The organism is Streptomyces sp. NPDC026301, assembly GCF_055567935.1.
On record NZ_JBVHPN010000011.1, the window covers coordinates 56982 to 113735 of the forward strand.

The 56754-nt window shown below is 73.0% G+C and carries 52 protein-coding genes and 1 riboswitch (2 of these 53 running past the window's edge); of the genes, 32 read left to right on the forward strand and 20 right to left on the reverse strand.

The genetic code is table 11. From position 1 onward, the window contains the following. Positions 1 to 1540, reverse strand: partial view of an AMP-dependent synthetase/ligase gene (locus ACZ4MH_RS20495; RefSeq protein ID WP_351594071.1) — the 5' portion only. The gene continues 254 nt to the left of window position 1, outside the view; 1540 of the gene's 1794 nt are visible here — the first part of the coding sequence; it begins with the start codon at positions 1538 to 1540; the stop codon falls past the left edge of the window. Between the two features lie 275 nt (positions 1541 to 1815). Here ACZ4MH_RS20495 and ACZ4MH_RS20500 point away from each other — a divergent pair, with 275 nt between their 5' ends. The 6 genes from ACZ4MH_RS20500 to ACZ4MH_RS20525 all read left to right on the forward strand — a co-directional run bounded on the left by ACZ4MH_RS20500 (position 1816) and on the right by ACZ4MH_RS20525 (position 6971). Continuing rightward, a complete protein-coding gene (locus ACZ4MH_RS20500) occupies positions 1816 to 2565 on the forward strand; it encodes a metallophosphoesterase family protein (RefSeq protein WP_351594126.1) in 750 nt (249 codons plus the stop codon). Between the two features lie 199 nt (positions 2566 to 2764). After that, positions 2765 to 3238 (forward strand): SRPBCC family protein, encoded by a 474-nt coding sequence (locus ACZ4MH_RS20505; RefSeq protein ID WP_351594068.1) that lies wholly within the window; start codon positions 2765 to 2767, stop codon positions 3236 to 3238. Between the two features lie 2 nt (positions 3239 to 3240). Continuing rightward, entirely contained in the window at positions 3241 to 4479 is a 1239-nt protein-coding gene (locus ACZ4MH_RS20510; RefSeq protein ID WP_351594065.1) for an ArsA family ATPase, read from the forward strand. A 100-nt stretch (positions 4480 to 4579) separates the two neighbouring features. Beyond that, positions 4580 to 5095 (forward strand): DUF5304 domain-containing protein, encoded by a 516-nt coding sequence (locus tag ACZ4MH_RS20515; RefSeq protein ID WP_351594063.1) that lies wholly within the window; start codon positions 4580 to 4582, stop codon positions 5093 to 5095. Between the two features lie 159 nt (positions 5096 to 5254). Then, a complete protein-coding gene (locus tag ACZ4MH_RS20520) occupies positions 5255 to 6196 on the forward strand; it encodes an ROK family glucokinase (RefSeq protein WP_351594060.1) in 942 nt (313 codons plus the stop codon). Positions 6197 to 6200: 4 nt separating this feature from the next. Next, positions 6201 to 6971 (forward strand): endonuclease/exonuclease/phosphatase family protein, encoded by a 771-nt coding sequence (locus ACZ4MH_RS20525; RefSeq protein ID WP_351594057.1) that lies wholly within the window; start codon positions 6201 to 6203, stop codon positions 6969 to 6971. A gap of 69 nt (positions 6972 to 7040) precedes the next feature. On the opposite strand, the gene ACZ4MH_RS20530 is transcribed toward ACZ4MH_RS20525, so the two are convergent. Next, complete coding sequence (locus ACZ4MH_RS20530) at positions 7041 to 7712, reverse strand: hypothetical protein (RefSeq protein WP_351594054.1); 672 nt, start codon at positions 7710 to 7712, stop codon at positions 7041 to 7043. Next, complete coding sequence (locus ACZ4MH_RS20535; RefSeq protein WP_351594052.1) at positions 7699 to 8484, reverse strand: alpha/beta hydrolase; 786 nt, start codon at positions 8482 to 8484, stop codon at positions 7699 to 7701. The genes ACZ4MH_RS20530 and ACZ4MH_RS20535 overlap by 14 nt, the downstream gene beginning before the upstream one ends. A gap of 248 nt (positions 8485 to 8732) precedes the next feature. On the opposite strand from ACZ4MH_RS20535, the gene ACZ4MH_RS20540 reads away from it, so the two are divergent. The 5 genes from ACZ4MH_RS20540 to ACZ4MH_RS20560 all read left to right on the forward strand — a co-directional run bounded on the left by ACZ4MH_RS20540 (position 8733) and on the right by ACZ4MH_RS20560 (position 13814). Next, positions 8733 to 9452 (forward strand): lysophospholipid acyltransferase family protein, encoded by a 720-nt coding sequence (locus ACZ4MH_RS20540; protein WP_351594123.1) that lies wholly within the window; start codon positions 8733 to 8735, stop codon positions 9450 to 9452. A gap of 142 nt (positions 9453 to 9594) precedes the next feature. Next, positions 9595 to 10854, forward strand: a complete 1260-nt coding sequence (gene macS / locus ACZ4MH_RS20545) for a MacS family sensor histidine kinase (protein WP_351594120.1) — start codon at positions 9595 to 9597, stop codon at positions 10852 to 10854. Continuing rightward, positions 10851 to 11522, forward strand: a complete 672-nt coding sequence (locus ACZ4MH_RS20550; protein ID WP_351594049.1) for a response regulator transcription factor — start codon at positions 10851 to 10853, stop codon at positions 11520 to 11522. The genes macS and ACZ4MH_RS20550 overlap by 4 nt, the downstream gene beginning before the upstream one ends. 152 nt (positions 11523 to 11674) lie before the next feature. After that, positions 11675 to 12703: a 6-phosphofructokinase gene (locus tag ACZ4MH_RS20555; RefSeq protein ID WP_351594046.1), complete on the forward strand. Its 1029-nt coding sequence runs from the start codon at positions 11675 to 11677 to the stop codon at positions 12701 to 12703. A 106-nt stretch (positions 12704 to 12809) separates the two neighbouring features. After that, on the forward strand, positions 12810 to 13814 hold the full coding sequence (locus tag ACZ4MH_RS20560; RefSeq protein ID WP_351594043.1) for an NAD(P)-dependent oxidoreductase: 1005 nt from the start codon (positions 12810 to 12812) through the stop codon (positions 13812 to 13814). Here the strand turns inward: ACZ4MH_RS20560 and ACZ4MH_RS20565 are convergent. After that, positions 13780 to 15636 (reverse strand): anthranilate synthase family protein, encoded by a 1857-nt coding sequence (locus ACZ4MH_RS20565; protein ID WP_351594041.1) that lies wholly within the window; start codon positions 15634 to 15636, stop codon positions 13780 to 13782. The two genes, ACZ4MH_RS20560 and ACZ4MH_RS20565, sit on opposite strands and share 35 nt — an antisense overlap. Positions 15637 to 15741: 105 nt before the next feature. Continuing rightward, on the reverse strand, positions 15742 to 15798 hold the full coding sequence (locus ACZ4MH_RS20570) for a trp operon leader peptide (RefSeq protein WP_351594118.1): 57 nt from the start codon (positions 15796 to 15798) through the stop codon (positions 15742 to 15744). Between the two features lie 124 nt (positions 15799 to 15922). On the opposite strand from ACZ4MH_RS20570, the gene ACZ4MH_RS20575 reads away from it, so the two are divergent. Together ACZ4MH_RS20575 and ACZ4MH_RS20580 are read left to right on the forward strand one after the other, a co-directional pair. Beyond that, a complete protein-coding gene (locus ACZ4MH_RS20575) occupies positions 15923 to 17272 on the forward strand; it encodes a class II 3-deoxy-7-phosphoheptulonate synthase (protein ID WP_351594038.1) in 1350 nt (449 codons plus the stop codon). 134 nt (positions 17273 to 17406) lie between these two features. Then, the gene (locus ACZ4MH_RS20580; RefSeq protein ID WP_351594035.1) at positions 17407 to 17721 is read left to right on the forward strand and encodes a (2Fe-2S)-binding protein; all 315 of its coding nucleotides are present in this window, start codon (positions 17407 to 17409) and stop codon (positions 17719 to 17721) included. A 16-nt stretch (positions 17722 to 17737) separates the two neighbouring features. Here ACZ4MH_RS20580 and bfr read toward each other — a convergent pair whose 3' ends face one another. Next, the gene (gene bfr / locus ACZ4MH_RS20585) at positions 17738 to 18214 is read right to left on the reverse strand and encodes a bacterioferritin (RefSeq protein WP_031056839.1); all 477 of its coding nucleotides are present in this window, start codon (positions 18212 to 18214) and stop codon (positions 17738 to 17740) included. A 155-nt stretch (positions 18215 to 18369) separates the two neighbouring features. On the opposite strand from bfr, the gene ACZ4MH_RS20590 reads away from it, so the two are divergent. Then, on the forward strand, positions 18370 to 18993 hold the full coding sequence (locus ACZ4MH_RS20590) for a sulfite oxidase-like oxidoreductase (RefSeq protein ID WP_351594031.1): 624 nt from the start codon (positions 18370 to 18372) through the stop codon (positions 18991 to 18993). A gap of 30 nt (positions 18994 to 19023) precedes the next feature. On the opposite strand, the gene ACZ4MH_RS20595 is transcribed toward ACZ4MH_RS20590, so the two are convergent. The 6 genes from ACZ4MH_RS20595 to thiO all read right to left on the reverse strand — a co-directional run bounded on the left by ACZ4MH_RS20595 (position 19024) and on the right by thiO (position 24918). Next, positions 19024 to 19443, reverse strand: a complete 420-nt coding sequence (locus tag ACZ4MH_RS20595) for a DUF4396 domain-containing protein (protein ID WP_351594116.1) — start codon at positions 19441 to 19443, stop codon at positions 19024 to 19026. A gap of 69 nt (positions 19444 to 19512) precedes the next feature. After that, complete coding sequence (locus ACZ4MH_RS20600; protein WP_351594028.1) at positions 19513 to 20394, reverse strand: deoxyribonuclease IV; 882 nt, start codon at positions 20392 to 20394, stop codon at positions 19513 to 19515. 49 nt (positions 20395 to 20443) lie between these two features. After that, positions 20444 to 22399: a Stk1 family PASTA domain-containing Ser/Thr kinase gene (pknB, locus tag ACZ4MH_RS20605; RefSeq protein ID WP_467754616.1), complete on the reverse strand. Its 1956-nt coding sequence runs from the start codon at positions 22397 to 22399 to the stop codon at positions 20444 to 20446. A 138-nt stretch (positions 22400 to 22537) separates the two neighbouring features. Further along, complete coding sequence (locus ACZ4MH_RS20610) at positions 22538 to 23392, reverse strand: thiazole synthase (RefSeq protein ID WP_351601262.1); 855 nt, start codon at positions 23390 to 23392, stop codon at positions 22538 to 22540. A 9-nt stretch (positions 23393 to 23401) separates the two neighbouring features. Then, a complete protein-coding gene (thiS, locus tag ACZ4MH_RS20615; RefSeq protein ID WP_467754617.1) occupies positions 23402 to 23692 on the reverse strand; it encodes a sulfur carrier protein ThiS in 291 nt (96 codons plus the stop codon). After that, positions 23689 to 24918 carry a glycine oxidase ThiO gene (gene thiO, locus ACZ4MH_RS20620; RefSeq protein ID WP_351601258.1) on the reverse strand — a complete coding sequence of 410 codons (1230 nt, stop codon included), beginning with the start codon at positions 24916 to 24918 and terminating at the stop codon, positions 23689 to 23691. Before thiO ends, thiS begins: the two co-directional genes overlap by 4 nt. Continuing rightward, a riboswitch (TPP riboswitch) is annotated at positions 24916 to 25029 on the reverse strand. It overlaps the preceding gene by 3 nt. Positions 25030 to 25226: 197 nt before the next feature. On the opposite strand from thiO, the gene ACZ4MH_RS20625 reads away from it, so the two are divergent. From ACZ4MH_RS20625 to ACZ4MH_RS20645, 5 genes are all read left to right on the forward strand, one after another. Then, positions 25227 to 26405 carry an NAD(P)/FAD-dependent oxidoreductase gene (locus ACZ4MH_RS20625; RefSeq protein ID WP_467754635.1) on the forward strand — a complete coding sequence of 393 codons (1179 nt, stop codon included), beginning with the start codon at positions 25227 to 25229 and terminating at the stop codon, positions 26403 to 26405. Between the two features lie 91 nt (positions 26406 to 26496). Further along, positions 26497 to 26862, forward strand: a complete 366-nt coding sequence (locus ACZ4MH_RS20630; RefSeq protein ID WP_351601252.1) for an Rv2175c family DNA-binding protein — start codon at positions 26497 to 26499, stop codon at positions 26860 to 26862. Between the two features lie 82 nt (positions 26863 to 26944). Continuing rightward, positions 26945 to 27595, forward strand: coding sequence for a thiamine phosphate synthase (gene thiE / locus ACZ4MH_RS20635; RefSeq protein WP_351601249.1), 651 nt, complete (start codon positions 26945 to 26947; stop codon positions 27593 to 27595). A gap of 148 nt (positions 27596 to 27743) precedes the next feature. Then, on the forward strand, positions 27744 to 28661 hold the full coding sequence (gene metF / locus ACZ4MH_RS20640) for a methylenetetrahydrofolate reductase [NAD(P)H] (RefSeq protein WP_351601246.1): 918 nt from the start codon (positions 27744 to 27746) through the stop codon (positions 28659 to 28661). Between the two features lie 36 nt (positions 28662 to 28697). Beyond that, a complete protein-coding gene (locus ACZ4MH_RS20645) occupies positions 28698 to 29783 on the forward strand; it encodes a hypothetical protein (RefSeq protein WP_351601243.1) in 1086 nt (361 codons plus the stop codon). Between the two features lie 118 nt (positions 29784 to 29901). Here the strand turns inward: ACZ4MH_RS20645 and ACZ4MH_RS20650 are convergent, their stop codons facing one another. The 4 genes from ACZ4MH_RS20650 to ACZ4MH_RS20665 form a co-directional block, all read right to left on the reverse strand. Next, complete coding sequence (locus ACZ4MH_RS20650; protein ID WP_467754618.1) at positions 29902 to 31443, reverse strand: phytoene desaturase family protein; 1542 nt, start codon at positions 31441 to 31443, stop codon at positions 29902 to 29904. A gap of 440 nt (positions 31444 to 31883) precedes the next feature. After that, a complete protein-coding gene (locus ACZ4MH_RS20655; RefSeq protein ID WP_351601643.1) occupies positions 31884 to 32537 on the reverse strand; it encodes a TetR/AcrR family transcriptional regulator in 654 nt (217 codons plus the stop codon). Between the two features lie 44 nt (positions 32538 to 32581). Beyond that, entirely contained in the window at positions 32582 to 34792 is a 2211-nt protein-coding gene (locus tag ACZ4MH_RS20660; RefSeq protein WP_351601646.1) for a YhgE/Pip domain-containing protein, read from the reverse strand. Then, a complete protein-coding gene (locus ACZ4MH_RS20665) occupies positions 34764 to 35561 on the reverse strand; it encodes an ATP-binding cassette domain-containing protein (protein ID WP_351601649.1) in 798 nt (265 codons plus the stop codon). The genes ACZ4MH_RS20660 and ACZ4MH_RS20665 overlap by 29 nt, the downstream gene beginning before the upstream one ends. Before the next feature lie 196 nt (positions 35562 to 35757). Between ACZ4MH_RS20665 and ACZ4MH_RS20670 the strand changes: the two genes are divergently transcribed. The 3 genes from ACZ4MH_RS20670 to ACZ4MH_RS20680 all read left to right on the forward strand — a co-directional run bounded on the left by ACZ4MH_RS20670 (position 35758) and on the right by ACZ4MH_RS20680 (position 38170). After that, positions 35758 to 36249 carry an SAV_6107 family HEPN domain-containing protein gene (locus ACZ4MH_RS20670; RefSeq protein ID WP_351601652.1) on the forward strand — a complete coding sequence of 164 codons (492 nt, stop codon included), beginning with the start codon at positions 35758 to 35760 and terminating at the stop codon, positions 36247 to 36249. Between the two features lie 460 nt (positions 36250 to 36709). Next, entirely contained in the window at positions 36710 to 37465 is a 756-nt protein-coding gene (locus tag ACZ4MH_RS20675; RefSeq protein ID WP_030256568.1) for a methyltransferase, read from the forward strand. A gap of 291 nt (positions 37466 to 37756) precedes the next feature. After that, on the forward strand, positions 37757 to 38170 hold the full coding sequence (locus ACZ4MH_RS20680) for a DUF3040 domain-containing protein (protein WP_351602187.1): 414 nt from the start codon (positions 37757 to 37759) through the stop codon (positions 38168 to 38170). 114 nt (positions 38171 to 38284) lie between these two features. On the opposite strand, the gene ACZ4MH_RS20685 is transcribed toward ACZ4MH_RS20680, so the two are convergent. The 4 genes from ACZ4MH_RS20685 to ACZ4MH_RS20700 all read right to left on the reverse strand — a co-directional run bounded on the left by ACZ4MH_RS20685 (position 38285) and on the right by ACZ4MH_RS20700 (position 44110). After that, the gene (locus ACZ4MH_RS20685) at positions 38285 to 40735 is read right to left on the reverse strand and encodes a transglutaminase TgpA family protein (RefSeq protein WP_467754619.1); all 2451 of its coding nucleotides are present in this window, start codon (positions 40733 to 40735) and stop codon (positions 38285 to 38287) included. Further along, positions 40732 to 42198 carry a DUF58 domain-containing protein gene (locus tag ACZ4MH_RS20690; RefSeq protein WP_467754620.1) on the reverse strand — a complete coding sequence of 489 codons (1467 nt, stop codon included), beginning with the start codon at positions 42196 to 42198 and terminating at the stop codon, positions 40732 to 40734. Before ACZ4MH_RS20690 ends, ACZ4MH_RS20685 begins: the two co-directional genes overlap by 4 nt. Next, entirely contained in the window at positions 42198 to 43196 is a 999-nt protein-coding gene (locus ACZ4MH_RS20695) for an AAA family ATPase (protein WP_351601854.1), read from the reverse strand. Before ACZ4MH_RS20695 ends, ACZ4MH_RS20690 begins: the two co-directional genes overlap by 1 nt. A 353-nt stretch (positions 43197 to 43549) precedes the next feature. Continuing rightward, a complete protein-coding gene (locus ACZ4MH_RS20700; protein ID WP_351601852.1) occupies positions 43550 to 44110 on the reverse strand; it encodes a beta-class carbonic anhydrase in 561 nt (186 codons plus the stop codon). 469 nt (positions 44111 to 44579) lie between these two features. On the opposite strand from ACZ4MH_RS20700, the gene rsmH reads away from it, so the two are divergent. The 10 genes from rsmH to ACZ4MH_RS20750 all read left to right on the forward strand — a co-directional run. Further along, positions 44580 to 45542, forward strand: a complete 963-nt coding sequence (gene rsmH / locus ACZ4MH_RS20705; RefSeq protein ID WP_351601851.1) for a 16S rRNA (cytosine(1402)-N(4))-methyltransferase RsmH — start codon at positions 44580 to 44582, stop codon at positions 45540 to 45542. Continuing rightward, positions 45539 to 46030 carry a cell division protein FtsL gene (ftsL, locus tag ACZ4MH_RS20710; protein ID WP_351601849.1) on the forward strand — a complete coding sequence of 164 codons (492 nt, stop codon included), beginning with the start codon at positions 45539 to 45541 and terminating at the stop codon, positions 46028 to 46030. The genes rsmH and ftsL overlap by 4 nt, the downstream gene beginning before the upstream one ends. 69 nt (positions 46031 to 46099) lie before the next feature. Continuing rightward, the gene (locus tag ACZ4MH_RS20715) at positions 46100 to 48319 is read left to right on the forward strand and encodes a peptidoglycan D,D-transpeptidase FtsI family protein (protein ID WP_467754621.1); all 2220 of its coding nucleotides are present in this window, start codon (positions 46100 to 46102) and stop codon (positions 48317 to 48319) included. Then, positions 48316 to 50031, forward strand: a complete 1716-nt coding sequence (locus ACZ4MH_RS20720; protein ID WP_467754622.1) for a UDP-N-acetylmuramoyl-L-alanyl-D-glutamate--2,6-diaminopimelate ligase — start codon at positions 48316 to 48318, stop codon at positions 50029 to 50031. Before ACZ4MH_RS20715 ends, ACZ4MH_RS20720 begins: the two co-directional genes overlap by 4 nt. A gap of 62 nt (positions 50032 to 50093) precedes the next feature. Continuing rightward, a complete protein-coding gene (locus tag ACZ4MH_RS20725; protein ID WP_351599364.1) occupies positions 50094 to 51521 on the forward strand; it encodes a UDP-N-acetylmuramoyl-tripeptide--D-alanyl-D-alanine ligase in 1428 nt (475 codons plus the stop codon). A 5-nt stretch (positions 51522 to 51526) separates the two neighbouring features. Further along, positions 51527 to 52591: a phospho-N-acetylmuramoyl-pentapeptide-transferase gene (gene mraY, locus ACZ4MH_RS20730; protein WP_351599369.1), complete on the forward strand. Its 1065-nt coding sequence runs from the start codon at positions 51527 to 51529 to the stop codon at positions 52589 to 52591. After that, a complete protein-coding gene (gene murD, locus ACZ4MH_RS20735; protein WP_351599363.1) occupies positions 52588 to 54003 on the forward strand; it encodes a UDP-N-acetylmuramoyl-L-alanine--D-glutamate ligase in 1416 nt (471 codons plus the stop codon). The genes mraY and murD overlap by 4 nt, the downstream gene beginning before the upstream one ends. A 60-nt stretch (positions 54004 to 54063) precedes the next feature. Next, on the forward strand, positions 54064 to 55422 hold the full coding sequence (gene ftsW / locus ACZ4MH_RS20740) for a putative lipid II flippase FtsW (RefSeq protein WP_467754623.1): 1359 nt from the start codon (positions 54064 to 54066) through the stop codon (positions 55420 to 55422). A 6-nt stretch (positions 55423 to 55428) separates the two neighbouring features. After that, the gene (gene murG / locus ACZ4MH_RS20745) at positions 55429 to 56520 is read left to right on the forward strand and encodes an undecaprenyldiphospho-muramoylpentapeptide beta-N-acetylglucosaminyltransferase (protein WP_351599362.1); all 1092 of its coding nucleotides are present in this window, start codon (positions 55429 to 55431) and stop codon (positions 56518 to 56520) included. Between the two features lie 25 nt (positions 56521 to 56545). Then, positions 56546 to 56754, forward strand: the beginning of a protein-coding gene (locus ACZ4MH_RS20750; RefSeq protein ID WP_467754624.1) for a cell division protein FtsQ/DivIB. It continues 640 nt past the right edge of the window; the window shows 209 of its 849 coding nt (coding positions 1-209); its start codon is at positions 56546 to 56548; the stop codon falls past the right edge of the window.

Consider the following 56754-nt stretch of genomic DNA (forward strand, 5'->3'; position numbering starts at 1 on the left):
AGCGCGGCAGGAACTCCTCGTCGAGGGTGACCAGCGCGCCGACGAAGGGCCGGCCGTCGCCGACGACCATGCACTCGGCCACCAGCGCGTGCGCTCGGATGCGGTCCTCGATGACGGCGGGCGCGACGTTCTTGCCGCCGGCCGTCACCAGGATCTCCTTCTTGCGCCCGGTGATCGCGAGGTAGCCGTCCTCGTCCAGGGTGCCGATGTCACCGGTGTGGAACCAGCCGTCGGACAGCGCTTCCGCCGTGGCCTGCTCGTTGTTCCAGTACGTGGTGAAGAGGTGCTCGCCGTGCAGAAGGACCTCGCCGTCGTCGGCGATGCGGACGACGGAGCCGGGGAGCGGCTGGCCGACCGTGCCGATCTTCTGCCGGTCCCAGGGGTTGAAGGCGGTCGCGGCGCAGGACTCGGTCAGGCCGTAGCCCTCCAGGACGGTGAAGCCGATGCCGCGGTAGAAGTGGCCGAGCCGCTCGCCCAGCGGCGCGCCGCCGGAGATCGCGTGCGTGGCGCGGCCGCCGAGCACGGCGCGCAGCTTGCCGTAGACCAGCCGGTCGAAGACCTTGTACTTGAACTTCAGGCTCATCGACGGGCCGGCCGGGGTGTCCAGCGCGCGGCTGTAGGCGATCGCGGTGTCCGCGGCCTTGTCGAAGATCTTGCCCTTGCCGTCGGCCTGCGCCTTGGCCCGCGCGGTGTTGTAGACCTTCTCGAAGACGCGCGGCACGCCGAGCACCATCGTGGGCTTGAACGCGGCCAGTTCGTCGGTGAGGTGCTTGATGTCCGCGACGTGGCCGAGCTTGATGGGGGCCATCACGGAGGCGACCTCGACCAGGCGCCCGAAGACGTGCGCGACCGGGAGGAAGAGGAGTACGGAGGAGTCGCCGGTACGGAAGAGGGGGCGCAGCCGCTCGACGATGTTGCCGCACTCGGCGAAGAAGGCGCGGTGGCTGAGGACGCAGCCCTTGGGGCGGCCCGTCGTGCCGGAGGTGTAGACGATGGTGGCGGGGGAGTCGGCGTCGGCGAGGGCGCTGCGCGCGTCCACCTCCTCGTCCGGCATCCCGTCGCCCGCGGCGTGCAGCCGGGCTATCGCGTCCCGCTCGATCTGCCAGATGTTGGCGAGGGCCGGGAGCCGGTCGCGCACCGACTCCACCGCGGCCTCGTGCCCGGGCGTCTCCACCAGGCAGGCCACGGCGCCGGAGTCGCCCAGTATCCACTGGATCTGCTCGGGGGAGCTGGTCTCGTAGACGGGGACGGTGACCGCGCCCGCGCTCCAGATGGCGAAGTCCAGCAGCGTCCACTCGTAGCGCGTGCGGGACATCAGGCCGACACGGTCGCCGGGCCCGACGCCGGAGGCGATCAGGCCCTTGGCCACGGCGCGTACCTCGGTCAGGAACGCGGCGGCGGTGACGTCCTGCCACTGGCCGGCGACCTTGCGGCCGATGACCGCGACATCGGGGTGCTGCGCGGCATTCCGGCGGATGAGATCCGTCAGATTGCCGTCCGCGGGGACCTCGTACAGGGCCGGAAGGCTGAACTCGCGCAAGACTGCTGCTCCTCGGTGGCGCCGGCGTCACCACGCGATGCGTCAGGCCGGCTGCGGTCCATGATCAGGCAAGGGGGATTGGACTGCCCGGACGTTACCCATCGGTATGCCTTCGGGGATAGGGGGTCCCGCCCAGATGTTTTATGCGTCACACACATCCGGACGGCTTACGCGCAGCGTAGTCCAGGCTTTCGGTGACTCGGAAGTAACCGCAGGTGAGGGGGGTCTCCCGGCAGCCGTTCCGGGGGCCTAATCTGAGCCGTATGCGCGTACATGTGGTCAGTGACGTACATGGCAACAGCCGGGACCTCGCCACCGCGGGGGAGGGGGCCGATGCCCTGGTCTGCCTCGGCGACCTGGTCCTCTTCCTGGACTACGCCGACCACTCGCGCGGCATCTTCCCCGACCTCTTCGGCACCGAGAACGCCGACCGGCTCGTCGAACTGCGCACGGCCCGCCGCTTCGAGGAGGCGCGTGAGCTGGGCCGCAGGCTGTGGGCGGGGCGGGACCGGCACGCCGCCATCGAGGGCGCGGTGCGCAAGCAGTACGCCGAAATGTTCGCCGCGTTCCCCACTCCGACGTACGCCACCTACGGCAATGTCGATCTCCCCCGTCTTTGGCCGGAGTTCGCCGGTCCCGGCACCGCCGTCCTGGACGGCCAGCGGGTGGAGATCGGCGGCCGGGTCTTCGGCTTCGTCGGCGGCGGCCTGCGGACCGCGATGAACACGCCCTTCGAGATCAGCGACGAGGAGTACGCCGCGAAGGTCGAGGCGGTCGGCGAGGTGGACGTGCTGTGCACCCACATCCCGCCCGACGTCCCCGACCTCTGCTACGACACCGTCGCCCGCCGCTTCGAACGCGGCAGCCGCGCCCTCCTCGACGCCATCCATCGCACCCGCCCGCGCTACTCCCTCTTCGGCCACGTCCACCAGCCGCTGTCCCGCCGGATGCGGATCGGCCGGACAGAATGCATCAATGTCGGGCATTTCAATGCCACTGGGACGCCATTCGCGCTGGAGTGGTGACCCGCGCGGCCCGTGGACACCCGCGGATACCCGTGGACACCCGTGGCGCACCGGGCCACGCCCGCGGACCGCGGGTCGGGGCGGCCCCCGCCGCGCGGTAGCCTTCAGCAGCAGGGTCGGACACGGTCGTCCGCACCGTCCGGACACGGGCCCCACGAGTCGGCGCACCGGCATGAATCGGCATGGAGGAGTCACGGCGATGGCCGAACACACCAGCTCTAGCATCACGATCGAGGCGGTACCCGCCGATGTGATGGGAGTGATCGCCGACTTCGACCGCTATCCGGAATGGACCGGTGAGGTCAAGGAGGCCGAGGTACTGGAGAAGGACGACCAGGGCCGCGCGCAGCAGGTCCGGCTCGTGCTGGACGCCGGCGCCATCAAGGACGACCACACCCTCGCCTACACCTGGACCGGCGAGCACGAGGTCGCCTGGTCGCTCGTCAAGTCCCAGATGCTGCGCGCCCTGGACGGTTCCTACCGCCTCGCGCCGCTGGACGGCGGGGCGCGTACGGAGGTCACGTACCAGCTCACCGTCGACGTCAAGATCCCGATGCTCGGCATGATCAAGCGCAAGGCCGAGAAGGTCATCATCGACCGCGCGCTGGCCGGCCTGAAGAAGCGCGTCGAGAGCGGCGCCCCGGGCTCCTCCGACGAGGCCGCGAGCGGCTGAGCGTGCGCACGGTCCTCGTCACCGGCCCCGGCGGCGCGGGCCGCACCACCGTCGCCGCCGCCACCGCCCTCGCGGCGGCCCGGCGGCAGCGCGTCCTCTTCCTCACCCTGGAGAGCGGCGTCCCCGAGGCGGTCCTCGGCACGCCGCTGACCGGCGAGCCCACCGAGCCCGCGCCCGGCCTGTGGGCTCTGAGAGTCGACACCGCCGACCACTTCCGCCGCGAGTTCCTGGCCTTCCAGGAGCGCGCGGCGGCCGCGCTCGACCTGCTGGGCGCCACCCCGCTGGACGAGGACGAGCTCACCGAACTCCCCGGCGCGGAGATCTTCGCGCTGCTGCACGCGCTGCGCGCCGCGCACGAGGCCGGCGCCTGGGACCTGGTCGTCGTCGACCTGCCGCCCGCCGACCGGGCCGTCCGGCTGCTCGCCCTGCCCGAGCAGGCCCGCCGGGGCCTGCGCCGGCTGCTGCCCGCCGAGCGGCAGGCGGCCCGCGCGCTGCGCCCGGTGCTCGCCCAGCTCGCCGGGGTCCCGATGCCCGCGCAGAAGGTGTACGAGACCGCCGCGCGCTGGGAAGGCGAACTGGCCGCCGTGCAGGCGGTCATCGAGGACCCGGGCACCAGCGTCCGGCTGGTCGTCGAGCCCGGCCCGGCCGGCGCCGCCGACCTGCGCACCACCCGCGCCGGCCTCGCCCTCTTCGGCCACCGGCTGGACGCCGTGGTCGCCAACCGGCTGCTGCCCGCAGGCTCCGCCGACCCGTTCCTGGCCGGACTCTCCGGTCAGCAGCAGGCCGCCCTGAAGGAGCTGCGGGAGGAGTTCGCCGGGGTGCCGGTGCACGAGGTACCGCACCTGGGCCGCGATCCCCGCGGGACGGCGGAGCTGGCCGAGCTGGCCGAGCTGATCGGCGGGCCGGACGGCGCCGCGGACTGTGCCGCGGAGGGTGCCACGGACGGCGGTACGCGCCGCGCGGACCTCGACGGGACCGTGGCGGACCGCCTCGCCGAGGACGGGCTGCTGGTCTGGCGGCTGCCGCTGCCCGGCGCGGCCCGTGACGCCCTCGGCCTGGTCCGCCGCGGCGACGAACTGATCATCACGGTCGGCCCCTTCCGGCGCATCCGTACGCTCCCCTCCGCGCTGCGCCGCTGCACCGTCTCCGGCGCCGGGCTGCGCGACGGGGTACTGCACGTCCGTTTCACCCCCGACCCCGACCTGTGGCCCCGAGAGCGCGGCGGGCCGTCCGGTCAATGAACGAACGGTGCAGGTCCCGGGCTCCGGGGCCGGTGAGTACCGCCATTCCGGTAACGTCGGAAGCACCCGCACTCCGACGTACCGCCGCCAGGAGCCCGTCATGAGCGATGACACCGAGCGCCCCGCCGACAACCCCCACCGGCCGGACCACGACGCCTGGGAACAGGCATGCGCCGAGGACCTGGCGGCGGAGCGGGCCCGCCACCGTACCGAGCACGGCCGGCAGCCGGGCAGCGCCGCCGAGGAGCTGCGCAAGCTCGCCGAGGCCGTCACCGACAAGCTCGCCGGCATCCAGCTGCCCGGCGCGGTCGGCGGCATGGCCGCGAAGGGCGCGGTCAACCAGTTCCTCCAGCAGGCCAGGGCCGCCGTCGAGCCGGTTATCGAGCGCAACCCCGACGTCTTCGACCACCTCGCGGCGGCCGGCTCCGAGCTGCTCGCCGCCTACCGCTCCGCCGTCGAGGCGGGCGAGCGCCGCTGGACCCGGGGCGCCGCCGACGACCGGGACGCCACGGCACGCGGCCCGCGGGCGGAAGGCCCGGAGCGCCCCGGCGGCGGACCGCGCGACGACGACGGCCCCGCGGGCGCGGGCGGCAGCGAGCGGATCGACCTCGACTAGCGGACCGGTCTTTATCGGAGGACCGGCCCGGACCGGTCCTCTCCGACAGGTCCGCTGCGGCGGTCAGGTGTCCGGCTGGTGATCCATTGGCCTCCGGTGGGCCCCCGGCTCCGGTACGGTTGTCCGTTGGCGGGGTTCGACCGGAAAACTGAGGGACACATGGGACTCACCATCGGCGTCGACATCGGCGGCACGAAGATCGCGGCCGGCGTGGTCGACGAAGAGGGCACGATCCTCGAGACGTGCAAGGTGCCGACCCCGCCGACCTCCCAGGCGCTGACCGAGGCCATCGCCGACGCGGTCCGCAGCGTCGGGGCCGGCCATCAGGTCGAGGCCGTCGGCATCGGCGCCGCCGGGTACGTCGACGAGAAGCGCGCCACGGTGCTCTTCGCCCCGAACATCAACTGGCGCCACGAGCCGCTCAAGGACAACGTCGAGCAGCGCGTCGGCCTCCCCGTCGTGGTGGAGAACGACGCGAACGCCGCGGCCTGGGGCGAGTACAAGTTCGGCGCCGGCCAGGGCCACAGCGATGTCATCTGCATCACGCTCGGCACGGGCCTCGGCGGCGGCATCATCATCGGCAACAAGCTGCGCCGCGGCCGCTTCGGCGTCGCCGCGGAGTTCGGCCACATCCGGGTCGTCCCCGACGGCCTGCTCTGCGGCTGCGGCAGCCAGGGGTGCTGGGAGCAGTACGCCTCCGGGCGCGCGCTCCTGCGGTACGCCAAGCAGCGCGCCTTCGCGACCCCGGAGAACGCCAAGGTCCTGCTGAGCCTGGGCGACGGCACCTCCGAGGGCATCGAGGGCCGGCACATCAGCGAGGCCGCGCGCCACGGCGACGCGGTCGCCATCGACTCGTTCCGCGAGCTGGCCCGCTGGGCCGGCGCGGGCCTGGCCGACCTCGCCTCGCTCTTCGACCCCTCCGCCTTCATCGTCGGCGGCGGCGTCTCCGACGAGGGCGAGCTGGTCCTGGACCCGATCCGCAAGTCCTTCCGGCGCTGGCTGGTCGGCAATCAGTGGCGGCCGCACGCACAGGTGCTCGCCGCGCAGCTGGGCGGCAAGGCCGGCCTGGTCGGCGCCGCCGACCTCGCGCGCCAGGGCTGACGCGGTGGTGGCCGAGCGCCCGGAGACCGAGGCCGGATTCCCGCGGTCCGTTACCGAGTCCGACGGCTCGGCCGTCGTCCGTGTGCTCAGCTACAACATCCGCTCGATGCGTGACGACCGGGCGGCGCTCGCCAGGGTCATCCGGGCCTGCGCCCCCGACGTCGCGCTCATCCAGGAGGCGCCGCGCTTCTTCCGCTGGCGGAAGGCCGCGGCGGCCCTGGCCCGGGAATCGGAGCTGGTGTACGCCACGGGCGGCGCGACCGCCTGCGGCCCGCTGATCCTCACCTCGCTCCGCGCCCACGTGGAGCGCGCCGAGGACATCCTGCTGCCGAAGTCCCCGGGGCTGCACCGGCGCGGCTTCGCGACCGCGGTGCTGCGCATCGGGGGAGCGCGGCTCGGCGTGCTCAGCGCGCACCTGAGCCTGAGCGCGGCGGAGCGGTACGAGCAGGCGGGGCTGCTCCTGGAACGGCTCGCGCTGCTGGACGCGCCGCACGCGGTGGCCGGCGGCGACATCAACGACCGGCCCAAGGGCCGCAGCTTCCGGCGGCTGGCCGGTTCGCTGACGGACGCCTGGCAGGCCGCGCCCTGGGGCGGCGAGTACACCTCCACGCCGCACGATCCGCACCAGCGCATCGACGGGGTGTTCACGACCTCCGGCGTCGAGGTCCTGGCGTGCGGCGTACCGATCGACCTGCCGGGCGTCGAGGAAGCCGACCTGCGGGCGGCATCCGATCACTTGCCGGTGCTGGCGGCGCTACGGGTACCGGCCCCGTAAGGGGCGCGGGGCGTGTCGATATGCGGCTCCGCCGCGTGGGCGCGACCAGCCACGACGGTGGAGCCACCGTCAGACGACCGCACCACCCCCGGGCCGGGGTTCATCGTCATCATCGCCCTTCATACGGGCGACAAGCGTCGCGAAGCCGCCCAGGAATCCGCCGATCCCCAGCGTGGTGATCCACCACGTCACCGGCTGCTGGAGCAGCATCATGACGATCAGCAGCAGCGGGCCGCCCAGCACCGCGATCCAGGCGAACTTGGTCGTCACGTCGGCCTGCGGCAGCGGCGGCGGTTCGGGCGGTGTGAAGTGGCCCTCGCCGTCCTCGTCGTCCTCGTCGAAGTCGTCGTCGGAGGGCTTGTCGGCAGACCAGTCGCGCGGCCCGACGCCCGGCGCGTACACGATGAAGCTGCCGGGCCGGTCGCCGGAGGCGTCCCCGGGCCGGCCGGCGGGACCGCTCTCCGGCCGCTCGGCGGGCGGCGCGTCGCCCGCCGCCTCCCCGGCGCCCGGCTGCGGCTCGGACTGCGGCTCGGGCCGCGGCTCCGGCTCCAGGTTGAAGCCCTTCTCCAGGTCCAGGTCGGTCACCGGGCGCTCCGGCTCGCCGGCCTCCGGCCGCACCGAGACGGGCGCGGACGGCCGGTCCTCCGGCGCGGGAAAGGCCGGCTCCTCCCCGTAGGAGGCCACGATCTCTGCCCAGGCGGCGTCCTCGTCCAGAGGATCGCGCGGGTCACGCTCCCCCACTGGTGGTCGTCCCCTCCCCCTTCACGGCCGGTGCGAGGCGCGCGATGAAGTCGTAGGTGTCCTCGAAGATCTGCTCGGCGTCGTGGTCCAGCGTCGCGACGTGATAGCTGCGCTCCAGCAGCTTCTGCCGCAGATCCTTGGACGAGACCCGGCTCATGATGCGCTCGGAGTCGGCCGGCGGCACCACGTGGTCCTGCGGGCTGGTCATCACCAGCAGCGGCTGGGTGACCTGCGGCAGCTCGGCGTCCACCAGGCGGAAGAACTGCCGTACGGAGTGCGCGGCGTGCAGCGGTACCCGGTCGTAGCCGGTCTCCATCGCGTTCGCCTGGCAGATGTCGCTGGTCAGACCCTTGGTCGTACGGACGACATGGCGCAGCACCGGGAGCAGCGGGGCCGCCGCGTCGTGCACCTTGTTCGCCGGGTTCACCACGACCATGCCGCTGATCGCGTCGCCGTGCCGGGCGGCCAGCCGCAGCGTCAGCGCGCCGCCCATGGACAGGCCGCAGACGAAGACCTGGTCGCACGTGCCGGTCAGCGCGCGCAGCTCGCGGTCCACCTCGGCGTACCAGTCCTGCCAGGTGGTGACCTGCAGGTCCTGCCAGCGGGTGCCGTGCCCGGGCAGCAGCGGCAGCGAGACGGTGAGGCCGCGGGCCGCGAGGTACTCGGCCCAGGGGCGGACGGACTGCGGGGAACCGGTGAACCCGTGGCAGACGAGGACGCCGACCCGACCGCCTTCATGGCGGAACGGCTCGGCCCCGGGGAGGAGCGGCACCGGAGGACTCCGTTCGGTAAAGGGAAAGCGTTCAGTAAAGGCGAGGTGTTCGGTGAAAGAGGAGCGCCGGCCTGCGGCGAGAAGCTGGTAACTGCAGGGTACGCAAAGCCCAGCCGCCCGGATAGGTCCGCAGGGAAGGGTGTGCCGTACGGGGAGCGGCGGTGCCACGCACGGTGAGGAGGCGGGCCGCCGCGCGGGTTAAGGTCTTTGCGTCGGACACAGAAGGAGTGGCGTTGATCTACGGCGCAATGAAGTTTTCCATCGGCAACTCGCTGAAGCTGGCGTTCCGCCCCTGGGTCGAGGGCCTGGAGAACATCCCCGCCGAGGGGCCCGCGATCCTGGCGAGCAACCACCTGTCCTTCTCGGACTCCTTCTTCCTGCCCGCGGTGCTCGACCGGAAGGTCACCTTCATCGCCAAGGCCGAGTACTTCACCTCGCCCGGCGTCAAGGGCAAGCTGACCGCCGCGTTCTTCAAGGGCGTGGGCCAGCTGCCGGTGGACCGCTCCGGCGGGCGCGGCGCCGGCGAGGCGGCGATCAAGAGCGGCATCGAGGTGCTGGAGCGCGGCGAGCTGTTCGGGATCTACCCCGAGGGCACCCGCTCGCCCGACGGCCGGCTCTACCGCGGCAAGCCCGGCGGCCTGGCCCGGGTGACGCTGGCCACCGGCGCGCCGGTGATCCCCGTGGCGATGATCGACACGGAGAAGGTGCAGCCGCCCGGCAAGGTCGTGCCGAAGATGATCCGGCCCGGCATCCGCATCGGCAAGCCGCTGGACTTCAGCCGGTACCACGGCATGGAGGGCGACCGCTTCATCCTGCGGTCGGTCACCGACGAGGTCATGTACGAGATCATGAAGCTGTCGGGCCAGGAGTACGTCGACATCTACGCGACCGCCGCCAAGCGGCAGATCGCCGAGGCCGCCAAGAAGCAGGCCGAGGCGGAGAAGGCGGCGAAGAAGTCCGGCGCCTAGGCGTCCGGCGAGGGGTGGCCAGATGACAGCGGAGGACCGGATACCCGCCGCGGCGGGGACGGCCGGCACAACGGCGGTGCGCACGGCGGAGGGCACGGCGGAGGGCGCGCGGGGCCGCGCCCGGCAGCCGCGGGTGCTGCGGATGTCCGTCGAACTCCCGCTGTGGCGGGCGCTGACGGGGTACCGCGTGCTCACCCTGGTCTACGCCCTGGTGATCTTCTCCCTCAACTACACCGAGTACGCGCATCCGTTGGGCGGCGCCGCGTACATGGCGGTGCTCACGCTGTGGATGGTGCTGACCTGGCGCTGCACCACCTCCGCCGAACGCTGCAGCCGCCGCTTCCTCTTCGGCGACCTCGCGTTCGCGGTCGCCGGCATCCTGCTCACGCCGCTCGTCGACACCCACGCGCGGATCGTGGGCGGCGCGCCCACGCTGCCGTCGATATGGACGGCCGGGGCGGCGCTGGGCTTCGCGATCAAGGGCGGCTGGCGCTGGGCGGCCGGCGCCTCCTCCGTGGTGGCGGTGGCCAACCTCGTCGAGCGCCAGGAGTTCGCCCGCGACACCGTCCACAACGTGCTGCTGGTGTGGGTCGCGAGCGTGGCGATCGGTTACGTCGTCGAGGTCGCCAGGGCCAGTGAGCGCACGCTCGCGCGCGCCCTGCAGATCGAGGCGGCCACCCGCGAGCGCGAGCGGCTGGCCCGCGACATCCACGACAGCGTGCTCCAGGTGCTGGCGATGGTGCAGCGGCGCGGCGCCGCGCTCGGCGGCGAGGCGGCGGAGCTGGGCAGGATGGCGGGCGAGCAGGAGGTCGCGCTGCGCACGCTGGTCTCCAGCGGGCTGGTGCCCGCGAAGCGGCGGGCGACGGCTCCGGACGCGGCGGGCACGGCGGGCACGCCGCACGAGGACGGCGAGGCGGACGGGCCCTCGTACGGGGACAACTGCGTGCCCGAGGGGGAGGAGGCGCTCGCCGACGAGCCGTGCGACGTGCGGGCGCTGCTCGCGCCGCACGCGGGCGCCGGGGTCACCTTCTCCGAGCCGGGCGCCCCGGTGTGGCTGGCGGCGGCGCGTGCGGCGGAGCTGGCCGCCGCTGTCAGTGCCGCGTTGGACAATGTACGGGTGCACGCGGGGGCCGGCGCCCACGCGTGGATCCTGGTCGAGGACGAGCCGGAGGCGGTGCTCGTGACGGTGCGGGACGACGGCCCGGGCATCCCCGAGGGCCGGCTCGCCGACGCCGAGCGCGAGGGCCGGCTCGGGGCCGCGCTCTCCATCCGGGGGCGGCTGCGGGACCTCGGCGGCCGCGCCGAGTGGATCTCGGTCCCCGGCCAGGGCACGGAAGTGGAGCTGACGGTTCCCAAGGGCGGGGCGCCCGAGGGCGGACGACGGGCGAAGGCAGGCGCATGAGTGAGCCGCAGGGCGTGAAGGTCATGGTGGTCGACGACCATCCGATGTGGCGGGACGCGGTGGCCAGGGACCTGGCCGAGGCCGGGCTCGACGTGGTCGCGACCGCGGGCGACGGCCCGCAGGCCATCCGCAGAGCCCAGGCCGCCGGGCCCGACGTGCTGGTCCTGGACCTCAACCTCCCGGGGATGCCCGGCGTCGAGGTCTGCCGCGAGCTGGTCGGCGCCAACCCCCGGCTGCGGGTCCTGGTGCTGTCCGCGAGCGGCGAGCACGCGGATGTCCTGGAGGCCGTGAAGTCCGGCGCGACCGGCTATCTGGTGAAGTCCGCCAGCACGGCGGAGCTGATCGAGGCGGTGCGCTCCACCGCCGTCGGCGACCCGGTGTTCACCCCGGGCCTGGCCGGGCTGGTGCTGGGGGAGTACCGCAGGCTGGCGAGCGATCCCGCCCCGGCCACCGAGGACGAAGCGGGCGCGCCCCGGCTCACCGAGCGCGAGACCGAGGTGCTGCGCCTGGTCGCCAAGGGCCTCTCGTACAAGCAGATCGCCGAGCGCCTGGTCATCTCGCACCGCACGGTGCAGAACCACGTCCAGAACACCCTCGGCAAGCTCCAGCTGCACAATCGCGTCGAGCTGGTCCGGTACGCGATAGAGCGCGGGCTCGACACGCCCTGAGCGCCCCGGCACGGACCGCTCGTACGAGTGAACGGCACGGCCCCGCACCCCGGAAAATCACCGGAATCAGCCCCTCGTCCCTCTCCTGGGTGACCTGGATCACCATTAGCGTGACCCGCGTCGGTCCATGCACGGGACGAAGGGAAGAAGCGATGCGGGTAGGAGTGCTTACCGGTGGCGGCGACTGCCCCGGTCTGAACGCGGTCATCCGGGCGGTGGTGCGCAAGGGCACCCAGGAGTACGAGTACGAGTTCGTGGGCTTCCGGGACGGCTGGCGCGGGCCGCTGGAGGGCGACACGGTACCGCTGGACATCCCCGCGGTCCGCGGCATCCTGCCCCGCGGCGGCACGATCCTGGGGTCCTCGCGCACCAACCCCTTCAAGCAGGAGGAGGGCGTCCGGCGGATCCGGGAGAATCTCGCCAAGCAGGAGATCGACGCGCTGGTCACGATCGGCGGCGAGGACACCCTCGGCGTCGCCGCGCGGCTGTCGGCCGAGCACGGCATCGCGTGCGTCGGCGTCCCCAAGACCATCGACAACGACCTCTCGGCCACCGACTACACCTTCGGCTTCGACACCGCCGTGGGCGTCGCCACCGAGGCCATCGACCGGCTGCACACCACCGCCGAGTCGCACATGCGGGTCCTGGTCGTGGAGGTCATGGGGCGGCACGCGGGCTGGATCGCGCTCCACTCCGGGCTGGCGGGCGGCGCCAACGCCATCCTCATCCCCGAGCAGCGCTTCGACATCGACCAGGTCTGTGCCTGGGTCGAGTCCCGCTTCAAGGTGCGGTACGCGCCGATCGTGGTCGTCGCCGAGGGCGCCATGCCCAAGGACGGCCAGATGGTCCTGAAGGACGACTCCACCGACTCCTTCGGGCACGTCCGGCTCTCGGGGGTGGGGGAGTGGCTGGCCAAGGAGATCGAGCGGCGCACGGGCAAGGAGGCGCGCACGACCGTACTCGGCCACACCCAGCGCGGCGGCACCCCCAGCGCCTTCGACCGCTGGCTGGCCACCCGCTTCGGGCTGCACGCCATCGACGCCGTGCGCGACGGCGACTTCGGGACGATGGTCGCGCTGCGCGGCACGGACATCGTGCGGGTGCCCCTCGGCGAGGCCACCGCGAAGCTGAAGACGGTCGACCCGAAGCTGTACTCCGAGGCCGGGGTCTTCTTCGGGTAGCGCGCAGGGGCGGCGCCGCCCGTTCCGTACGGCGGCGCCGGGCGGTGGGCCGTATATTCGGCCCATCGCCTCAAGACGCCCGATACGGGGAGCGGTGGGAGGAAGCGTGGAAATCCTGGCATTCGGTGTCCAGGTCGACGAGCGGCCGCTGCTGGAGCGGGCCTTCGACGGCCACCACCAGATCCGCTGTCTCGACGTCTGCCTCAACCGCGACACGGCCCCCATCGCGGCCGGCTACGAGATCGTCACGGTCGGCGGCAACGCCGACCTGAACGCCGAGGTGCTCCAGGAACTGGCGGCCGGCGGCACGAAGATGATCGCCCAGCGCTCCACCGACCACCGCAACATCGATCTGTGCGCGGCCGCCGACCTCGGTCTGACCATCGGCCGGGTCTCCCGCTGTTCGCCGCACTCCGCCGCCGAGTTCGCCTGGTGCCTGGCGCTGGCGGTCGACCGTCGGCTGGTACGGGCCGCCCGCCGCGTCCGCGACTCCGACTTCCGGCTCGACGGACTGATGGGCCGGGACCTGCTCGGCCGCACCGCGGGCGTGCTGGGCACCGGCCGGACCGGCGCCGCCTTCGCCCGGATCGCGCACGGCTTCGGGATGCGGCTGCTCGGCTGGGACGTCGTCGAGAACCCCGCCTGCACGGAGCTGGGCATGACATACGTCGGCAAGGAAGAGCTGCTCGCCGGCTCCGACCTGGTCTCCCTGCACGTACCGCTGCTGGAGAGCACCCGGCACCTCATCGACGCCGCAGCGCTCGCCGCGATGAAGGACGACGCGGTACTGGTGAACTCCGGCCACGACGGCCTGGTGGACACCGCGGCGCTCGTCGGCACGCTCACGGCTGGACGGTTGCGCGGCGTCGCCCTGGACGGAGTCCGGGACGACACCCTCGCCCGCCTGATGCCCTTCGGGAACGTGCTGGTCACCGCTGACCAGGCGTACTTCACCGAGGACGCGGTCGGCCAGATCCTCGACACCACGGTCCGCAACGTCGAGGACTACCTGGCCGGCCGCGCGGGCGAGAACCTCCTCGTCACCCCGGAGGGGCGGCGCACCCCGGAGGGGCGGCTCACACCAGAACGGCAGCCAGCAGCTGGGAGGTGAGGGCCGCGCCGTCCAGCGTCAGCACCGACTCGGGGTGGAACTGCACCCCGGCGAAGCCCGGCCCGCGCAGCGCGTGCACGTCCCCGCTCGCCGGGTCCCGGCTCAGCTCCACGCGGTGCATGGCCAGTTCGGCGACCGCCGCCTCGTCGCAGCGCGCGGTGAAGGTGTTGTAGAAGCCGACGGTCTCCTCGCGCCCGAAGAAGTCGATCCGCTCCTGCGCGCCCTGGAACGGCACGTCCTTGCGGGCGATCTCCAGCCCGAGCACCGCGGCGATCAGCTCGTGGCCCAGGCAGACGCCGAGAAGGCCGTGCCGGTGCTCGCGGACCAGCTCGGCGGCCAGCGCGCGCAGCATCCGCATCTTCGGGTCGGCCGCGTCGGAGGGGTTGCCGGGCCCCGGGCCCAGCACGATCGGCCCTTCGTGGGCGAGCGCCGTCTCCCGCAGCCCCGGCTCGTCGTACCGCCGCACCTCCACCGTCAGCCCCGAGGTGCGCAGCAGGTGCGCCAGCATCGCGGTGAAGGTGTCCTCGGCGTCGATCACCAGCGCGTGGCCGTTCAGCGCGGCGGTCGGCGCGGTGGTCTGCATCCGCAGCCAGAACGGCGCGAGCCCGGCCCGGCGCGCGTCCAGCGCGGCCCGCACCCGCGGGTCCTCGGCCAGCCGCGGCGGCGCGGCGTCGGCGCGGCGGGACGGCGCCTCCCGTACGCCCAGCGCGGTGAGCACGCCCGCGGCCTTGGCGTGCGTCTCGGCGACCTCGCTCGCCGGGTCCGAGCCGCGTACCAGCGTCGCCCCGACCGACACCCGCAGCTGCCCGCCCGCGTCGATGTCGGCGGTGCGGATCAGGATCGGCGAGTCCAGGGTCTGCGCGCCGCCCGCGTCCCTGCCGATGAGCGCCAGCGCGCCCGCGTAGTACCCGCGCCCGCCGGGCTCGTACCGCTCGATGACCCGGCACGCGTTCTGTACGGGCGATCCCGTCACGGTCGCCGCGAACATCGTCTCCTTCAGCACCTCCCGCACGTCCAGCGACGACCGGCCGCGCAGCTCGTACTCGGTGTGCGCGAGGTGCGCCATCTCCTTCAGGCGCGGCCCGATCACGACGCCGCCCTTGTCGCCGACGGTGCACATCATCTTGAGCTCCTCGTCGACGACCATCGAGAGCTCCTCGATCTCCTTGCCGTCGGCGAGGAAGTCGAGCAGGTCCTCGGGGGTCGGGCCGCCGGCCGGGTAGCGGTAGGTCCCACTGATCGGGTTCATCACGACCGTGCCGCCGCTCATCCGGACATGTACCTCGGGGCTCGCGCCGACCAGCGTCCGCTCCCCGGTGTGCACGACGAACGTCCAGTACGCGCCGCGCTCGGTGGCCAGCAGCCGGCGGAACAGCGCGAGCGCGTCGGCCCGGCCGAAGCCCGGGATCTCGCCCTCGAAGGTCCGCCGGATCACGAAGTTCGCGCCCTCGCCCTGGCCGATCTCCCGGTCCAGCACCCGCCCGACGATCCCGGCGTACTCCTCGTCGCTCACGTCGAAGCCGCCGCCGGCGACCTGTACCGCGTGGTCCGGGAGCTGCGCCAGCGCGTCGGCGAGCGGCAGCTCGTACCGCTCCTCGGGGACCAGCGCGACCAGCGGGGTGCCGTCGTCGCGCACGTCGAAGCCGCGCTCGCGGATCTGCCGGAACGGCACCAGGGCCAGGCCCTCGGGGAGGTCGGCGAGCCGGTCGTACCCGGCGACCGGGCCGATCAGTACCTCGACCGTGTCCTGGTCGTGGCCGGGGGTGCGGCGGCGCAGCAGCGCAAAGGGCCGGTCATCGGCGAGCAGCTCGGGCAGGTGCATGGTCCTCGTCCTTCTCACACAGGGTCTGGGGAGAGGAACGGCCCGGAAAACGCCGGAAGGCCGCCCCTCGGGCGGCCTTCGCGAAGTCTGTGGTGTGCGCGCGAATCAGTGGGCCGCCGGAAGAGCGGTCCACCACCAGTTCATGGTTGTCTGCGCGAACATGCTGTGCACCCTACCCGATGGCGCGGAGGGTCGGCGGGCGCGCCGCCGGGCCTCCTCTGTGGGTCCTGTCTCATACTGCGGTCGGCGTACTGGACGCCTGCGAAGACCCCGTAATGTTGACGAGGTGACCGTGAACGCTGAAACCCACGCCGGTGGCCACACCTGGCGAGACCTGCCCGCGGCGCAGCAGCCTGACTGGCCGGACCAAGAGGCTCTGCGCGATGTGATCGCGGAGCTCGAGTCCTATCCGCCGCTCGTCTTCGCGGGCGAGTGCGACCAGCTGCGTGAGCGCCTGGGAGCCGTCGCCCGTGGTGAGGCGTTCCTGCTGCAGGGCGGCGACTGCGCCGAGGCGTTCGACGCGGTGTCGGCCGAGCACATCCGCAACAAGCTCAAGACGCTGCTCCAGATGGGCGCCGTCCTCACGTACGCCGGGTCCGTGCCCGTCGTCAAGGTCGGCCGGATCGCCGGCCAGTACAGCAAGCCGCGCTCCAAGCCGACCGAGACCCGCGACGGCGTGACGCTGCCGACGTACCGCGGCGACTCCGTCAACGGCTTCGAGTTCACCGAGGCGGCCCGGATCCCGGACCCCGAGCGGCTGAAGCGGATGTACCACGCCTCCGCCGCGACGCTGAACCTCGTGCGCGCCTTCACCACCGGCGGCTACGCCGACCTGCGCCAGGTGCACGCCTGGAACCAGGACTTCGTGAAGTCCTCGCCCTCGGGCCAGCGCTACGAGGCGCTGGCGCGCGAGATCGACCGGGCGCTGAACTTCATGAACGCCTGCGGGGTGGACCCGGAGGAGTTCAAGACCGTCGAGTTCTACGCCTCGCACGAGGCGCTGGTGCTGGACTACGAGACGGCGCTGACCCGTACGGACTCGCGCACCGGCAAGCTGTACGACGTCTCGGGCCACATGCTGTGGATCGGCGAGCGCACCCGGCAGCTGGACCACGCGCACATCGAGTTCGCCGCCCAGGTGCGCAACCCGATCGGCGTGAAGCTCGGCCCGACGACGACGCCCGAGGACGCCCTCGCGCTCATCGAGCGGCTGGACCCGGACCGCGAGCCGGGCCGGCTGACCTTCATCACCCGCATGGGAGCGGACAAGATCCGCGACAAGCTCCCCACGCTGGTGGAGAAGGTCACGGCCTCGGGCGCGCAGGTCGCGTGGATCACCGACCCGATGCACGGCAACACCTACGAGGCGGCTTCCGGCCACAAGACGCGGCGCTTCGACGACGTGCTGGACGAGGTCAAGGGCTTCTTCGAGGTCCACAAGGCGCTCGGCACGCACCCGGGCGGCATCCACGTCGAGCTGACCGGTGACGACGTCACGGAGTGCGTGGGCGGCGGCGACGAGATCTTCGTCGACGACCTGCACCAGCGGTACGAGACGGCCTGCGACCCCCGGCTGAACCGCAGCCAGTCGCTGGACCTGGCATTCCTGGTCGCGGAGATGTACCGGGACCAGTAGACGGGCGCGTAGACGCAAGGTGGGGCGCGGATTCTGTGATCCGCGCCCCACTGCGTTGTTAAGCGCCCGCCGAGGCGGGTAAGGTAAGGGTAACCTCACTCAAGATCATCCGAAGCTACGGGAAAGGTACGGGGGTGAACCGCGTGTACGTCTGCTCGTGCTTCGGCATCACCGAGGAGCAGGTGCGTGCGCACGCGGGCACGGGCGCCTGCACGCCGCGCCAGATCGCCTCCGCCTGCAAGGCCGGCACTGACTGCGGCGGCTGCGTACGCCGCATACAGGCCCTGCTGGGCCGGGGCAGCTGCCCCCGCCGCGCGCTGATCGATCAGGGGGACGCGACACCGCTGGCCGCCGATCCGGCGGAGCCCGCCGTCGCCGGGACGTCCGTCACCGAGCCGGTCGCGACCGAGATCGTCGAGCCGCCCGCCCGGTACCCCGAAGCCGCCTGAGCGCTCCCGCGGCCCGTCAGCTCGGCTGTTCGACGAGCTGCGCGATGTACAGCGGCTCCCCGAGCTTCTCCACCAGCTCCAGCTGGGTATCGAGATAGTCGATGTGGTGCTCCTCGTCGGCGAGGATGCTCTCGAAAATATTGGCCGACGTGATGTCGCCCTTGTTGCGCATGACCTCGATGCCGCGCCGCAGCCGGTCGATGGCCTCGGCCTCGATCTGCCGGTCCGCCTGGAACATCTCGGTGACCGTCTGGCCGATGCGGACGTGGAAGAGCCGCTGGTAGTTGGGCAGGCCCTCCAGGAAGAGGATCCGGTCGGTCAGGATCTCCGCGTGCTTCATCTCGTCGAACGACTCGGACCGGGTGTACTTGGCGAGCTTGGGCCAGCCGTTGTTCTCCTGCATCTTGGCGTGCAGGAAGTACTGATTGATCGCGGTCAGCTCGGCGGTCAGCTGCTCGTTGAGGAACTCGATGACCTCGGGGTCTCCCTGCATGACTGCGGGGCTCCTTCACACGTCGACTGAACAGGTGCCGGGCATCCTTGCACCGGGGCGCGCGGAGCGTCCAGTAAGTGCACGCTTAGTGGGAGTTGCCCGAATCGGTCCCGCCCTGGTCATCAGCACCCCTCCCGGTCTGACACCATGGAGGCATGGGTCAGCCGGATAGCCGCGAAGAGGAGCCTCCTCAGCTGCCTCCGGGGCAGCGTCTGCAGCGCGGATGGCCGGTCACGCACTACGGACCCGTTCCCAAGTTCCGCCCCGAGCGCTGGGAATTCCGGGTGTTCGGCGCCACGGCCGACGGTGACAAGCACTGCTGGACGCACGAGGAATTCACCTCGCTGCCGTATGCCACCGTCGTCGCCGACATGCACTGCGTGACGAAGTTCAGCATGCTGGGTGCCGAATGGGGCGGGGTGTTGACGCGTACGGTGCTCGACCTGGCGCCGCCGGCCCCCGATGTCACCCATGTGATGGTCTGGGCCGAGTACGGATTCAGCTCGAACATGCCCCTGGAGGACTTCGCCGGGGAGCGCAGCCTGTTCGCCAGCCACCGGGACGGCGAACTGCTCACCGCGGAGCACGGCTTCCCCGTACGGCTCATCGTGCCGCACCTCTATGCCTGGAAGGGCCCGAAGTGGGTGCGCGGCATCGAGTACATGACGGCGGACCGCCGCGGCTTCTGGGAGGAGCGCGGCTACCACAACCTCGGGGACCCGTGGCAGGAGCAGCGCTACTCGTACCAGGAGGGGCCGGGCGACGGCCCGGAGCTCTGAGCCGTACGGCCTTCGGGGGCGCCGGCGGCCTCAGTGGTACTGGTGCACCACGGCATGCCCCTTGCCGCGTCCGATCATCCACCGGTTCACGGGCGTGGTGACGACGAACGCCAGGGCGAGGGAGAACGCCAGCGTCCCCCAGAACAGCCACTCCGACAGGTGCGCGTCCATCGCGCCCGGGACGAGTGCGATCACGCCGTTGTCGATGAGCTCCATGACGGCGATCGAGAGGGTGTCGGCGGCCAGCGCGACCTTCACGGCGGCCCGGAGGTCCAGCCCGGCCTTCAGGACGCCGCGCAGCGTGAGCGAGTAGCCGAAGAGGAACGCGAGGGCGATGGCGAGGATCATCGTCGGCACGTTGTGCCAGCCCAGCGCCGTGCCGATCACCATGCCGAGGACCTCGCCGATGGCGCAGCCGGTGAGGCAGTGCAGGGTCGCCTGCGCGGCCATCGCCCAGCCGGCCGGTGCGTGGGGTGCGTGAGTATTCCTCAAGATCCTCGAGACCTCCCTGGACGTGTCTCAGGCGTCCCGCAGCTCCTTCAGGCGCGCCACGTCCGCCGCGTGGCCCTCCTTGCCGCCCGGCGTCTCGATCACCAGCGGCACGCCCGCGGTCGCCGGGTGCCGGAACAGCTCGCGGAACGGCTCGGCGCCGATGTGGCCGGAACCGATGTTCTCGTGGCGGTCCTTGTGCGCGCCGGCCACGTCCTTGGAGTCGTTGGCGTGGATCAGCTTCAGGCGGCCCTCGCCCGCGACGTCCACCAGCTCGTCCAGCAGCGCCTTCGTGCCGCCGGGCGCCGCCATGTCGTGCCCGGCCGCGAACGCGTGGCAGGTGTCCAGGCAGAGCCCCGCACGCGGGTGCCGGTCCAGCGCGTCCAGGTACGGCCCGAGGTCCTCGGCCAGCGAGCACAGCGAGGCGCCCTGCCCGGCCGTCGACTCCAGCAGCAGCCACGGGTCGTCGTCGTGGGTGAGCTCGTCCAGCAGCGGCAGCAGGTACTCCCGTACCTGCGCCAGCGCCGTGGCGCGCTCCCGCCCGCCGGTCGCCGAGCCGGTGTGCACGACCACGCCGAGCGCCCCGATGTCCCGGCCGCGCCGCAGCGAGTGCCGCAGCGACTCCACCGACTTCTCGACCGTCACCGGGTTGTGGGAGCCGAAGTTGATCAGGTACGGCGCGTGCACGTACGCCGGGATGGCACGCTCCGCGCAGGCCGCGCGGAACGCCTCGTCCTGCATCGGATTGCCGGGCGGGGTGGCCCAGCCACGCGGGTTGGCGACGAAGACCTGGACGGACTCGCCGCCGATCTCCTGGGCGTACGGGATGCCGACCTTGGCGAGACCGCCGGCCACGGGGATGTGGCCGCCGATCGGATTGCGCTCACGGGCGCGCTGCGGGGAAGTGCTCACACCTTCAAGGGTGCCAGGCGGCCGGGCGTCCCCGGCTGTCAGGTACGCCTCACAGCTTGCTCTCCAGCGTGATCGTGATCGTGCTGCCCTTCGGAGCGGTGTCGCCGGCGTCGACGGACTGGCTGTCGACCGTGTCCGTCGGGAAGAAGAACGGCTTCTTCACCTCGACCTCGAAGCCCGCGGCGGTCAGTGCCTGCTTCGCGTCGTCCACCTTCTGGCCCTCGACGTCCGGCACCTCGACCATCTGCGGCCCCTTGGAGAGCGTGAGCGTCACCGTGTCCCCCTTGCCCAGCTTCTCGCCCGCCCCCGGGGACTGCCGTGCGATCGCGCCCTTGTCCTCCTCCGAGTACACCGGGTCCGCGGCGAACTTCACGTGGAAGCCCTCCTCCCGCAGCTCCGCCGCCGCGTCCGACCGGTCGTCGCCGACCACGTCCGGTACGTCGATCGCGCTGCCCCGGCTGACGGTCAGCGCGATCGCCGTACCGGGCCGCCGCTTCGCCCCGGCGTCCGGGTCCGTACGGATCACCGAGCCCTTGGCCACCTCGTCGCTGAACGCCTTGCGCTCGGTCCCCGGGGTCAGCCCCTGGTCGCGCAGCTTGCGCCGGGCGTCGGCGACCGGGGTGCCGGACAGGTCGGGCACGGCGACGATGTCCGGGCCCTTGGAGAGCGTGAGGGTGACCGTGCCGGTGCCCCGGATGCGGTGCCCGTTCTCCGGGTCGGTGGAGATCACGTGGCCGCGCTCCACGGTGGAGCTGTACGCCCGCCGCACCTTCACGTCCAGGCCCGCGCCGTGCAGCGTCCGCTCGGCCTTGGCCTGCGTCATGTCCAGTACCGCCGGCACGGTCGTGAACTGGCCGGTGGTGACGTACCAGACGCCGGTCCCCACGAGCAGCGCGGCCAGCAGCGCGAGGACGACGAAGAGGGTCCTGCGGCGCGGCGCCCGAGCGGTCTCCGTGCGCCGTGCGCCGCCCGCGGGCGCCACCGGCACCTCCAGCCGGCTGGTGTGCCCCGCCGCGTCGTCGGCGGTGGCGTCGGCCACCTCGGGCGGCAGCGAGAGCTGCACGGCCGCCGCGCGCTGGATCACGCTCGTACGGTCCTCGGCGCCGGCCGGGCCGGTCGCGGCCCGCGCCTGCGGCGGCACCGCGTCCAGCTGCTCGTCCGTGAGCGCCGCGCGGGCGTTGCGGGCCAGCGCGAGCAGCGTGACGGCGTCCTGCGGGCGCACCTCGGGGTTGCGCGCGGTGGCCTCGACGACCAGGTCGTCCAGCTCGGGCGGCAGCCCCGGTACGAGCGCGGACGGCGCCGGCACGTCCTCGTGGAGGTGCTGGTAGAGCACCTGGGCGGGGGTGCCGCCGCTGTGCGGCTTGCTGCCGGTGAGCATCTCGTACAGCGCCACGCCACAGGCGTAGACGTCCGCGCGGGTGTCCGCGCTGCCGTCCTCGATCTGCTCGGGCGCCAGGTACGAGACGGTGCCCAGCACCGTGCCGGTGGTGGCGGTCGTATTGGTGTCGACCGCGCGGACCAGGCCGAAGTCGGCGACCTTGACCCGGCCGTCGTCCCCGATCAGTACGTTCTCCGGCTTCATGTCGCGGTGCACCATGCCCGCCCGGTGCGCCGAGCCCAGCGCCGCCAGGATCGGCTCCAGGATGTCCAGCGCGGCGCGCGGCTGCAGGGCGCCGCGCTCGCGCAGCACGTCCCGGAGGGTGCAGCCCGCGACGTACTCCATGGCGAGGTACACGTACGTGCCGTCGGCGCCCTGGTCGAACACGCCGACCACGTTCGGGTGCGACAGCCGGGCCACCGACTTCGCCTCCCGGATGAAGCGCTCGACGAAGGTGGCGTCCGCTGCCAGTGAGGGGTGCATCACCTTCAGGGCGAGCACACGGTCCAGCCGGGTGTCGACGGCGCGGTAGACCGTCGCCATCCCGCCGGCGGCGATGCGCGCCTGGACGCGGTAGCGGCCGTCGAGCAGCTGTCCGACCAGGGGGTCCTGAAGGGTGGTATCCACGGCAGACGAGTCTACGAGCAGCTGTCCACCGCCCTCATGCCCTCTGCACCGTACGGGCCGGACTGCAGCCGAACGGTGACCGACGGGGCGGTACAAGGCGCCGGTGGCGGACCTTCCGGCGCCCCTGGCGGAGATGCCTCAGAAGGCGGGCCGCTCCGGGTCCAGCTCGGCCATTCCGGCCGCGGGCGAGGACGCCTCGGCGAAGTGGCGGCGCGGGATGCGGCCCGCCCGGTACGCCAGCCGGCCCGCCTCGACCGCGTGCCGCATGGCGTGCGCCATCAGCACCGGCTCCTGCGCCCTGGTGACGGCCGAGGCCAGCATCACGGCGGCACAGCCCAGCTCCATGGCCAGCGCGGCGTCCGAGGCCGTGCCCGCCCCGGCGTCCAGGACGACCGGCACCCCGGCCCGCTCGGTGATCAGCTGGAAGTTGTGCGGGTTGCGGATGCCGAGTCCGGAGCCGATGGGGGAGCCCAGCGGCATGATCGCCGCACAGCCCACGTCCTCCAGCTTCCGCGCGAGCACCGGGTCGTCGTTGGTGTACGGCAGGACCGTGAACCCGTCGTCGACCAGCGTCTCGGCCGCGTCCAGCAGCTCCACCGGGTCCGGCAGCAGGGTCCGCTCGTCGGCGACGACCTCCAGCTTCACCCAGTCCGTGCCGAGCGCCTCACGGGCCAGCCGGGCCGTGAGCACGGCCTCACCGGCCGTGTAGCAGCCCGCGGTGTTCGGCAGCGTACGGATGCCGTGCCTGTTCAGTACGGAGAGCACCGAGCCCTGCACGGTCGGGTCCAGCCGCCGCATCGCCACGGTGGTCAGCTCCGTACCGGAGGCCAGCAGCGCGCGCTCCATGATGTCCAGGCTCGGCGCGCCGCCGGTCCCCATGATCAGCCGGGACCGGAAGGCCGTACCGGCGATGACCAGCGGATCGGCTTCGGGTGCCGCGCCGGGCGCCGCCTCCGGGGCGGCGGTCTCCTCGATGGTGTACGTATCGGCCATCTGTACGGATCAGCCTCCCTGGACTGCGGTGAGAACTTCGACGCGGTCCCCGTTGCCGAGCGGGGTCGCCGCCCACTGGCTGCGCGGAACGACCTCTTCGTTGACGGCGGCGGCGACCCCGCTGGAAGCGGTGGTCAGCGTGGCCACCAGCCGGTCGAGCGGCAGGCCGCCGGGGATCTCGCGCGGCTCGCCGTTCACGGAGACGGTCACCGGGGCGGCTGCCGGGACGGCTGTCGGAGTGGCTGTCGGGGCGGCGGGGACGGCCCCGGACGCGGGGCCGGGTGCCTTCGAGGCGGTCATGCGGTCTGCTCCTGGAGTGCGGCGCGCTGCGGCGCCGGGGCGGGGGGAGGGGTGGCCGCGGGCCCGAAGCGCAGCGGCGTGAAGGGCCGCGCCTCCTCGGGCAGCGCGCCGGTGGTCAGCGCGTGGGCCATGACGTCGCCGGTGACCGGGGTGAGCAGCACACCGTTGCGGAAGTGGCCGGTGGCCATCAAGAGGCCGGGCAGTGCGCTGGGCCCGAGAAGCGGTGCGTTGTCCGGCGTCCCCGGGCGCAGCCCGGCGATCGTCTCGGTCAGCGGCAGCTCGGTGATGCCCGGCACCAGCTCGTGCGCGTCGCGCAGCAGCTCGTAGACGCCGCCCGCGGTCACCGTGGTGTCCCAGCCCAGCTCCTCACTGGTGGCGCCGACGACCATGTCCCCGTTCTCGCGCGGCACCAGGTAGAGCGGGCCGCCGCGCACCACGGCACGCACGGTGCGGGACAGGAAGGGGCCGTACGCGGCAGGGATCCGCAGCCGCAGCACCTGGCCCTTGACCGGCCGGACCGGCGGCCGTACGTGCTCGGGCACCCCGGCCAGCCGCCCGCTGAAGCTGCCCGCCGCCAGCACGACCTGCCCGGCCGGCAGCGCCGTGCCGTCCGCCAGCTCGACGCCGGTGGCCCGGTCCCCGGTGACCGTCAGCCGCCCGGCCCGCTCCCGTACGAACGCCACCCCGGCCCGCTCACAGGCCGTCAGCAGGGCCGTGGCGAGCCGCCTCGGGTCGATCTGGTGGTCACCGTCCACCCGGAGCCCGCCGCGCACGCCCGGCGCGAGCATCGGTTCGAGCTTCCGGCACTCGCGGCCGGTCAGCCACTCCGAGTCCAGCCCGCAGCGGCGCTGCAGCGCGTGCAGCTCCCGCAGATGGGCGCGGTCGTCGGCGTCCAGGGCCACGGCGAGCGTGCCGCACCGCCGGTGTCCCAGGTCCTGGCCGCTCGCCTCGGCCAGCTCGGCGGCGAACGCCGGATAGCGCGCCGCGGAGTCGAGATTCAGCCCCAGGAGCGTTTCCTCGCCGTAGTGCAGCTCGGTGACGGCGGCCAGCATGCCGGCCGCGACCCGCGCGGCGCCGCCGCCCGGCTCCGGGTCCACGACTGTGGTGCGCAGGCCCCGCTGGGCCGCCCGCCAGGCCGTCACAAGTCCCATCAGGCCGCCCCCGACGATCACCACGTCGGGCCGCCCGGCAGCTGTCTCCGCCGGTATACGTGCAGGTGGATGCATGAGCTTCCAGCCCCTCCCTTCGCCGGCATGACCCGGATCAGGTTCGTACGGTCGGAGGCCGCCGCAGCCTCCCTCTCAGCCCGGTGCGTCCGGGCTCCCGCGAGTACAAGTGCCGTCAGAGTAGTACGCGTGGCCGACGCACGGTAAGGGTGCTCTGCGGGGCCGGAGGGTGACCCTGTGTCAGAGATCTCGTCGCGCGGTGCTGAGTCCGGCCAGGGGGCGCGTCCTAGAGTGATCGAGTGAGCCAGCAGAGCGAGTACTCGCGGACCCCCGACCGCTCCCGCCGCGTCGTCATCGCCGGCGCGGGGATGGCGGGCGTGCAGACCGCCGTTGCCCTGCGCGAACAGGGCTGGCGCGGCACGATCACCCTGCTCGGCGCCGAACCGCACCCGCCCTACGACCGGCCGCCGCTCTCCAAGGCAGTGCTGCTCGGCAAGGCGGACGGCTCGGCCTTCGACGTCGACTTCGCCTCCCTCGGGATCGAGCTGGTGCTCGGCAGGAGTGTCACCGGACTCGCCGCCGACGCCCACGAAGTGCTGACCGACGCGGGGCCGGTGCCCTATGACCGGCTGGTCATCGCCACAGGCGCGGAGGCGATGGCCCTCCCGGGCAGCGAGGGCGTACCGGGTGTGCACGTGCTGCGCACCCTGGACGACGCCCAGCGGCTGCGCCCGGTACTGGCCGCGCAGCGGCGCATCGTGGTGGTCGGCGCGGGCTGGATCGGCGCGGAGTTCGCCACCGCGGCCCGCGAGACCGGCTGCGAGGTCACCGTCGTGGAGGCCGCCGACCGCCCGCTGGCCGGCGCGCTGCCCGAAGAGGTCGCCGCCCACATGGCCCGCTGGTACGCGGACGCGGGCGCCACGCTGCGTACGGGTACCCGCGTCGCCGCCGTGCAGGAGGGCGCCGTCCTGCTCGCCGACGGCACGTCGCTGCCCGCGGACGCCGTGGTGATCGGCATCGGCTCGCGCTGCGCCACGGACTGGCTGGCCGGCTCCGGTGTCGAGCTGGGTGAGGACCGCTCCGTGCGGGCCGACGAGCGGCTGCGCACCTCGGTGCCCGATGTGTACGCGGTCGGCGACTGCGCCTCCTTCCCGTCCGCGCGCTACGGCCGCCGGCTCCTGGTGCACCACTGGGACAACGCCCTTCAGGGGCCGCGCACGGTCGCCTCGAACATCGCCCGGTGCGAGGTGGAGGGCACGGTGTACGACCCGGTGCCCTATTTCTGGTCGGAGCAGTTCGGTCGGTTCGTGCAGTGCGCCGGGTACCACCAGGTCGCCGACGAGCTGATCTGGCGCGGCGACCCGGCGAGCGCGGCCTGGACGGCGCTGTGGCTGCGGGACGGCGCGCTGGTGGCGCTGCTGGCCGTGGGGCGGCCGCGCGACCTGGCGCAGGGGCGCAAGCTCATCGAGCGGGGCGCGCTGGTGGACCGGGCGGCCGCGGCGGACGCCTCGGTACCGCTGAAATCGGCTGCGGCGCAGGTGCATTAGCGGCGGCGCGGCCGCCGGCTGTGGCCGGTGGTGTGCACCGATGGCGATGCCCGGCTACCGACTGTCAGTGGGGGATGGCACGCTTGGGGGTGTGACCGAGATTGACGCAAAGATCGATGGACTGGTTTCCGCCTGGCTCACCCTCCCCGACATCGCCGAGGAATTCGGTGTCGAGGTGACACGAGTCCGGCAGCTGGTCAAAGAGGGCCAGCTGATCGCGGTGCGCCGCGGTGAGAACAGGGCCCTCCATGTGCCGGCCGAGTTCATCAAGGAAGGCAAGGTCGTCAAGGGCCTGGTGGGGACGCTCACGCTCCTCAGGGACGACGGCTTCACCGACGAAGAGATGCTGGAGTGGCTGTTCACCGCGGATGAGACCCTGCCGGGGACGCCCGCGCAGGCGCTGCGCGAGAATCGCGGCACGGAGGTGAAGCGCCGGGCACAGGCGCTCGCCGTCTGACACACCCGCCACCACCGCCGCAACCGAAGGGCGTACGGACCGGCCGGCCCGGTCCGTACGCCCCGTCTGGGGGGAAGACCCGATGAGCACCGCACGACAGGCCCTGTCCGACGCCCGCCTCTACCTGTGCACGGGAGCCCGCAAGGAGCAGGGCGACCTGCCGCGGTTCCTGGACGCGGTGCTCTCCTCGGGCGTGGACATCGTGCAGCTGCGCGACAAGGGCATGGAGGCCGGCGAGGAGCTGGCCCACCTGGAGGTCTTCGCGGACGCCTGCCGGCGGCACGGCAAGCTCCTCGCGGTCAACGACCGGGCGGACGTGGCGCACGCCATCGGCTCCGACGTGCTCCATCTCGGACAGGGCGACCTGCCGGTCCCCGCGGCGCGCGCCATCCTCGGCGAGGACGTCCTGATAGGCCGGTCCACGCACGCCGAGGCGGAGGTGGACGCCGCCCTCGCCGAGCCGGGCGTGGACTATTTCTGCACCGGCCCCTGCTGGCCCACGCCCACCAAGCCCGGGCGGCACGCCCCGGGCCTGGACCTCGTGCGGTACGCCGCGGCACAGCGCCCCGACCGTCCCTGGTTCGCGATCGGCGGGATCGACGCGGGCAATCTGGACGAGGTGCTGGCGGCGGGCGCCCGCCGGGTCGTGGTGGTGCGCGCGCTCACTGAGGCCGCGGACCCGGCCGCGGCGGCGGCCGAGCTGGCGAAGCGGATCCGCGCGTACGAAGCGTGACGCCGGGCGCACGGAGCGCCATGGCGCCCCGGGCCGATGAGCAGCGGTCTGACGTGAAGTGTCCGACTGGTGAACAGGAACCCGGCAAACCGGTCCATAGTGCCGCACGTGGTTGGGGGCCTGCCTGGCCGGTGGTTAACCTGCCGGTATGGCCCTAGGTACAGCTTCCACCAGGACTGACCGCGCACGTACGGTGCGTGAACTGCTCGCCTCCGGCAAGCGGTCCTATTCGTTCGAGTTCGCCGCCCCGAAGACCGAGAAGGGCGAGCGGACCCTGTGGAACGCCATCCGCCGGATCGAGGCCGTCGCCCCGACCTTCGTGTCGGTGACCTACGGCGCCGGCGGCACCTCCCGTGAGGGCACCGTCCGGGCGACCGAGCGGATCGCCACGGACACCACGCTCACCCCGGTCGCGCACCTGACCGCGGTCAACCACTCCATCGCGGACCTGCGCAACATCATCGGCCAGTACGCCGACGCCGGCATCCGCAACATGCTGGCGCTGCGCGGCGACCCGCCCGGCGACCCGCTGGGCGAGTGGGTGCGCCACCCCGAGGGCATCGCGTACGCCGCCGATCTGGTCCGGCTGATCAAGGAGTCCGGCGACTTCTGCGTGGGCGTCGCGGCCTTCCCCGAGATGCACCCGCGCTCCACCGACTGGGACACCGACATCCGGCACTTCGTGGACAAGTGCCGTGCGGGCGCCGACTTCGCGATCACCCAGATGTTCTTCTACGCGGAGGACTATCTGCGCCTTCGTGACCGGGTGGCCGCCGCCGGTTGCGAAACGCCGATCATCCCGGAGATCATGCCGGTCACGAACGTCCGGCAGATCGAGCGGTTCGCGCAGCTCAGCAACGCGGCCTTCCCGCCCGAACTGGCGGAACGGATCCTGGCCGTCAAGGACGATCCCGCGGCGGTACGCTCCATTGGTATCGAGTACGCCACGGAGCTGTGTGCACGCTTGACCGCCGAGGGCATTCCGGGGTTGCACTTCATTACCCTGAACCACTCCACGGCGACGCTGGAAATCTACGAGAATCTGGGTCTGCACCAGCAGACCTGACCACGGTGGCCCACAGCGGCGGAAACAGGGGCGTACATGGGCTGGACGATCCTCTACCTCGCGTTCGGCATCGTGGCGCTCTGGCTGCTGGGCGAGGTGCTGCTGCAGTACAAGGCCCGGCTGCGCTGGCGGCTGCTGGCGTTCTTCGGCTTCCTCGGCGTCGTCATCGGCGTGGTCCTGCCGTCCATCGTGGTCATCGCGGTCGGCGCGATCACCTTCGCGGTGGGCCAGACCTACGTCACGCTGTCCTTCCGGCGCGGCTTCACGATGGGCTGGGCGCTCGAGGCCGGCCGGCCCCGGGTGAGCCGCAGGGGGCGGCGCTCGGGCGGCCGGGCCGCCGCGGAACCGACCCCGGAGGCCGCCGGCCCCGCGGCCGGCCCCTTCCCGGACGACGACGAGTACGGCCCGCAGGAGGCCGGTGACGGCCACGGCCAGGGCGCCGACGGCCGTCAGGACGCCGACGAGTACGGCGCGCAGACCGGGTACGCCGGTCCCGCCGGCTACTCGCCCGACGCCGTCGCGGCCTCGTACACGGACGCCTACGACGCCCGCCCGGACGCCTACGCCGACCCGTACGGCGCGGACGCCACGCAGGTCGCCCCGGTCTACGCCCCGCAGCCGCTGCCCGACGAGACCGGCCAGTACGGCATCTACAGCACCGATGCCCGGGCCGGACAGGACCCGCAGGACCCCTACGGCGGCTACTACGAGCCCGCCGCAGCCCACGACGGCTACGCCGCCGACCCCTACGGCGGTTACGGCGACGGGCACGGCGGCGGCCCGGCCGGATACACCGATCCGTACGCGGGCCAGGACCCGTACGGCGCGCCGTACGACCCCTACGCACAGGCCGGTCCCTACCCGCCCGCCGACCCCTACGGCGGGCAGGACCCCTACGGCCACGGCGGCCAGGTCCCGCAGCAGTACGGCGGGGGCTACGACCAGTACTACGGCGCGGTCCCGGAGACCCCGCCCGGCGGCGTCTGGGTCCCCCAGCAGCGCGGAGGCGGCGACCTCCCGCCCGAACAGCCCCCGCACCAGCCCGAATACCAGCCGGAGCACCAGGGCTACGGCTACCCGCACCAGCAGCAGGGGTACGACGAGCAGCAGTACCGGTACTGAGCGCCGGTACTCGGGACCGGTGCTGAGCGCCGGTCCGAGGCGGCGCGGCTGTCCGGGCGGGGCCGCAGTGGTCCGGGCGGGGCCGGAGCGGTCGCGGGGGCCGCGTCGGCCCGTCCCGCTACTGGGAGCCGCGCCAGTCGTCGCCGTTGACGACGAGGCCCGCTACCAGCGCGCCGGACATGCCCGCATGGGCCAGGCCGCCGCCCGGGTGGGACCAGCCGCCGGCCGTGTAGAGGCCCGGTATCCGCGTGCGGTTGGCCGGGCGCAGGGCCTGGCCGTCCAGCCCGGCCAGCGCGGGGCCGGGCACCGCGCCACCCCGCGCGCCCGTGTCGGCGGCGGTGTCCGCCGGTGTCCGTATCTCCCGCCACAGGACGCGGTCCCGCAGGCCCGGCACCGCCGCGGCGGCCGCCGCGACCATCCGGTCGGCGAACGCCTCGGCCACGCCGTCCGCCGTCCAGTCGACGCCCTCCGCGCCGCCCTCCGCGTGCGCCGGGACGGTCACCGTCAGCGTCACCGCCTCGTGGTCCTCGTCGGGCCGCTGCGCCGGGTCGTCGGGGCGCAGCACCGTCACCGTGGGCGCCTGCGGCAGCCCGCCGCCCCCGAAGACGCCGGTCAGCTCCGCCTCCCGGTCCGCGGCGTGCACGACCGTACGGTGCGCGGCGCCCGTCTCCCGGGCGCCGCGCAGCGCCAGCAGCACGCTGAACCGCCCGCTCGGCGGCGCCGCCGGCGGCAGCACGTCGTCCGCGCTGCGGACTTTCCCGGCCGCGCCGGGGGAGTCGCCGGTCAGCCCGGCCAGCGTCCACGGGTCGACGCCCGCGACCACCACGTCGGCGTCCGCCACCCGCCCGTCGGCCAGCTCCACCCCGGCCGCCCGGCCGTCCTTGACGACCAGCCGCCGCACCTCGGCACCGAAGGTGAACTCCACCTTCCTGGCCAGGCAGCGCTCGTACAGTGCCGTGGCCAGCGCGCGCAGCCCGCCGCCGATGTACCACGAGCCGAAGGTCTGCTCCATGTACGGCAGGACCGTGGCGCTCGCGGGGGCGGTGCGCGGGTCGAAGCCGTACGCCAGCGCGTGGCTCTCCAGCAGCGCCACCAGCCGCGGGTCCTTGAGCTCCAGGGCCGCGACCTCGGCGAGGGTGCGCGCCGGGCGCCGCTTGAGCAGGCCCTTGTGGCCGACGGCCGGATACGGCTCGCGGCCCAGCACCCGCCAGTCGGGCCACAGCGGCTCCTCCAGCAGCGGCCGACGGGTCCGGTCCCAGGCTTCCCGGGCGCGGCCCAGCAGCGCGCTCCAGCGCTCGCCCGCGCCCGCGCCGAGCGCCCGGTCCAGCGCCTCGGTGACGCCGGCCCGCGAGGCGTTCGGCAGGAGGACCTCCGTGCCGTCCGCGAAGACGTGCCGGCTCGCCGGGTCGACCTGGACCAGGCCGACCACGCTCTCCAGCGGCTCGCGGCCGGTCTTGACGAACAGGTCCCGCTGCACGGCCGGGAGGTGCAGCAGCCCGGGACCGGTGTCGAAGCCGAAACCGGCGCGCTCGAACCGCCGCAGTGAGCCGCCATGGGTCTCGCCGCGCTCCCACACCGCCACCCGGTGGCCCGCGACGGCCAGCCGGGCGGCGGCCGCCATCGCGCCCGTCCCGGCGCCGATCACCGCAATCCGTGCCATGTCCGTGACTTTATCGGCGACCACTGACAACGCCGCCGGGCGCCCTCACCTCAGGCGCTCGGGCACGAAAAAAACGCGCTGCCCTGGCACGGATCGTTCCCCCTTCGATCCGACCAGGACAGCGCGTCCCCCGTGCTTCCCCCGTTCCACCGGGTTTCCCCGGCTTCCCCCGTGCCGCCGAGTTGCCTCGGCGTCCCCCGTGCTCCCCCGTGGAGCGTGGAGCCCCATTCCCCCGTGGCTCCCCCGTGGAGCCCCGCTTCCCCCGTGGCTCCCCCTGCCACGTCGGGGAGGCCGTACCGTTCCGCCGCCCCGTGTCGGCGGTACCGGCGCCGGCTTCCCCTCCGTGGCCTCCACTTTCCCGTCTGCGCAGGTCGCGGCCCATCCGCGTACCTACTCATCTCCCCTTCTGAGTACGTGTACTCAGGGCTGGGTGCTCATCCTCAGGAGCGGCCGGTTCCGGCCTCGGCACCGGCGCCTCCCGCGCCCTGATGGCCGCTCACCCGTCCTTGGAGCAGCCGGGAGAGCGCCGCGTGCACATCGTCGATCGACCGGTCCGGCTGGAAGGACTGCCAGTCCAGCGCTGCCACCAGCACCATCCCGAACAGCGCGGAAGCCGTCAGCGGGATGTCGATCTCCTCGCTCAGCTCGCCGCCTGCCACCGCGTCCCGGATGACGTCGGCGACCACGGAGACGGCCCGTTCCCGCACCATCAACAGCGTGGAGTTCCACGTCCGGTTCGTGCGCCACAGCTCGGCGACGAACAGCTGGGTGAGCGCCGGGTACTGCGAGATGAAGTACAGCCCCGCGTGGATCATCGCGTCCAGCGCGTCGACCCGGGAGCCGCCCCGCTCCGCCACCTCGTCGGCGGCGTTCTGGAGCGAGGCGGCCAGCATCTCCACGCCGTGCCGGAGCAGCTCTTCGAAGAGCACGTTCTTGCTCGCGAAGTTGTAGTAGACCGTGCCCTTCGCGACACCGGCCCGCTCGGCGATCTCGTCCACCGTGGTGGAGGAGAAACCCTGTTCGGCGATGAGCGTCACCGCGGCCTCGAAGAGCTTGCGCCGGGTCGCCTCACGACGCGTGTTGGAGCTGTCCATGGAGGCGATTGTGCCCCCTGCGGACGGCACCGCGGTCCGCGTGCTCACAGGCTGAGCTCCGGGTGCAGGTCCTTCATCCGTACGACCTGCCGGCCCCGCGCTGTCCACGTGGTGAGCGCGAGCGCGCCCACGGTGAAGGCCGCCAGCACGAGGCCGCCCTGCCACACCGGTGTCAGGTCACCGCCCGTGATGAGGCGGCGCAGCCCTCCCACGATGTACGTCATCGGCAGGTACGGGTGCAGCGCGTTGAAGAAGCCGGGGCTGGTCTGCACGGGGTACGTACCGCCCGCCGAGGTCAGCTGGAGCATCAGCAGCGCCAGCACCAGGATCCGGCCCGCGGCGCCGAATTGCGCGTTCAGCCACTGCACGATCGCCGCGAAGCAGGCCGTGGCCAGTACCAGGAACCCGATCGTGCCCGCCGCGTTCACCATCTCCAGGCCCAGCCCGAAGTGCAGCACGGACATCAGGGCGGCGATCTGCAGCACCCCGATGGCGAACACCGGGAGCCAGCCGGACACCGCGGTCCGCAAGGCGCTCGCGCCGGCCGCCAGCGCCCGCCGGTTCAGCGGCTGGATCAGCATGTAGGCGACCATCGCGCCGACCCACAGGGACAGCGGGATGAAGTACGGGGCGAAGCCCGTCCCGTAGTTGGGCGCCTTGTGCGCCGAGCCCGAGGCGAGCTGCACCGGGTCGGACATCACACCCGTACGGGCGTCCCGCTGGTCCTTGTCGTAGTCCGGGATCTGCTTGACACCGTCGTGCAGCCCGCCGGCCAGCTTCGCCGAGCCGTCGGACAGCTTGAACATGCCGCCGTTCAGGGTCTCGGCGCCGTTCTTCAGCTTGCCCACGCCCTCGTCCAGGTCGCCGGCACCGGTCTGCAGCCTGCCCATACCGGTGTCCAGGTCGGTGCCGCCCTTCTTGGCGGTGCCGGTCCCCTTGTGCAGGTCGCCCGCTCCGGTGGCCAGCTTGTCGGCACCGGTGGCCACCGCGTGCGCGCCCTTGTTGAGCTCGTTGACCTGCTTGACGGCCGTGTCCAGGTCCTGGCCGAGCGTGGGGCCGTGTTCGGCCAGCGTGCTCGCGAGCCGGTGCACCTCGTCCAGGTCCTTGGCCAGCTGGGCCAGGTTCTTCTCGTTCTGGACCAGGCCGCTGACCTCCTCGGCCTTGTCGGCCGCCGCATCGGACTTGTCCCGCATGTCCTTGAGCTCGGTGCAGGAGACGTCGCGGTCGGTCAGGGAGTTCTCGCAGCGCAGCTTGTAGAAGGCCGCGACCTGGTTGGCCAGCGCCCGGGAGGTGGTGGCCCCGTCCGAGGCGGCCTTCGGCAGCTTGTCGAGGTTGTCCCGGATGGCCTGCGAGCCGTCGGCCACCAGGCGCGCGGCATCGCCGATCTCCTTGCCGTGCGCGCGCACGAAGGGGCCCACCGCCTTGTCGGCCTCGTTCACCTTGTCGGCGAGCTTCTGGGTGCCGTCGGCCACCTGGCCCGCGCCCTTGGAGACCTGACCGGCCCCGGTGTCGAGCTTGCCCGCCCCGGAGTCGAGGTCCTTCAGGCCGTTCGCCAGGTCGTGGCTGCCCTTCTTGGCGGTGTCGACGCCGTCGGCCAGGTCGCTGCTGCCGTTCTTGGCGCTGTCCAGGCCGTTCTTCAGGTCGCCGGTGCCCTTCTTGGCCTGCCCGATGCCGCCCTTGAGCTCGGAGGCGCCGTCGGCCGCCTTCTGGGTGGCGTCGTGCAGGTCGGAGAACGACACGAAGATCTTGTCCAGGAAGCCGCGCGAGGACTTCGCGGACGCCGCGGAGCGCACCTCGGAGAAGACCGTCTTGGAGATCTGCCCGACGATGTAGTTGTTGGCGTCGTTCGTACGGACCTTCAGCTCGCCGGCCTCCGGGTGGTCGCCGGAGCTGGACGCGATCGAGGTGCTGAAGTCGTCGGGGACGGTCAGCGAGAGGTAGTACGTTCCGGACTCGACGCCCTTGGCCGCGTCGGCGGCGCTCACAGGGTGCCAGTCGAAGGTGTCACTGTCCTTGAGGCCCTTGACGAGGTCGTCGCCGGCGTTGATCTTCTCGCCCTTCGCCGAGGCGCCCCGGTCGGCGTTGACCAGCGCGACCGGGATCTTGTCCAGGCGCGAGTACGGGTCCCAGAAGGACCACAGGTAGAGCGCTCCGTAGAGCAGCGGCAGCAGCAGGAGGGCCACCAGCGCGGCGCGCGGCAGCTTCCCCCTGCCGAACCGCTTCAGCTCAAGCGCGGCCAGCTTCGGCGAGCGCATCCGCCGCCCCCTCCTCGTTCTCGGTGTTCTTCTCGGTGCCCGTTTCCGGCTCGGGCCGCGGCTTCTCTGGGCGCCGCGCCGTGGAGACCACGAGCGCGTCCTCGGGTGCCTGGCTGCACACCGCCAGTACCGTCGTCCCGGCAGCGGCCAGCCCGCGCAGCAGGGCCCACGCCTGCGCGCGCTCCTCGTCCGACAGCTTCAGGTCGGTGTCGTCGACGGCCAGCAGCCGCGGCGCACCGATGAGCGCCAGCGCGACGGACAGCCGCAGCGCCTCCAGCCGCTCCAGGTCCCGTACGGACGTCCGTACGCCCTTGGGCAGCGTCTCCGGATCGAGCCCGGCGGCCTCCAGGGCCGCGTCGATCCGGCCCCGGGCCTCGGCGCGGCGCTCGCGGCGCGGGCGCAGCAGGGCGCGTACCGGGCTGCCGAAGCGGCGCTGCAGCAGGGCCCGTTCGTGCAGGTGCTCGGCGACCGTGAAGGCCGGGTCGAGCTCGGCGACGCCGGGCACGTGGGCAAGCGCCGTGATGGCCCGTACGGCGGCCATCTTCTTGGGCAGCGACAGGCCGCCCACCCGGGCCTTTCCGGCGGCCGTCGTCATGCGTCCGGTGAGCGCGAGCAGCAGGCACGTGCGGCCCGAGCCGGACGGCCCCTCGATCGCGATCAGCGTGCCGGGCTCGGCCGCGATGTCGACGTCCTGGAACGCCCAGCCGCGAGGCCCTTTGACCCCGAGCCCCTGGGCCTTGACCGCCGCCCCGTGCGGGGTGCTGTCCACGGTCCCTCCCTCTTGAACTGACCAGTCAGTGCAAAAAGTATGCCGCACGGTGCCGGGGGGAGCGCAAGTCGGCCGGTACCGAAGGCGACGTGATCTGGACTACACGGAGAAAGTGCAGGTCAGGGCGATTGTCAGTGGTGTGCCTCACGATGGGTTGTGCGGTTCCGAGCCGTTATGCGACGACAGGAGGTTCGTCATGGCATCTCGTCCCACTGGGGCAGGTTCCGCTGCGTACGGTCCCCCGGGCGATGTCCATCCCGTCCTGCGCCGGACGGCCGCCCCGCCCGCCGCCCTCGACCTGCTGGCCAAGGCCCAGCGCGGCCTGGAAGAGGCGGCGTCCCTGGAAGCCCCGAACGAGCGCTTCGCGACGGCTCACCTCGCCGCCCTGCGCGCGGCTGCCGCCGTACTGGCCGTGCGGGGCCGCCCCGAGCCGACGCTCCGGCGAAGGCAGCGCATCCGCAGCGCCTGGGAGGTGCTGCCCGAGGTCGCGCCCGAATTATCGGAGTGGAGCGCCCTGTTCGCCGCCGGTGCCGAGCGCAGGGCGCGCGCCGAAGCGGGCATACCCGGGGCGGCCGGCCCCCGGGAGGCCGACGACCTCCTGCGCGCCGCCGCCCACTTCCTCCGCCTCGTCGAGCGCCTGCTGGCCCTGCAGCCGCTGCTCCCGCCACCCCGGACACGCGCCGGGTGACGGGCCGACCGGGCGCCCATCGGACGCCGCCTCGGCCGGGCGGGCGCGTGCGTGCGCGCGTCCGGAAGCGGCTTCGGCCGGAAAATGCGGGGGCGTATTCCCGGCCTTGCCATTCCCGGCTCCGCTGCCCGCTGCCCGCACTCCGCCCGTGGCTTCCGTGTCCGTCTCCGCGTTCCCGCTTTCCGCGGAGTTCCCGCCCGCGCCCGTCTTTTTCCTTCACCGCCCGGCCTTCTCCGTCCGGCCATCTCCGCCTGGCCCGGCATCGCCTTTTCCGTCCGGTGGAACGAAAGGGAATTACCGGGAAGCGCGCCCCGGTGCCGGGCGGCCGCAATTCGCCCGGGAAAGGCCCGGGACCGGCCCCCGCGCACGGCTCGGTGGTGCGCGGGCGTGGCGGAGGACCCGCGACCCCATAGGGTGGGAGGCGCCTATCAGTACATGCCCCCGCGAGGAGCCACCCGCCGTGTCTGACCCGCTGCGCCCGCGCGCATCCCTTCGTACCGCCGTGGTCTGGGAGGTCCTGAAGGACGCCCTGGAGCGCCGGGCCAAGGCCGCCGGGCGTGACGCCCTCGACGTCCTGGACACCGGCGGCGGCACCGGCAACTTCGCCGTGCCCGTCGCCCGGCTCGGCCACCGCGTCACCGTGGTCGACCCCAGCCCCAACGCGCTGTTCGCCCTGGAGCGCCGGGCGGCCGAGGAGGGCGTGGCCGACCGGGTGCGCGCCGTCCAGGGCGACGCGCACGGCCTCTTCGAGGTCGTCGAGCGCAGCGGCTACGACGCGGTGCTGTGCCACGGCGTACTGGAGTACGTCGACGACCCGGCCGAGGGCGTCCGCAACGCCGTGGCGGCGCTCCGCCCCGCCGGCACGCTGAGCCTGCTCGCCGCGGGCCTGGGCGGCGCCGTGCTGGCACGCGCCCTCGCCGGCCACTTCACCGAGGCGCAGCGCGCGCTGAGCGACCCCGCGGGCCGCTGGGGCGACGGCGACCCGGTGCCCCGCCGCTTCACCGCCGAGCAGCTCACCGAGCTGGTGACCCGTACCGGCCTTGCGGTCGGCGCGGTGCACGGTGTGCGGGTCTTCGCCGACCTGGTCCCCGGCGTGCTCGTCGACACCGAGCCCGGCGCCATGGACGCGCTGCTGAAGCTCGAGGCCGCGGCCGCCGAGCTCCCCGCTTTCCACTCCGTCGCCACCCAGCTGCACGTCCTCGCCGAGCGCGGCTGACGGGCCGCGGCCCCTACACCAGCCGGGCGCTCGCCGCGAGGCGAACACCGACTGCCGGGTGCAGTCGGCCACAGGGCCCCCGATCAGCCGCTTCGCCCCGTATGATCGGAGGTACAACGTCCGGCATGGCGGGAGGGCGGATGGGGAATGCAGGGTGCATCACCACCGGCCACCATGGTGGCGCGGACAGTGAATTGGCGTAGAGGGGCGGGTTTCACGGGGGCGATTCCCTGCCTATCCTGAAAGGGTCGCACCCGGTCGCCCCCCGCGACCGACGAGTAGGAGGACTCCGTGCCGCTCTCGGAGCACGAGCAGCGCATGCTCGAGCAAATGGAGCGAGCGCTGTACGCCGAAGATCCCAAGTTCGCGACAGCGCTTGAGGGAAGCGGGCTGCGTACGTACACCCGGCGACGGGTCTACCAAGCGGTCGCGGGCTTCCTGGTAGGTATCGCGCTCCTCATGGCCGGAATGGTCGCGCAGCAGATCTGGATCAGCGTGGTGGGCTTCCTCGTGATGCTCGGCTGCGCGGTCCTGGCCGTCACCAGCTGGCGCAAGGCACCCAAGCCGGGCGAGCAGCAGGCCGGAGCGGGGGCCGCCCGAGGCGGTGGAGGCGGACAGCCACGCCGTACGTCCCGGCCGCGGCGCTCGATGATGGACCGCATCGAAGAGCGCTGGCAGCGCCGCCGGGACGAACAGGGCCACTGAGCGCCCCGCCCCTACGTCCCCCGGACCCTTTCGACGTCTGAGACCTCTGCGATCTGAGACTTCTGTGAGTGGTGTGGACCGACCCCGAAGAACCGGGGGTCCGGCCCACACCACTCACTCATGTCGGGCCCATGCCGGGCGGAGGCGGTCGAAGGCGGCGGAGGTGCGGGCCGAGGCGGCCCACAGCAGGCGGACGGCCGAGCGCGGGGCCAGTACGGCGCGCAGCCGCTGCCGCCGGGAGGCCGCGTCGCGCAGCCCGGCGCGCACCCGCCGCACGTCGTCGGCCAGGCCGGGCGTGGCCTGCGGGTGCGGTGCGTAGAGCGCCTGCTCCACCGAGCCGGCCATCCGGTGGGCCGCCTCCGCGGCCGGTCCCGTCAGCTCGCCGACCCGCACGATCCGCGCGGCTGCCTTGCGCGGGGTCAGCGCGTCGTCAGGGACGATGCCGTAGTCCCAGCCCGAATCCACCAGCTCCCGCCAGGGACCGAGGACGCCGGCCGCCGGGCCACGGGGCCGGGCCGTGCCTGGGCGGTGGGCGCGGGTCCGGGCGTCGCCCAGGCGGCGGGCGCGGGTCCGAGTGGCGCCGAGGCGGCGGGCGCGGGCCCGTATCCGCCAGAGCAGCGGGACCGCCGGCAGCAGCAGGACCAGCAGGACGAAGAGCACGCCGCCCGCGACCGTCCCCGGCGCCGGCCCGTCGTCGGCCGGGCCGCCGCCGGACTGCTGGGGCAGGGCCCCGCACTCGGAGACCCGCCGCTGGTCCGGCGGGCAGCTCCCGCCGTCCGCCGACGGCTCGGGGCGCGGCGCCGCGGTGCGGCCGGGCAGCGGCTCGGCCCGGCCGGGATCGTCCTCGGCCGGCGCGTCCGCGGAGATCGTGTAGTCCGGCACGCTGCCCCGGCTCGGCGTCGGCTCGAAGCGCGTCCAGCCGACGCCTTCGAAGTACAGCTCGGGCCAGGCGTGCGCGTCCTTCAGACCGACCGAGTACGAGCCGTCGGCACGCTTGCCGCCCGGCGTGAAGCCGACCGCCACCCGGGCCGGGATGCCGAGCGTGCGGGCCATCGCGGCCATCGAGAAGGAGAAGTGGACGCAGAAGCCCTCCTTCTGCTTCAGGAAGCGCGCGATCGCCTCCGTGCCGCTGCCCGCCCGGACCTCGGTGTTGTACGTGAAGCCGCCGTTCAGCGCGAACCAGTCCTGGAGCCGGACCGCCTTCGCGTACGCCGAGCGGGCGCCCCGCGTCACCTGCCGTGCCGTCCGCTGGACCACCGGGGGCAGCGAGTCCGGAACCCGGGTGTACTCGCGCCGCAGGGCGCGGCGCGGCGGCGGCGCCTCGGCCAGCTGCCGGGCCGTCGGGCGCACGATCTGGCTCTCGACCTCGTACCGGACACCGCGGGTGTTCTGTCCGCGGTCGCCGACGAGGGTGCGGCCCTCGGGCTCGAAGCGCCAGCGGCCCGGGATGCCGATCCGGGACGCGGGATAGGGCATCGGCAGCCAATTCTGCGCATACCACTTCGCGGTGGAGACCGAGGTGTTCACCGCGGTGGTGTCCACGTCGGGCGCGAGGCCAGGCGGGTCGGGCAGCCGGTCCGGCACGTCCACGACCGTGCGCTGCGACGGCTTCCAGGCCGCCCCGTCGAACTGGTCGAGCGCGACGATCCGCAGATACAGGTCGCGGGTGTCGGGGGTCGTCGTGCGGTAGTTCAGCACCTCCCGGTCCTCGGGCTGGTTGAGGCTGTTCTGCAGGGACACCAGGGGATTCACCGCGGAGATCGTGCCGCCGTCGGCCCCGGGACGGCCGCGGCCGCTCATGTCCAGCAGCCCGCCGCCGAGCGTGGGCAGCGCGGCCGGGACGACCAGGGCGATGCCCAGGGCGAGCGCGCCGATCCGGCGGCCCGTGCGCACCGGGGCGGGCGCGGGCCCGCCCGCAGGGACGAACCCGGTGCCCCCGGAGGCGTACGGGCGGCCCGCCGTCGTCGGGCCGCCGCCGAACACCCGGCCCCACCGGGACAGCCGGTCCCGGCCCTCGGCGAGCAGCAGCAACAGATAGCCGGCCGCGGCGACCAGGAACCACAGCCAGCCCGCGCCGTCCTTGGACAGCCCGGCGGCGACGGAGTACAGCGCGAGCAGCGGCAGGCCGGCGGGGGCCGCGCTGCGGTACGTCACCGCGAGCGCGTCCACGACCAGGCCGATCAGCAGCACGCCGCCGACCAGCAGCAGCCGGATGCCCGTGGTGACCGGGGCCGGGATCGCATACCGGCCGACGTCGTCGGCGCCCTCCTGGAGGAGCTGGCCGAACTCCCGGAAGGCGTCGGGGCCCGGCAGCAGTCCGGCGACGGCCTGACCGCGGGTGAACATCAGCGTGAGCAGTACGAGCCCGGTCAGGGCCTGTACGGAAACGGTCAGGGGGCGGGCCAGCGGGACCCGGCGGGCCAGCGCCCCGACCGTGGTCACCAGCCCGAGCAGGATCACCGCCTGGAACATCCAGCCGATCGGCTCCACCAGCGGCAGCAGCGCGCAGGCGGCGCCGAGCGTCGCCACCATCGCGCACACCGCGAGCCGGGCCCGGCCGCTCATCGCTCGGCCCCCTCTCGCCCGGCGGCGGCACCACCGGGCGGCACCCCGCCGCGCGCGGCCGTCCGCCGGGCGCGCGCGGTGTCGGCGAGCCGCCACAGGGCGGGGAGGGTGTCCTGCGGCCGCACCGCGAGGGCCGTCCAGCCGGCGTCGTCGAGCAGCCGCAGGCGGTCGGCCAGGGGGAGCGGGGCGGGACCCGCACCGGACTGCGGGGGCGCCGCGGCACCGCTCCAGGTCTCGCCGTCCAGGACGAAGGCCACGGCGGAGCCGCTGCGCCGGCGCATCCGTGCCGCCAGCGCGGCCTGCTCCTCGTCCAGCTCGCCGAAGAACGCGATCAGCAGACCTTCGTTGCCCCCGCGCAGGACGTCGTGCGCCCGGGACAGGCCGGGCTCCTCGGAGTGGTCGACGACGGCCAGCGTGTCCAGGAGGAGGCCCGCCGCGTCCGCCGAGGCGCCGCCGCCGGAGAAGCCGCCGGCGCCGTCCGGACCAGGCACGGAGCTGCCGGTGTCGGTCAGCAGGCGTACCGAGAAGCCGCGCTCCAGAAGATGCAGCGCGACGGAGGCGGCACCGGCGACCGCCCATTCGAACGGGGAGTCCGGTCCGGCGCCCTGGTGCGCCGCGCTCCGAGTGTCCAGCAGGATCGTGCAGCGGGCCTGCTGGGGCTGCTCCTCGCGGCGGACCATCAGCTCGCCGTAGCGCGCGGTGGAGCGCCAGTGCACCCGGCGCAGGTCGTCGCCGTGGCGGTATCCGCGCGGGATCACGTCGTCGTCGCCGGCCAGCGCGAGGGCCCGGTGCCGCCCGTCGCCGTACCCCGACGCCTCACCGGCCAGCCGGACCGCGGGCAGCGGCTCGACCCGGGGGACCACCGTCAGGGTGTCGTGCGCGCTGAAGGAGCGGGTCAGCTCGCACATGCCGAACGGGTCGGACAGGCGCAGCTGCAGCGGCCCCAGGGGATAGCGGCCGCGCAGGTCCGAGCGGACGCGGTAGGACACCTCGCGGTGGCCGCCCGCCTCCACCCGGTCCAGGACGAAGCGCGGTCGCGGCCCGAGGACGTACGGCACGCGGTCCTGGAGCATCAGCACGCCGGTGGGCAGCCGCGAGACGTTCTCGACGCGCAGCCGGACCCGGGTCTCGGCCGCGGCGGACACCCGCGCGGGGGAGAGGCTGCGGCTGCCCGCGACCCGATAGCGGGTGCGGTACAGCACGGCCACGCAGACCAGGGGGAGCGAGGCCAGCAGCAGACCGACCCGGAGCAGGTCGGCCTGGCCCAGGACGTACGAGCACACCGCCGCGGCGACGCCTGCCGCCAGGAAGGACCGCCCGCGCGTCGTCAGCCCGCCGAGCGCGTCCCGCAGCCCGCCGGCCTCCGGCAGGCCCGCGGCCGGAAAGCCGCCGCTCTCCGGTGCCCCCGGCTCGCCGTACTCCCGGCCGGCCGCCGCCGGCGCCTCGGTCCCCCCGCCCCGCATCAGTAGCTCCGGGAGGCAGGCGGCCACTGCGCCGAGGGATCGGGGACCGGGGTGTGGTGCAGGATCTCCAGGACCACCTGCTCGGCCGAGCGGCGGTTCAGCTGGGCCTGGGCGGTGGGCAGCAGGCGGTGCGCGAGGACCGCGCCGGCCAGCGACTGCAGGTCGTCCGGGAGGACGTACTCCCGGCCGGCGAGGGCTGCCGCGGCCTTGGCGGCCCGCAGCAGATGGAGCGTCGCGCGCGGGGAGGCGCCGAGCCGCAGGTCGGGGTGGTTGCGTGTGGCGGCGACCAGCTCGACGGCGTATCTGCGCACCGGGTCGGCGACATGGACCGTGCGCACCGCCTCGACCAGCTTCACGATCTCGTGGGCGTGCGCGACCGGCTGGATGTCGTCCAGCGGGGACCTCCCGCCGTGCACGTCCAGCATCTGCAGCTCGGCCTCCACGCTCGGATAGCCGATCGAGACCCGCGCCATGAAGCGGTCGCGCTGGGCCTCGGGGAGGGGATACGTGCCCTCCATCTCCAGCGGATTCTGGGTGGCGACCACCATGAAGGGGCTCGGCAGCGCATAGGTCTGCCCGTCCATGGTGACCTGGCGCTCCTCCATCGACTCCAGGAGCGCGGACTGGGTCTTGGGGGAGGCGCGGTTGATCTCGTCGCCGATGACGATCTGGGCGAAGATCGCGCCCGGCTTGAACTCGAAGTCGCGCTGCCGCGGGTCGAAGACGCTCACGCCGGTGATGTCCGAGGGCAGCAGGTCGGGGGTGAACTGGATGCGCCGCACCGAGCAGTCGACGGACCGGGCGAGCGCCTTGGCGAGCATGGTCTTGCCGACGCCCGGCACGTCCTCGATGAGGAGGTGGCCCTCGGCGAGCAGCACGGTCAGCGCCAGGCGTACGACCTCGGGCTTGCCCTCGATCACGCCCTCCACCGACCGGCGGACGCGCTCGGCTGTGGTGGTCAGATCGCTGAGGCTCGCTCGCTCGTCATAGGTCGTCACCCGGCCCTCCTCGGCCCTTCCCCGCGCTCACGAAAAGCGGGGGTTCCCCAATTCAGGGCCGGTGCCGCTTTCCCGGTCCGGCCCACCCCGATGGCGCGACGCCCCCGGCCGGGCCGGGAACAACGTCACGTACGCATTCTTGCCGCCCGCGCGGCTTCGCGTCATGGGCTGTGGATAACTCGGAACCGTCCGCACCGGTCACCGCGCGGCGCGAGGCGGGGCGCGGCGGCCGGAAAACGCGTTCGCCGGCACGTCGTCGACGTGCCGGCGAACGGCGGAGCGAGCGGGGTGGGAAAGGGCGGCGGAGGCCCGGGCCGGAGGGCGGAGGCGCTACGCCACCGCCCGGTCCCGGCTCAGTCCTGCGGGTCGATCTCGCGCAGCTTGCCCGTCTTCACGTCGAAGACAAAACCGCGCACGTCCTCCGTGTGGAGCAGGAACGGCGACGTACGGACGCGCTGCATCGACTGGCGTACGTCAGCGTCCAGGTCCTTGAACGCCTCGACCGCCCAGGTCGGCCGCTGCCCGACTTCCTCGGCCAGCTCGTGGCGGAAGTCCTCGGTCAGGGTCTGCATGCCGCAGTTGGTGTGGTGGATGAGCACCACGGAGCGGGTGCCCAGCGCACGCTGGCTGATCGTCAGGGAGCGGATGATGTCGTCGGTGACCACACCGCCCGCGTTGCGGATGGTGTGACAGTCGCCGAGCTCCAGACCCAGCGCCTCATGGAGGTCGAGCCGGGCGTCCATGCAGGCCACGACGGCGACCTTCAGGACGGGACGGGCGTCCATGCCGGGGTCCGTGAACTCGGCGGCGTATCGGGCATTGGCCTCGATGAGGCGGTCGGTGACCGTACCGCCCGAAAGGGCGGCTGCGCGGTCGTCGGACGGGGACGGGGCCTGCGACGCGGATATCGACATAGCTTTAAAGGTAATCGCCGCAGCTCCGGGCCGCTCCATGTGAGGACGGGCATAGCGGGTCATCGAGCGTGCTTGTGAGGTAACCCACAGAAACGGGTGGCGTTGCCCCGTACGGGTGAAATCAATGATCGTCAAGGCCCGGGAGGGCGCGGCCCGGAGGCGTCCGGCGGCCGTGCGGGGACGCGCGCGACCGGTTGGTTGACCGAAGGGATGAGTGGACTAAAGTGACGCGAAGTGGGAGGCGTGAGACTCTCCTTGGATCCCGAATCCCGCGCGCGGGGAACCGCACGTGCGGTTCGGTCTCCTCCCGCTCCACCGGCCATCCGACGTCACTTCCCCGTCGGCGGACGGCCGCTTCCCCTTCAGAGCGGGCGGGGACCAAACAGTACGTGCGGCCTCCGTCGGCCAACGGCAGGTGGGCACCTTCCCCGCGGGGGCGGTATCCGCCGCCCTCCTCATCGGAAGGCGCATGAGCAGCAGCAATACCCGCCACGTCCCCGTCATGCTCCAGCGCTGTCTGGACATGCTCGCCCCGGCGCTCGCCGAGCCCGGTGCGGTCGTCGTCGACTGCACGCTCGGTCTGGGGGGACACAGCGAGGCGCTGCTGTCGACGTTCCCCGCCGCGCGCCTGATCGGCCTGGACCGCGACACGTCAGCACTGAAGCTCGCGGGGGAGCGGCTGGCCCCCTACGGGGACCGCGCGACCCTCGTGCACGCCGTGTACGACGAGCTGCCGGACGTCCTGGAGCGGCTGGCCGTACCGCGCGTCCAGGGGGTGCTGTTCGACCTGGGCGTCTCCTCGATGCAGCTGGACGAGGCCGACCGCGGCTTCGCGTACGCCCAGGACGCCCCGCTGGACATGCGGATGGACCAGACGACCGGGATGAGCGCGGCCGAGGTCCTCAACACCTATGCGCCGGGCGAGCTCGTACGCATCCTGCGGGCCTACGGCGAGGAGAAGCAGGCCAAGCGCATCGTCTCGGCGGTCGTGCGGGAGCGCGAGAAGGAGCCGTTCACGAACAGCGCGCGGCTGGTCGAGCTGATCCGGGACGCGCTGCCGCAGGCCGCCAAGCGCACGGGCGGCAACCCGGCGAAGCGCACGTTCCAGGCGCTGCGCATCGAGGTCAACGGCGAGCTGTCGGTCCTCGAACGCGCCGTGCCGAACGCCGTGCAGGCGCTGGCCGTCGGCGGCCGGATCGCCGTCCTCTCGTACCACTCGCTCGAAGACCGGCTGGTCAAGCAGGTGTTCGCGGCGGGCGCCGCCAATACCGCGCCGCCCGGGCTGCCGGTCGTACCGGAGCAGTACCAGCCGCGTCTGAAGCTGCTGACCCGGGGCGCGGAGCTGCCCACGGAGGCGGAGATCGCGGAGAACCGCAGGGCGGCGCCGGCCCGGCTGCGCGGCGCCGAACGCATCCGGGAGGACAACGCGTGACGGGCTCCGGGCGGCTTCGCGGTACGGGGGGCGGGCGGCTCGCCGCCCTGGTCCCCTCCGGTACGAGCACGGCGGCGCGCACGCCGTTCGTGCTGCTGGTCGTGGTGCTGCTCGGATCCGGCCTGATCACGCTGCTGCTGCTGAACTCCGCGCTCAACCAGGGCTCCTTCGAGCTGAGCAGGCTGGAGAAGCAGACCACGGAACTGACGGACGAGCAGCAGGCGCTCCAGCAGGACGTGGACGGTTACTCGGCGCCCGGCTCGCTGGAGAAGCGGGCCCGCGGCCTCGGCATGGTGCCCGGCGGCAACCCGGCCTTCCTGGGCCCGGACGGCACGGTGCGCGGCGCGCCCAGCGAGGCCACGGAGCAGCCGGCCGTGATGCAGGCGCCGCAGAGCCGCCCGCCGGCCCTCTCCGGGACGCGCACGCCGTCCGGAAGCCCGTCCGGTACCGCCGCTCCGCAGCCCTCCCCGACGGCCGCCGGCGGGTGACCTCGTGACGCAGGACGCCGCGCTCGCGGACGCATCGCCCGCAGACCGGACGGAGACGGAGGGGGAGCAGTGAGCGAACCGAGGGACCCCAGGGACCCCGAGAACCGGCGCGATCCGCGGGCCCGGCGCGGCCCCGCCCGCCCGGGCACCCCCGGGCGCCGCGTGCCGCGCCCCTCCCAGGGCGGCGCGTCGCCCCGGGGCGAGGGCCGCCCCGCCAACGGACGCTCCGCCGCCCAGCGGCCGGCGGACGCCAAGCGCCCGGCGGACGCCCGCCGCGACCCGAAGCGCGCCCCGTCCGCGAATCGTTCCTCCCCCCAGCGCCCGGCCGCGGCGCCGAAGCGCCCGGCACCCGCGCCGAAGCGTCCCGCCGCCGCACCGAAGCGCCCGGCACCCGCTGCGAAGAAGCGCCCCGGCGGCCCGCCCCGGCCGCCCCGCCCCCGTACCGCCGCGCCCGCCCCCATCCGCCTCGGCAGCCCCCGCCCGCGGCTCCGCCTGGTGGCGGTCGCGCTGACGCTGGTCATGCTGGTCTTCGCGGTGCGGCTGTTCCAGGTGCAGGCGGTGAACGCCGACGCGTACGCGGCCAAGGCCAACGTGAACCGGTACGTACCGGTCACGCTTGCCGCCGAGCGCGGCGCGATCACCGACCGGGACGGCGTGGACCTGGCCACCACCGTGGACGCGTACGACATCACCGCCGACCCCAGCCTGCTGGCGCCCGGCAAGATCAAGATCGACGACGCGCCCCAGAAGGCGGCCGCGCTGCTCGCGCCGATCCTCGGCGAGAAGCAGAAAGAACTGGCCGAAAAGCTCGCCAAGCCCCGCTCCCGTTACGTCCTGCTCTCGCGCCGCCAGAGCCCCCAGGTCTGGAAGCAGATCAAGGACCTGCGCAACGCGCTGGACGCCAAGGCGCAGGCCGCGCCCAAGAGCCACCCGCGGCCCAACGTCCTGCTCGGCATCTTCGCCGACGAGCACAGCAAGCGGGTGTACCCGAACAAGGAGCTGGCCTCCGGAGTGCTCGGGTTCATGAACTCCGAGGGCAAGGGCGCCGGCGGCCTCGAAGCGAGCCTGGACAAGAAGCTCGCGGGCAAGGACGGCAAGCTCGTCTACGCGCAGTCCGGGGGCCGCCGGGTGCCCACCGCCGATACCCAGGAGCACCCCGCCGTGCCCGGTACGGACGTCGAGCTGACCCTCGACCGGGACATCCAGTGGGCGGCGCAGGAGGCCATCACCAAGCAGGTCGAGAAGTCGAAGGCGGACCGGGGCTACGTCGTCGTCCAGGACACGAAGACCGGCGAGATCCTGGCGCTGGCCAACGCCCCCGCCTTCGACCCGAACGACATCACCCGCTCCGACGCCGACGCGCTCGGCAACGCCGCGCTGAGCGACGCTTTCGAGCCAGGTTCGACCAGCAAGCTGATGTCGCTGGCGGCCGTGCTGGAGGAGGGCGCCGCGACGCCGTCCACGCACGTCACCGTCCCGAACCGGCTGCACCGCGGCGACCGGCTCTTCGCCGACGACATCGACCACCCCACCTGGCACCTGACGCTGAACGGCGTGCTCGCCAAGTCCAGCAACATCGGCACCATCCTGTCGGTCGAACAGCTGGGCAAGACCCAGCGCGAGGCGAACCAGGTGCTCTACTCGTACCTGCGCAAGTTCGGCATCGGGCAGCCGACCGGGCTGGGCTTCCCGGGCGAGACCCCGGGCATTCTGGCCGCGCCGGGGGACTGGAGCACCTCGCAGCAGTACACGATCCCCTTCGGGCAGGGCCTCTCGCTCAACGCCGTGCAGGCCGCCTCGGTGTACTCCACCATCGCCAACGGCGGCGAGCGGATCGCGCCCACGCTCGTCCGCGGTACCAAGGGCCCGGACGGCCGGTACGCCGCCGCGCCGAAGCCGAAGAAGACCCGCGTGGTGAGCCCGAAGACCGCGAAGACGCTCGCCAGGATGCTCGAATCCGTGGTCGACGACCAGGAGGGCACCGGCACCGCCGCGAAGATCCCCGGCTACCGGGTCGGCGGCAAGACCGGCACGTCCAACCGGGTGGATCCCAAGACCGGCCGCTACCACGGCTACACGGCCTCCTTCGCGGGCTTCGCACCCGCCGACAAGCCCCGCATCACCGTCTACTGCGCCGTACAGAATCCGACCAGCGGAAGCTACTTCGGCGGCCAGGTCTGCGGGCCGATCTACAAGCAGGTCATGCAGTTCGCGCTGAAATCGCTCCAGGTGCCGCCGACCGGTGCCGAGGCGCCGCGGCTGCCCGTCAGCTTCAAGCCGGGCGAATGAGGCGATTCGTGATGACCATCACTCCGGATGCGGGGAACCACTCGCGGCCGCGTCCCTCGCTTCGCCCCGAGGCCCATGGGCCCGGTACGCTCACCGCCGTGTCACATGCTGATCAGTCCCCCAATGCCCAGCAGGACGGCCCCGGCAAACACCCCGGCCCGCCCCGCCCCGAGCACGTCCGGCCCATCCCGCTGGCGGACCTGGCGCACCAGCTGGGCACGGCCGTGCCGGCGGCGGAGGCCGCGGTCACCGGCATCACGCACGACTCCCGCGCGGTACGCCCCGGTGACATCTACGCCGCGCTGCCCGGCGCCCGCTTCCACGGCGCCGACTTCGCCGCGCAGGCCGTCGAGCTGGGCGCCGCCGCGATCCTGACCGACCCCGGGGGCACCGAACGGGCCGCCGCGACGGGCCTGCCGGTCCTCACGGTCGACAACCCGCGGGCCCGGATGGGCGCGCTGGCGGTGACGATCTACGGCGACCCGGGCGCGGAGCTGCTGCAGATCGGCATCACGGGCACGTCGGGCAAGACCACGACCGCGTACCTCATCGACGGCGGCCTGCGCGCCGCCGCCGAGAAGGCGGGCGGGGGGCTTACCGGTCTGATCGGTACCGTCGAGTCCCGGATCGGCGACGTGCGGCTGAAGTCGGAGCGGACCACGCCCGAAGCCACCGACCTGCAGGCGCTCTTCGCGGTGATGCGCGAGCGCGACGTCCGGTCGGTCGCCATGGAGGTCTCCAGCCACGCCCTGGTACTGGGCCGGGTCGACGGCTGCGTCTTCGACGTGGCGGTCTTCAACAACCTCAGCCCGGAACACATGGAGTTCCACACGGGCATGGAGGACTACTTCCAGGCCAAGGCGCAGCTGTTCACCAAGGCCCGGTCGCGGGCCGCCGTGGTGAACTTCGACGACGAGTACGGCCGCCGGCTCATCGAGGGCGAGTCCGAGGTGCCGGTCACCTCGTTCTCCGCCGAGGGCCACCCGGACGCCCACTGGCGCGCCGCCGACGTCGAGGTCGGCACGCTGGGCTCGACGTTCACCGTGCACGGCCCGGACGGCGTGACCGTGCGCGCCGCGTCGCCGATCGCCGGCCCCTTCAACGTCGCCAACGCGCTCGCCGCCATCACGGCACTCGTGGTGGCCGGCGTCGACCCGCAGACCGCCGCCGACGGTGTGGCCGCCGTGCCCGGCGTCCCCGGCCGCCTGGAGCGGGTGGACGCGGGCCAGGACTACCTCGCGGTGGTCGACTACGCGCACAAGACGGACGCTGTCGAATCGGTCCTGCGCGCGCTGCGCAAGGTCACCGAGGGCAAGCTGCACGCCGTACTGGGCTGCGGCGGCGACCGGGACCGCACCAAGCGCATGCCGATGGGCGCCGCGATCGCCCGGCTCGCCGACACCGCGGTGCTCACCAGCGACAACCCACGTTCCGAGGATCCGCTCGCGATCCTCGCCACCATGCTCGCGGGCGCCGCCGACGTGCCGTCCCACGAGCGCGGCACGGTACTGGTCGAGGAGGACCGGGCCGCCGCCATCGCCGCCGCGGTCGCCCGCGCGGAGCCCGGCGACACTGTCATCGTCGCCGGCAAGGGCCACGAGCAGGGCCAGGACATCGCCGGAGTGGTTCGCCCCTTCGACGACCGCCAGGTGCTGCGCGAGGCCATCGAGAGCTCACTGAAGTTGCAGCAGCAGCACGATCACCAGGGATGACACACCGCCATGCGCGCACAACCCCCATCTCGGCAGCTCCAGTCCCCGGCCGGAGGTGACCTGTGATCTCCCTGTCCCTCGCCGAGATCGCGGACATCGTCGGCGGGCGGCCGCACGACATACCGGACGGCTCGGTCCTGGTCACCGGCCCCGTCGTGATCGACTCGCGGGCCGTGACCGACGGCGCGCTGTTCGCCGCGTTCGCCGGTGAGCGGGTCGACGGACACGAATTCGCGGCCATGGCCGTGGAGTCCGGCGCGGCGGCCGTACTGGCCGCCCGCCCCGTCGGCGTGCCCGCGATCGTGGTCGACGACGTCGTGGCCGCGCTCGGGGCGCTGGCCCGCGAGGTCGTCCGGCGCACCGGCGCGGACGTCGTCGCGCTCACCGGGTCGGCGGGCAAGACCAGCACCAAGGACCTCATCGCGCAGCTGCTGCAGCGCAGCGGCCCGACGGTGTGGCCCGAGGGCAACCTCAACAACGAGATCGGCCTGCCGCTGACCGCGCTGCGGGCCGAGCCCGGCACCCGCCACCTCGTCCTGGAGATGGGCGCGCGCGGCGTCGGCCACATCCGCTACCTCACTCAGCTGACCCCGCCCCGCATCGGGCTCGTCCTGAACGTCGGCAGCGCCCACATCGGCGAGTTCGGCGGCCGCGAGAAGATCGCCGAGGCCAAGGGCGAGCTGGTCGAGTCGCTGCCCGACGCGAGCGAGGGCGGCATCGCGATCCTCAACGCCGACGACTCGTACGTACGCGCGATGGCGTCGCGCACCAAGGCCCGTACGGTCTTCTTCGGCGAGTCCGCGGACGCCGACGTGCGTGCCGAGGACGTCCGGCTCACCGACGACGGCCGCCCCGCCTTCACGCTTCACACACCCTCCGGGTGCAGCGCCGTGATCCTGCGGCTGTACGGTGAGCACCACGTGTCGAACGCGCTCGCCGCGGCCGCCGTCGCCCACGAGTCGGGCATGCCCGCAGACGAGATCGCGTCCGCGCTCTCCGAGGCAGGCACGCTCTCCCGCTGGCGCATGGAGGTCACCGAGCGCGCGGACGGCGTGACGGTCGTCAACGACGCCTACAACGCGAACCCCGAGTCCATGCGGGCTGCGCTGCGCGCACTCGTGTCGATGGGCAAGGGGCGGCGTACGTGGGCGGTGCTCGGTCAGATGGCCGAGCTCGGCGAGGACGCGCTCGCCGAGCACGACGCGGTCGGGCGGCTCGCCGTCCGGCTCAACGTCAGCAAGCTCGTGGCAGTAGGGGGGCGGGAAGCCGCCTGGCTGCAAATGGGCGCTTATAACGAGGGTTCGTGGGGTGAGGAGTCGGTGCACGTGTCCGACGCACGGGCGGCGGTCGACCTGCTGCGCAGTGAACTGCAGCCGGGAGACGTGGTGCTGGTGAAGGCGTCCAGGTCGGAGGGGCTGGAGCGGGTCGCGGCCGCATTGCTGGACGATGCGGCAGGCAACGGTGCGCAGGGCGGGGCCGCCACCCGATGAACACGATGAAGCAGATCCTCTTCTCCGGAATGATCGGGCTCTTCCTGACCCTGATCGGCACTCCGCTGCTGATCAAGCTGCTGGCCAAAAAAGGCTACGGGCAGTTCATCCGCGACGACGGACCGCGGGACCACCACAGCAAGCGCGGTACGCCCACCATGGGCGGCATCGCGTTCATCCTGGCCACGATCATCGCGTACGCGCTGACCAAGGTGATCACGAGCGCCCAGCCCACCTTCTCCGGTGTGCTGGTGCTGTTCCTGATGGCCGGCATGGGGCTGGTCGGCTTCCTCGACGACTACATCAAGATCGTCAAGCAGCGTTCGCTGGGCCTGCGGGCCAAGGCGAAGATGGCCGGCCAGCTGATCGTCGGCATCGCCTTCGCCGTGCTGTCCCTGCAGTTCGCGGACCTGCGCGGGCAGACCCCGGCCTCGGACCGGCTCTCCTTCACCCAGGACTTCGGCTGGCAGATCGGCCCGGTGATCTTCGTGATCTGGGCGCTGTTCATGATCCTGGCGATGTCCAACGGCGTGAACCTCACCGACGGCCTCGACGGCCTGGCCACCGGCGCCTCGGTGATGGTCTTCGGCGCGTACACCTTCATCGGCATCTGGCAGTACCAGGAGTCCTGCGCCAACCAGCTCACCGCGGGCCCCGGCTGCTACGAAGTGCGTGACCCGCTCGACCTCGCGGTCGTGGCCTCCGCGCTGATGGGTGCCTGCTTCGGCTTCCTGTGGTGGAACACCTCGCCCGCCAAGATCTTCATGGGGGACACCGGCTCGCTCGCCCTCGGCGGCGCGCTCGCGGGCCTGGCGATCTGCTCCCGCACGGAGCTGCTGCTGGCCATCCTCGGCGGCCTCTTCGTGCTGATCACCATGTCGGTGGTCATCCAGGTCGGCTCCTTCCGGCTCACCGGCAAGCGGGTCTTCCGGATGGCGCCACTCCAGCACCACTTCGAATTGAAGGGGTGGTCGGAAGTCCTTGTGGTGGTCCGGTTCTGGATCATCCAGGGCATGTGCGTGATCGTCGGCCTCGGCATCTTCTACGGCGGCTGGCAGGCCGCCAAGTGACCGGCCAGGACTTCGCCGGGCAGCGCATCACCGTCGCCGGCCTGGGCGTGAGCGGCATCAGCGCCGCACGCGCCCTGGCCGGGCTCGGCGCCCACGTCACCGTCGTGGACGGCGGCGACGGCGAGAAGCAGCGGGCGACCGCGGCGGAGCTGGAGAAGTCCGGCATCGCCGTACGCCTCGGCGACGGCGAGACGCTGCCCGAGGGCACAGACCTCGTCGTCACCTCGCCGGGCTGGAAGCCCTCCAGCCCGCTCTTCGCGGCCGCCGCCGAGGCGGGCGTGGACGTCATCGGGGACGTGGAGGTCGCCTGGCGGCTCCGCGGCCCCGACGCGGCGCCCTGGCTCGCCATCACCGGTACGAACGGCAAGACGACCACCACGCAGATGCTGGCGTCGATCCTGGCCGCCGAGGGGCTGCGCACCGCCGCCGTCGGCAACATCGGGACGCCGATCATCGACGTGGTGCTCTCCGGCGAGTACGACGTCCTCGCGGTGGAGCTCTCCAGCTACCAGCTGCACTGGGCGCCCTCGGTACGGGCGCACTCCGCGACCGTCCTGAACCTCGCCCCCGACCACCTCGACTGGCACGGCTCCATGGAGGCGTACGCCGCCGACAAGGGCCGCGTGTACGAGGGCAACACGGTCGCCTGCGTCTACAACGTGGCCGACAAGGCCACCGAGGACCTGGTGCGGGAGGCCGATGTCGAGGAGGGCTGCCGGGCCATCGGCTTCACCCTCGGGACGCCGGGACCCGGCCAGGTGGGCGTCGTCGAGGGCATCCTCGTCGACCGCGCGTTCGTCGAGAACCGGCAGAAGCAGGCCCAGGAGCTGGCCGAGGTCGCAGATGTGAACCCGCCGGCCCCGCACAACATCGCCAACGCCCTCGCGGCGGCGGCGCTCGCGCGCGCGTTCGGAGTGCAGCCCGCTTCCGTACGCGACGGCCTGCGCGCCTTCCACCCGGACGCACACCGCATCCAGCACGTCGCGGACGTCGCCGGAGTGTCCTACGTGGACGACTCCAAGGCCACCAACACCCACGCCACCGAAGCGTCGTTGGCCGCGTACGAGCACATCGTCTGGATCGCCGGCGGGCTCGCCAAGGGCGCCACCTTCGACGAGCTGGTACAGAAGTCGGCGGCCCGGCTGCGCGGCGCCGTCCTCATCGGCCGGGACCGCGCGCTGATCCGCGAAGCGCTCGCGCGACACGCCCCGGATGTGCCGGTCGTCGACCTCGACCGGACCGACACTGGGGCGATGTCCGAGGCGGTACGGGAAGCCGGGAAGCTCGCCCGGCCGGGCGATACGGTCCTGTTGGCACCGGCCTGCGCCTCGATGGACATGTACCTGAATTACAACAAGCGGGGCGACGCCTTCGCCGACGCGGTCCGCGAGCTGGCCGCGCGGGACCAGTAACCGTACGTCCCCGCCCGCGTCGTGGACGTGCGGCGCAGCGCATCTGTGGAGGGGACGAGGATGACGGCCCGACCGGCGAAGGAGGCACCGCCGAGCCCACCGCGTCCGCTGCGCCCGGTGCGGCGGACGCCACCGGGCCCCCGGATGCCGCGGCCCGGGGACCCCACGGGCCCGCGGCGCCTGTACCACCGGGCGAAGCGGGCCTGGGACCGGCCGCTGACGGCGTACTACCTCGTCCTGGGCGGCAGCCTGCTGATCATGGTCCTCGGGCTGGTCATGGTCTACTCCGCCTCGCAGATCAAGGCGCTGCAGTCCGGGCTGTCCCCCACGTACTTCTTCCGCAAGCAGCTGCTCGCCGCGGCGCTCGGCGGCGGGCTGATGGTGCTGGCCACCAAGCTGCCCGTCCGGGCGCACCGGGCCCTGGCGTACCCGCTGATCGCCGGCTCGGTCTTCCTGATGTGCCTGGTCCAGGTGCCGGGGATAGGCGTCGCGGTCAACGGCAACCAGAACTGGATCTCGCTCGGCGGGCCCTTCCAGCTGCAGCCCAGCGAGTTCGGCAAGCTGGCGCTGGTCCTGTGGGGCGCCGACCTGCTCGCGCGCAAGCAGGAGCGGCGGCTGCTGACGCAGTGGAAGCACCTGCTGGTGCCGCTGATTCCGGCCGCTTTCCTGCTGCTCGGGCTCATCATGCTCGGCGGCGACATGGGCACCGCGATCATTCTCACGGCCATCCTTTTCGGACTGCTGTGGCTGGCGGGGGCGCCCACCCGGCTGTTCGTCGGGGTGCTGGCCGCGGCCGGCGTCATCGGCGCGCTGCTCATCAAGACGAGCGCCAACCGGATGTCCCGGCTCGCGTGCATCGGCGCGACCGACCCGGGACCGGGCGACCAGTGCTGGCAGGCCGTGCACGGGATATACGCTCTGGCGTCCGGCGGATTCTTCGGATCCGGTCTCGGCGCGAGTATGGAAAAATGGGGTGAACTCCCTGAGCCGCACACCGACTTCATCTTCGCCATCACCGGGGAGGAACTGGGACTGGCGGGGACGCTGTCGGTACTCGCCCTGTTCGCGGCTCTAGGCTATGCGGGTATCCGCGTGGCCGGACGCACGGAGGATCCCTTCGTACGGTACGCAGCGGGTGGCGTGACCACCTGGATCACGGCCCAGGCCGTGGTCAACATCGGTGCGGTGCTCGGCCTGCTGCCGATCGCCGGTGTCCCGCTCCCGCTGTTCTCCTACGGAGGCTCCGCCCTGCTGCCGATGATGTTCGCCGTCGGACTCCTGATCGCCTTCGCGCGTGACGAGCCCGCGGCGCGGGCGGCGCTGGCCATGCGGCAGTCGGTATTCGCGAGAATGCCGGCTGGGGTGAGACGGAAGACGATGAGACGGCGCGTCAAGAAGCTGCCGTCCGGAGAGCGGTGAATTTCGGTGCATGTCGTACTCGCCGGTGGGGGGACCGCCGGCCACATCGAGCCCGCGCTCGCCCTCGCGGACGCCCTGCGCAGGCAGGACCCGACCGTGGGGATCACGGCACTGGGCACGGAGCGCGGACTGGAGACCCGGCTGGTACCGGAGCGCGGCTATGAACTGGGGCTGATCCCGGCCGTTCCGCTGCCGCGCAAGCCCACGCCCGAGCTGATCACCGTCCCCGGGCGGCTGCGCGGCACGATCAAGGCCGCGGAGCAGATCCTGGAGCGCACGAAGGCGGACTGCGTCGTCGGCTTCGGCGGGTATGTCGCGCTGCCCGGCTACCTGGCCGCCAAGCGGCTCGGCGTGCCGATCGTGGTGCACGAGGCCAACGCCCGGCCGGGGCTGGCCAACAAGATCGGCTCGCGGTACGCCAAGTTCGTCGCCGTCAGCACCCCCGACAGCAAGCTGCGCGACGCCCGTTACGTCGGCATCCCGCTGCGCCGCACGATCGCGACCCTGGACCGCGCGGCGGCCCGTCCCGAGGCGCGCGCCGCCTTCGGCCTGGACCCGAACCTCCCCACGCTGCTGGTCTCCGGCGGCTCGCAGGGCGCGCGCCGGCTCAACGAGGTCATCCAGGCCGCCGTGCCCGCCTTCCAGCGCGCCGGCATCCAGGTGCTGCACGCGGTCGGCCCGAAGAACGAACTGCCGCAGGTCGACAACATGCCCGGGATGCCGCCTTACGTCCCGGTACCGTACGTGGACCGGATGGACCTCGCGTACGCCGCGGCCGACATGATGCTCTGCCGCGCGGGCGCGATGACCGTGGCCGAGCTGTCCGCTGTCGGGCTGCCCGCCGCGTACGTCCCGCTGCCCATCGGCAACGGCGAGCAGCGGCTGAACGCCCAGCCGCTGGTCAACGCCGGCGGCGGCCTGCTGGTCGACGACGCGCAGCTGTCCCCCGAGTGGGTGCAGGGCAACGTCCTGCCGGTCCTCTCGGACCCGCACCGGCTGTACGAGATGTCCCGCGCGGCCGCCGAGTTCGGCCGCAGAGACGCCGACGAACTGCTCGTCGGCATGGTGTACGAAGCGATCGCCTCCCGCCGGAGCTGAGGCGGCCGGGGCAAGGAGAGGGAAAGTGGCCGGACCGAGTATCGCCCGACGGGGCGAGCAGCACCGCGTACCGGCCGACTCTCCCGCCGACTCCGGGGAGCCGGAGGAGCCGCGTGGCTCCGGGCTGCGGCGGCTGCTGCCGCCGTGGGCCGGGGAGCGCGGCCCCGGGCGCCCGCGCCGCCGCACGCTCGTCGCCGCGGCGGTCCTCATAGCGCTGCTGGTCGGCTTCGGTAC

Coding starts and splice junctions, on each gene's coding strand:
- ACZ4MH_RS20520 (WP_351594060.1), top strand. CDS start 5,255: ATGGGACTCACCATCGGCGTCGACATCGGCGGCACGAAGATCGCGGCC.
- ACZ4MH_RS20655 (WP_351601643.1), bottom strand. CDS start 32,537: ATGGACAGCTCCAACACGCGTCGTGAGGCGACCCGGCGCAAGCTCTTC.
- ACZ4MH_RS20700 (WP_351601852.1), bottom strand. CDS start 44,110: ATGTCGATATCCGCGTCGCAGGCCCCGTCCCCGTCCGACGACCGCGCA.
- ACZ4MH_RS20595 (WP_351594116.1), bottom strand. CDS start 19,443: ATGGCCGCGCAGGCGACCCTGCACTGCCTCACCGGCTGCGCCATCGGC.
- ACZ4MH_RS20555 (WP_351594046.1), top strand. CDS start 11,675: ATGCGGGTAGGAGTGCTTACCGGTGGCGGCGACTGCCCCGGTCTGAAC.
- thiS (WP_467754617.1), bottom strand. CDS start 23,692: ATGACCGCCTCGAAGGCACCCGGCCCCGCGTCCGGGGCCGTCCCCGCC.
- ACZ4MH_RS20550 (WP_351594049.1), top strand. CDS start 10,851: ATGAGTGAGCCGCAGGGCGTGAAGGTCATGGTGGTCGACGACCATCCG.
- ACZ4MH_RS20650 (WP_467754618.1), bottom strand. CDS start 31,443: ATGGCACGGATTGCGGTGATCGGCGCCGGGACGGGCGCGATGGCGGCC.
- ftsW (WP_467754623.1), top strand. CDS start 54,064: ATGACGGCCCGACCGGCGAAGGAGGCACCGCCGAGCCCACCGCGTCCG.
- ACZ4MH_RS20660 (WP_351601646.1), bottom strand. CDS start 34,792: ATGCGCTCGCCGAAGCTGGCCGCGCTTGAGCTGAAGCGGTTCGGCAGG.
- ACZ4MH_RS20685 (WP_467754619.1), bottom strand. CDS start 40,735: ATGAGCGGCCGGGCCCGGCTCGCGGTGTGCGCGATGGTGGCGACGCTC.
- ACZ4MH_RS20610 (WP_351601262.1), bottom strand. CDS start 23,392: ATGGCCGATACGTACACCATCGAGGAGACCGCCGCCCCGGAGGCGGCG.
- metF (WP_351601246.1), top strand. CDS start 27,744: ATGGCCCTAGGTACAGCTTCCACCAGGACTGACCGCGCACGTACGGTG.
- thiE (WP_351601249.1), top strand. CDS start 26,945: ATGAGCACCGCACGACAGGCCCTGTCCGACGCCCGCCTCTACCTGTGC.
- ACZ4MH_RS20515 (WP_351594063.1), top strand. CDS start 4,580: ATGAGCGATGACACCGAGCGCCCCGCCGACAACCCCCACCGGCCGGAC.
- mraY (WP_351599369.1), top strand. CDS start 51,527: ATGAAGCAGATCCTCTTCTCCGGAATGATCGGGCTCTTCCTGACCCTG.
- ACZ4MH_RS20670 (WP_351601652.1), top strand. CDS start 35,758: ATGGCATCTCGTCCCACTGGGGCAGGTTCCGCTGCGTACGGTCCCCCG.
- thiO (WP_351601258.1), bottom strand. CDS start 24,918: ATGCATCCACCTGCACGTATACCGGCGGAGACAGCTGCCGGGCGGCCC.
- ACZ4MH_RS20505 (WP_351594068.1), top strand. CDS start 2,765: ATGGCCGAACACACCAGCTCTAGCATCACGATCGAGGCGGTACCCGCC.
- ACZ4MH_RS20590 (WP_351594031.1), top strand. CDS start 18,370: ATGGGTCAGCCGGATAGCCGCGAAGAGGAGCCTCCTCAGCTGCCTCCG.
- ACZ4MH_RS20645 (WP_351601243.1), top strand. CDS start 28,698: ATGGGCTGGACGATCCTCTACCTCGCGTTCGGCATCGTGGCGCTCTGG.
- ACZ4MH_RS20540 (WP_351594123.1), top strand. CDS start 8,733: ATGAAGTTTTCCATCGGCAACTCGCTGAAGCTGGCGTTCCGCCCCTGG.
- rsmH (WP_351601851.1), top strand. CDS start 44,580: ATGAGCAGCAGCAATACCCGCCACGTCCCCGTCATGCTCCAGCGCTGT.
- ACZ4MH_RS20625 (WP_467754635.1), top strand. CDS start 25,227: ATGGCGGGCGTGCAGACCGCCGTTGCCCTGCGCGAACAGGGCTGGCGC.
- ACZ4MH_RS20565 (WP_351594041.1), bottom strand. CDS start 15,636: ATGCACCTGCCCGAGCTGCTCGCCGATGACCGGCCCTTTGCGCTGCTG.
- macS (WP_351594120.1), top strand. CDS start 9,595: ATGTCCGTCGAACTCCCGCTGTGGCGGGCGCTGACGGGGTACCGCGTG.
- ACZ4MH_RS20690 (WP_467754620.1), bottom strand. CDS start 42,198: ATGCGGGGCGGGGGGACCGAGGCGCCGGCGGCGGCCGGCCGGGAGTAC.
- bfr (WP_031056839.1), bottom strand. CDS start 18,214: ATGCAGGGAGACCCCGAGGTCATCGAGTTCCTCAACGAGCAGCTGACC.
- ACZ4MH_RS20720 (WP_467754622.1), top strand. CDS start 48,316: ATGAGGCGATTCGTGATGACCATCACTCCGGATGCGGGGAACCACTCG.